Source organism: Bartonella jaculi, from assembly GCF_039543045.1.
Classification (GTDB): Bacteria; Pseudomonadota; Alphaproteobacteria; order Rhizobiales; family Rhizobiaceae; genus Bartonella; species Bartonella jaculi.
The window spans coordinates 1-47,126 of record NZ_BAABIZ010000013.1; the positions used below are offsets into that span (position 1 = coordinate 1).

General features: G+C 39.1%; 32 protein-coding genes, 2 pseudogenes and 1 riboswitch. Of the genes and pseudogenes, 15 read left to right on the forward strand and 19 right to left on the reverse strand.

The window, feature by feature from the left end; translation table 11 throughout:
• The first annotated feature begins 282 nt into the window (after positions 1–282).
• From ABD915_RS05985 to ABD915_RS05995, 3 genes are all read left to right on the forward strand, one after another.
• Positions 283–684 carry a Fur family transcriptional regulator gene (locus ABD915_RS05985; protein WP_345116532.1) on the forward strand — a complete coding sequence of 134 codons (402 nt, stop codon included), beginning with the start codon at positions 283–285 and terminating at the stop codon, positions 682–684.
• Between the two features lie 143 nt (positions 685–827).
• Positions 828–1,913, forward strand: a complete 1,086-nt coding sequence (locus tag ABD915_RS05990; protein ID WP_345116534.1) for an HlyD family secretion protein — start codon at positions 828–830, stop codon at positions 1,911–1,913.
• A 31-nt stretch (positions 1,914–1,944) separates the two neighbouring features.
• Entirely contained in the window at positions 1,945–3,516 is a 1,572-nt protein-coding gene (locus ABD915_RS05995; protein WP_345116537.1) for a DHA2 family efflux MFS transporter permease subunit, read from the forward strand.
• A gap of 1,176 nt (positions 3,517–4,692) precedes the next feature.
• Here the strand turns inward: ABD915_RS05995 and ABD915_RS06000 are convergent.
• The 3 genes from ABD915_RS06000 to trhO form a co-directional block, all read right to left on the reverse strand.
• Entirely contained in the window at positions 4,693–5,277 is a 585-nt protein-coding gene (locus tag ABD915_RS06000) for a GNAT family N-acetyltransferase (protein ID WP_345116540.1), read from the reverse strand.
• 43 nt (positions 5,278–5,320) lie between these two features.
• Positions 5,321–6,454, reverse strand: coding sequence for a type III PLP-dependent enzyme (locus ABD915_RS06005; protein ID WP_345116543.1), 1,134 nt, complete (start codon positions 6,452–6,454; stop codon positions 5,321–5,323).
• Between the two features lie 1,132 nt (positions 6,455–7,586).
• Positions 7,587–8,504, reverse strand: coding sequence for an oxygen-dependent tRNA uridine(34) hydroxylase TrhO (trhO, locus tag ABD915_RS06010; RefSeq protein WP_345116546.1), 918 nt, complete (start codon positions 8,502–8,504; stop codon positions 7,587–7,589).
• A gap of 113 nt (positions 8,505–8,617) precedes the next feature.
• Here trhO and eda point away from each other — a divergent pair, with 113 nt between their 5' ends.
• The gene (eda, locus tag ABD915_RS06015; RefSeq protein WP_345116548.1) at positions 8,618–9,283 is read left to right on the forward strand and encodes a bifunctional 4-hydroxy-2-oxoglutarate aldolase/2-dehydro-3-deoxy-phosphogluconate aldolase; all 666 of its coding nucleotides are present in this window, start codon (positions 8,618–8,620) and stop codon (positions 9,281–9,283) included.
• Here eda and ABD915_RS06020 read toward each other — a convergent pair.
• From ABD915_RS06020 to ABD915_RS06045, 6 genes and pseudogenes are all read right to left on the reverse strand, one after another.
• Positions 9,253–9,446, reverse strand: a pseudogene (locus tag ABD915_RS06020) (ferredoxin--NADP reductase); the annotation flags it as partial. The gene eda and the pseudogene ABD915_RS06020 overlap by 31 nt on opposite strands.
• A gap of 32 nt (positions 9,447–9,478) precedes the next feature.
• Positions 9,479–9,669 (reverse strand): annotated as a pseudogene (locus ABD915_RS06025) (ferredoxin--NADP reductase); the annotation flags it as partial.
• Positions 9,670–9,809: 140 nt separating this feature from the next.
• Complete coding sequence (locus ABD915_RS10290) at positions 9,810–9,935, reverse strand: hypothetical protein (protein ID WP_425548191.1); 126 nt, start codon at positions 9,933–9,935, stop codon at positions 9,810–9,812.
• Positions 9,928–10,758: a ferredoxin--NADP reductase gene (locus ABD915_RS06035; RefSeq protein ID WP_345116551.1), complete on the reverse strand. Its 831-nt coding sequence runs from the start codon at positions 10,756–10,758 to the stop codon at positions 9,928–9,930. The genes ABD915_RS10290 and ABD915_RS06035 overlap by 8 nt, the downstream gene beginning before the upstream one ends.
• A 607-nt stretch (positions 10,759–11,365) precedes the next feature.
• Positions 11,366–11,545 (reverse strand): hypothetical protein, encoded by a 180-nt coding sequence (locus ABD915_RS06040; RefSeq protein WP_345116554.1) that lies wholly within the window; start codon positions 11,543–11,545, stop codon positions 11,366–11,368.
• Positions 11,542–11,832 carry a hypothetical protein gene (locus ABD915_RS06045; protein ID WP_345116557.1) on the reverse strand — a complete coding sequence of 97 codons (291 nt, stop codon included), beginning with the start codon at positions 11,830–11,832 and terminating at the stop codon, positions 11,542–11,544. The genes ABD915_RS06040 and ABD915_RS06045 overlap by 4 nt, the downstream gene beginning before the upstream one ends.
• 856 nt (positions 11,833–12,688) lie before the next feature.
• On the opposite strand from ABD915_RS06045, the gene alr reads away from it, so the two are divergent.
• The gene (alr, locus tag ABD915_RS06050) at positions 12,689–13,816 is read left to right on the forward strand and encodes an alanine racemase (protein WP_345116560.1); all 1,128 of its coding nucleotides are present in this window, start codon (positions 12,689–12,691) and stop codon (positions 13,814–13,816) included.
• A 290-nt stretch (positions 13,817–14,106) separates the two neighbouring features.
• On the opposite strand, the gene gcvP is transcribed toward alr, so the two are convergent.
• The 3 genes from gcvP to gcvT are packed head-to-tail and all read right to left on the reverse strand — an operon-like array spanning position 14,107 to position 18,400.
• Positions 14,107–16,902: an aminomethyl-transferring glycine dehydrogenase gene (gcvP, locus tag ABD915_RS06055; protein WP_345116601.1), complete on the reverse strand. Its 2,796-nt coding sequence runs from the start codon at positions 16,900–16,902 to the stop codon at positions 14,107–14,109.
• A gap of 5 nt (positions 16,903–16,907) precedes the next feature.
• Positions 16,908–17,276, reverse strand: a complete 369-nt coding sequence (gene gcvH, locus ABD915_RS06060) for a glycine cleavage system protein GcvH (protein ID WP_345116563.1) — start codon at positions 17,274–17,276, stop codon at positions 16,908–16,910.
• A gap of 5 nt (positions 17,277–17,281) precedes the next feature.
• A complete protein-coding gene (gcvT, locus tag ABD915_RS06065) occupies positions 17,282–18,400 on the reverse strand; it encodes a glycine cleavage system aminomethyltransferase GcvT (RefSeq protein ID WP_345116566.1) in 1,119 nt (372 codons plus the stop codon).
• A 138-nt stretch (positions 18,401–18,538) separates the two neighbouring features.
• Positions 18,539–18,638, reverse strand: a riboswitch (glycine riboswitch).
• 446 nt (positions 18,639–19,084) lie between these two features.
• Here gcvT and ABD915_RS06070 point away from each other — a divergent pair.
• The 3 genes from ABD915_RS06070 to ABD915_RS06080 all read left to right on the forward strand — a co-directional run bounded on the left by ABD915_RS06070 (position 19,085) and on the right by ABD915_RS06080 (position 22,512).
• Positions 19,085–19,747, forward strand: a complete 663-nt coding sequence (locus ABD915_RS06070) for an LON peptidase substrate-binding domain-containing protein (protein ID WP_345116569.1) — start codon at positions 19,085–19,087, stop codon at positions 19,745–19,747.
• A gap of 13 nt (positions 19,748–19,760) precedes the next feature.
• Positions 19,761–19,961 (forward strand): Trm112 family protein, encoded by a 201-nt coding sequence (locus tag ABD915_RS06075; RefSeq protein ID WP_345116572.1) that lies wholly within the window; start codon positions 19,761–19,763, stop codon positions 19,959–19,961.
• A gap of 1,519 nt (positions 19,962–21,480) precedes the next feature.
• Positions 21,481–22,512 carry an aspartate-semialdehyde dehydrogenase gene (locus tag ABD915_RS06080; protein ID WP_345116575.1) on the forward strand — a complete coding sequence of 344 codons (1,032 nt, stop codon included), beginning with the start codon at positions 21,481–21,483 and terminating at the stop codon, positions 22,510–22,512.
• 134 nt (positions 22,513–22,646) lie between these two features.
• Here the strand turns inward: ABD915_RS06080 and ABD915_RS06085 are convergent, their stop codons facing one another.
• Positions 22,647–23,279: an SH3 domain-containing protein gene (locus ABD915_RS06085; RefSeq protein ID WP_345116577.1), complete on the reverse strand. Its 633-nt coding sequence runs from the start codon at positions 23,277–23,279 to the stop codon at positions 22,647–22,649.
• Between the two features lie 562 nt (positions 23,280–23,841).
• Here ABD915_RS06085 and ABD915_RS06090 point away from each other — a divergent pair.
• From ABD915_RS06090 to ABD915_RS06100, 3 genes are read left to right on the forward strand one after another with little or no spacing between them, the layout of a single operon-like run.
• On the forward strand, positions 23,842–24,663 hold the full coding sequence (locus tag ABD915_RS06090) for a MetQ/NlpA family ABC transporter substrate-binding protein (protein ID WP_345116579.1): 822 nt from the start codon (positions 23,842–23,844) through the stop codon (positions 24,661–24,663).
• A 15-nt stretch (positions 24,664–24,678) separates the two neighbouring features.
• Positions 24,679–25,713 carry a methionine ABC transporter ATP-binding protein gene (locus ABD915_RS06095; RefSeq protein ID WP_345116603.1) on the forward strand — a complete coding sequence of 345 codons (1,035 nt, stop codon included), beginning with the start codon at positions 24,679–24,681 and terminating at the stop codon, positions 25,711–25,713.
• Positions 25,706–26,365, forward strand: coding sequence for a methionine ABC transporter permease (locus tag ABD915_RS06100; RefSeq protein ID WP_345116581.1), 660 nt, complete (start codon positions 25,706–25,708; stop codon positions 26,363–26,365). Before ABD915_RS06095 ends, ABD915_RS06100 begins: the two co-directional genes overlap by 8 nt.
• A gap of 304 nt (positions 26,366–26,669) precedes the next feature.
• Here ABD915_RS06100 and ABD915_RS06105 read toward each other — a convergent pair whose 3' ends face one another.
• Positions 26,670–27,149: a MaoC family dehydratase gene (locus tag ABD915_RS06105; RefSeq protein ID WP_345116583.1), complete on the reverse strand. Its 480-nt coding sequence runs from the start codon at positions 27,147–27,149 to the stop codon at positions 26,670–26,672.
• 166 nt (positions 27,150–27,315) lie between these two features.
• Between ABD915_RS06105 and ABD915_RS06110 the strand changes: the two genes are divergently transcribed.
• Complete coding sequence (locus tag ABD915_RS06110) at positions 27,316–28,650, forward strand: NAD(P)H-dependent oxidoreductase (protein WP_345116585.1); 1,335 nt, start codon at positions 27,316–27,318, stop codon at positions 28,648–28,650.
• Positions 28,651–28,670: 20 nt separating this feature from the next.
• Here the strand turns inward: ABD915_RS06110 and ABD915_RS06115 are convergent, their stop codons facing one another.
• Positions 28,671–29,075 carry a hypothetical protein gene (locus tag ABD915_RS06115; RefSeq protein ID WP_345116587.1) on the reverse strand — a complete coding sequence of 135 codons (405 nt, stop codon included), beginning with the start codon at positions 29,073–29,075 and terminating at the stop codon, positions 28,671–28,673.
• Positions 29,076–30,417: 1,342 nt separating this feature from the next.
• On the opposite strand from ABD915_RS06115, the gene ABD915_RS06120 reads away from it, so the two are divergent.
• The 3 genes from ABD915_RS06120 to ABD915_RS06130 are packed head-to-tail and all read left to right on the forward strand — an operon-like array spanning position 30,418 to position 33,188.
• Positions 30,418–31,161, forward strand: a complete 744-nt coding sequence (locus ABD915_RS06120) for a creatininase family protein (RefSeq protein WP_345116588.1) — start codon at positions 30,418–30,420, stop codon at positions 31,159–31,161.
• 13 nt (positions 31,162–31,174) lie between these two features.
• Positions 31,175–32,206 (forward strand): CobW family GTP-binding protein, encoded by a 1,032-nt coding sequence (locus ABD915_RS06125; protein WP_345116589.1) that lies wholly within the window; start codon positions 31,175–31,177, stop codon positions 32,204–32,206.
• Between the two features lie 10 nt (positions 32,207–32,216).
• Complete coding sequence (locus ABD915_RS06130; protein WP_345116591.1) at positions 32,217–33,188, forward strand: WD40 repeat domain-containing protein; 972 nt, start codon at positions 32,217–32,219, stop codon at positions 33,186–33,188.
• A 1,352-nt stretch (positions 33,189–34,540) separates the two neighbouring features.
• Here ABD915_RS06130 and ABD915_RS06135 read toward each other — a convergent pair.
• From ABD915_RS06135 to ABD915_RS06150, 4 genes are all read right to left on the reverse strand, one after another.
• Positions 34,541–37,756, reverse strand: coding sequence for an autotransporter outer membrane beta-barrel domain-containing protein (locus ABD915_RS06135; RefSeq protein ID WP_345116593.1), 3,216 nt, complete (start codon positions 37,754–37,756; stop codon positions 34,541–34,543).
• Between the two features lie 509 nt (positions 37,757–38,265).
• Positions 38,266–40,887, reverse strand: a complete 2,622-nt coding sequence (locus ABD915_RS06140) for an autotransporter outer membrane beta-barrel domain-containing protein (protein WP_345116595.1) — start codon at positions 40,885–40,887, stop codon at positions 38,266–38,268.
• 467 nt (positions 40,888–41,354) lie between these two features.
• Positions 41,355–44,222 (reverse strand): autotransporter outer membrane beta-barrel domain-containing protein, encoded by a 2,868-nt coding sequence (locus ABD915_RS06145; RefSeq protein ID WP_345116597.1) that lies wholly within the window; start codon positions 44,220–44,222, stop codon positions 41,355–41,357.
• A 1,280-nt stretch (positions 44,223–45,502) separates the two neighbouring features.
• Positions 45,503–47,126: autotransporter family protein (locus tag ABD915_RS06150; RefSeq protein ID WP_345116599.1), on the reverse strand; the 1,624-nt coding region annotated here is incomplete at its 5' end.

Below are 47,126 nucleotides of genomic sequence, written 5' to 3' on the forward strand. Positions count from 1 at the left end.
GCAAAACTAACCGTCGCTAACAGATAACTGCCCTCGTCACACCGCGTATATACAACCCTTCAAACAAAAGAGTCAATATCATTTTCTCACATTTGTTTAAATTAAATCATTTTATTTTAAATTGCAATCACAGCGCGTAAAAAATAAATCTTACAGCATAAAAATGTTTTATTTAAATGTAAAACAACTTCGATCATAAGCATAGCGTGTGCTTCATAATCACCATTGCACAAATACCTTAGACGATTTATGTTTCTTCATGTTGCAAAAAGGAAGGGAACCATGCCATCTAAGCTTACGCGCAATCAAACGTTGGTTCTAAACATTCTAAAAAATGAACAAGGACCCTTGAGTGCCTATGCAATTCTTGATCGCTTACGCGAAGAAGGACTCCGCGCCCCTTTACAAGTTTACCGTGCACTAGAAAGACTTGTGCAATTAAAACACATTCATCGCCTTGAAAGTGTAAATGCTTTCATGGCTTGTTCACATCCTGAAAATTGTCAACATGAGTTAACAACTTTTACAATTTGCGATAGCTGCGGCAAAGTAAACGAAATACAAGATCAAGCAATTATACACGGCATTAAACAAATGACTCAAGTAATTGGTTTTCAAGCCCATAAAAGTACAGTTGAAGTACGAGGTATTTGCAAAAAATGTGCAATAAAGCAATACTCTTAATACTTGCAAGTTTATACGTTTAGCATTATGATTCGCGTTTTATTCATTGCTTGAAAAACTCTTATCGCTTTTTCTGCGCATATTGCCCTCCTGTTCAGTGATGAGTTTATTTTTGTATATGTTGAATTGAAAGTATAAAATCCATGTCCACATCTGAAACAACTGTTTCAACATACATGCGCTTTAAAAGAATAAAACAGAAAAAAATAATCAGTGCTCTTCTTATCGTTTGTGCGCTTTTTATGCTTTGGTTTGGTTACAAATGGCTAACACATTGGCGTTATATGCTCACCACAGATGATGCCTATGTACAAGGAGATATAGCTGCCATTGCGCCTAAATTAAGTGGATATATTGAGAAAATTGCTATCAAAGCTAACCAAATTGTCAAAAAAGACGATGTCTTATTCCACTTAGATAAAGGTGATTATAAAATAGCCTTGGAGCAGACACAAGCCCGTCTCAATACGCAACAAAAAACCCTTCTGCGTATTGACGCACAAATTACAGCTGCTCACAGTGCTTTAGATGAGGCGATAGCACAAAAAGCCGCTGCTTCAGCCGTAGCAACCAATGCACAACTAACCTTAAAACGCACCACAGAACTAAAAGCGAATCGTTATGTTTCTCAATCCGATGTTGACAATGCTCAATCAAACCACGAACAAGCCATTGCCAATGTTAATCGTGCGAAGGCCCAAATAGCCGCAGCGCGAGCCAATATTCAAGTGCTAGAAGCACAACGCAACGAAATTGAAAGCCAAACAAAGAGCTTAGAACTCTCGCGTGAAAAAGCACAACGTGATCTTGATTCGACCAATATACGTGCTCCATTTGATGGAATTATTGGAAATTTAACAGCCAAAACAGGGGACTTTGTTATGAATGGCCAACGTCTTGCGGCGTTAGTTCCCATCCATGCACTTTATATTGAAGCGAACTATAAAGAAACACAGTTGCAAAATATTCATGCTGGACAAACGGCTTATATTGCTGTTGATGCATTCAAAAAAGAGGTGTTTGCAGGAACAGTGCTTTCTATTGCACCTGCAACAGGAGCTGTTTTTTCTCTGTTGCCCCCACAAAATGCCACTGGTAACTTCACTAAAATTGTTCAACGTATTCCAGTCCGTATCTCTATTCCAGAAGAAGCATTAAAAACCGGGCATATCAGAGCAGGAATGAGTGTTTCAGTAGAAATTGATACACGTACAAAACCGCAAAATTAAAACCTCTTATAACAGAAAAAATGATCTTGCTATGACATCTCCCACGACAGAGTCCACCCACTCTCAAGAGCGCATAGAAATCCACAAAATCGTAGTTTTCATTGCTATGGCCTTTGGCATGTTCATGGCTATTTTGGATATCCAAATCGTCTCCTCCTCTTTAGCTGAAATTCAAGCTGGTCTTTCAGCAAGTTCTGAAGAAATTTCATGGGTTCAAACCTCCTATCTCATCGCTGAAGTCATCATGTTACCTCTTTCTGGTTTCTTGGGGAGATTGCTTTCAACACGCGTCTTCTTTACCATATCAGCTATCGGGTTTACGATTACCTCTGTTCTTTGTGCAACAGCAACATCTATTGAAGAAATGATTGTGTACCGCGCACTCCAAGGTTTTATTGGTGGCGGTATTATCCCTAGTGTTTTTGTCGCCTCTTATGTACTTTTTCCTCCTTCCAAACGCCCAATTGTTACTCCTATCGTTGGACTGGTCGCAACATTAGCGCCCACCATTGGTCCAACGGTTGGAGGTTATGTCTGTCATATTTCATCATGGCATTGGCTCTTTCTCATTAATGTGCCCTTCGGGATTATTATCTCAATTTTATCTTGGAAATTGATTGATTTTGACAAAGCTGATCTCTCTTTAATGGCTAAATTTGACTGGTCTGGTCTTATTTCTATGGCAATCTTCCTAGGGACTTTAGAGTATATTTTAGAAGAAGGCGCGCGCCATGACTGGCTCAATGACAATTTGATTCTAAATTTGTTCATTCTCATGATCTTATCTGCCGCTTTATTCTTCTGGCGCGCTTTGACTGCCAAGGAACCAATTGTTGATCTCTCAGCTTTTTCCAATTTCAATTTTTCGACTGCAGCAGTTTTTTCTTTCATGCTTGGTATAGGTCTTTATGGACTCACATACCTTTATCCTGTCTATTTGAGTCAAATTCGCCATTATGATGCCCTTATGATCGGAGAAGCGTTATTTCTTTCAGGCTTTGTCATGTTATTAACCGCGCCCCTTGCTGGATTTCTTTCAGCACGAATTGATGCACGTTTGATGATGGCGCTGGGGCTTTTTGGCTTTGCATTAGGAACTTGGATGGCAAGCTCTATTACAAACGATTGGGGATTTTGGGAGCTCTTTTGGCCTCAAGTTTTCCGCGGCGCTTCTGTGATGTTGTGTATGGTTCCTGTTAATAACATTGCTTTGGGATCACTCCCACCAGAACGGATGCAAAATGCCTCCGGACTTTTTAATCTCACACGTAATCTTGGTGGCGCTGTGGGACTTGCTATTATTAGCACTCTTATGACACAACGCACAGACCTCCACTATGCACGAATAGCCGAGACTGTCCAACAAGGAAACCACCAAGCAACTGAACTACTTTCAAACCTTGCCATGTACTTTAACTCTGCAACTTTTGATCCACATGCTCTTGCTCTCTTCCAACTGTTTAATATGGTACGTATACAAGCAATGGTTATGGCTTTTAGCGACATTTTCTTTATAATAACTATCATCTTTGTTGTATTAACGTTCATGACTGTTTTTCTCAAAAAAATACCACCCCTCACCGATGCTCCTCCAAGCCACTAAATTAAAGTTATAAATTACAAGAGAATGTTTTTTCTATTGAGTGCTCTACACATAACCTGTGACTATATTTAAACACACAAGAATCCACTCTGAATGACAGCTCTCACCCCACGTACTCTATGAGATGCAGAATATTTGCGTACTTGTAACGGTTATTTATCATAAATGGATACTTATGCGGTCTTAATACAAACTAAACGAGAGACTTATTCTATTCGCCTAACAAATTCAGATAAAGCAACCATTCTCGTTAGAGTTAGTTTGATTTCTGTATCTATAGCCGACCTAAAAATGGGAATTGAAAGTTGGTACTTCTTCATAATGAATGTTTTGATAGCATTATTGCTGTTGGAGAAAGACTACTACACTTGCGAAATTAATCTCCTTATTTAGCGCCCCAAAAGCCAGACGCCTTTATAAAATTTTGCTTTGCTCAAAAAATATCTCTTCCCCCTCTTCTTGTCTTTCCAACATACGCCAAAAGTGGTGCAGAGATTTTTCAAAATGCTTCTCTTACAAAATAAACGCTGAAATCGATTAGCTTATCACCGATTTCCACTTCCCCCTGTATTCTTACTTTGTGAAATCAGCAAGATCCTCCACAGAAATTATTCCATACTAAAGTTTGAGTGATGCAGCGCGTGCAGAGCATCCATAAGCTTGTTCAAGCATTAATAATGGGGTAAACCACCTTTCATTCACACACAAACACCTTAGCAATAGAAATCATTAAAGCGTATCTTTACTTTACTTACCCATAGCTGATTTTGTTTTTTAAATATTGGAAAGTTTAAATCTATCTTTTAAGCAGTTTGGTTACAAAAAGAGTCAAAAACTTTTAGAACGCTTACTTATATAATATATCACCATTCCAAAACAGATTTTGATACAGCAACTCTATCCTACAGTAATCTCTTATCAAAAGTTTATTCCACAACCAAACAACAAAACGACTCCAATGGTTTTACAAAAACCATTTAAAACGATGCAAAATTGCTAGTCTCCTAAGAGGATGAACCGAAATTATCAAAGAGAACAAATTCAAGATAATAAAAGAACATGTTGTTATATAAAGTTTCCTAAAAGCCTTATACTTACTGAGAATAAAATGCCATTAGCAAAAAATAACACTTAAAATTCTAAAGACCTTTACCAAAAGAAAAACAAACAAAATCCTTAAGCCACTTTATGACTCTGAACACGGTTCCAATTTTGTAATTTGCCACTCGGTGCCAAAATACCATGACACGAAGTAAGGTATTCTGGAATTAATTCCAGCGCTTGAAAACGATGTTTTTCATAAGGACCAGGCATCGCCAAATCTTTTGTCAAACTATTCGAAAAACCAAACCGCTGATAAAACCCTGAATCACCGACAAGCAAGATAGCTCCGTGACCCAATTTTTTTGCTGTTTCAATTGCATGTAGCACCAAAACTGACCCTATTCCCATACCAGAATATTTAGCAGAAACAGCCAGAGGCCCCAAAAGCAAAGCATGCTGTGTCTCATTTTGCCCTTTATTAAACTGAACATGCCAAAGACGCACACTGCCTATCAACTCTCCAAGCGCATTTTTGACAACAAAGGAAAGCCCGCACGCAGCCAATCGTCCACGACGTAAGAACTCTGATGATTTACGTTTACGTCCTTTTCCCATAGCCAAATCAAGCAAACGCTCCCGATAAAGTATATCGGACTCTTGCTCAGATGCGAGCATAAAATGCGAACCATCTTTTGTCTGAAAATTCATCATATTCATCTTTATCACACACCCTACTACATCTTATATATCATAAAAAAACTCAGATCACATAAGATCGCAAAGGCTCAAAACCATTAAATGCAACAGATGCGTAAGTTGCGGTGTAAGCACCGGTTCCATGAATTAATAACGCATCCCCCACTGTGAGAGATAAAGGCAACGGATAAGGTGTTTTTTCATAGAGAACATCTGCCGAATCGCATGTTGGCCCCGCCAAAATACAAGGCTCCATTGCCTCATTATCATGGGGAGTTTCAATAGGATAGCGAATAGCTTCATCCATAGTCTCAGTAAGACCATTAAACTTCCCGACATCAAGATAAACCCATCGGACATTATCATTGTCTGCTTTTTTGGATATAAGAACAACTTCTGTACGAATAACACCAGCATTACCAACCATCCCACGCCCTGGTTCAATGATTGTTTCAGGAATACGATTACCAAAATATTTTTTCAATGAATCAAAGATAGCTGTACCATAAGCTTGTGCCGTAGGAACATCCTTCAAATAACGTGTTGGAAATCCGCCTCCCATATTCACCAACTTCAACGAAATTCCTTCTTGCTCCAAACGGCGAAAAACTATCGCAGCATCTGACAAAGCACGCTCCCATGCGCTAAGATCTGTTTGCTGCGATCCGACATGAAAGGAAACACCATGCGCTTGCAAACCTAATTGATGCGCATGACGCAACACATCAACCGCCATAGCAGGAATACAACCAAATTTACGCGACAAAGGCCACTCTGCGCCTTTTCCATCAGTAAGAACCCGACAAAACACACGAGATCCTGGGGCAGCACGAGCAATCTTTTCCACTTCTTCAACACAATCAACCGCATAAAGTGAAATACCCAATGCATATGCATGTGCAATATCACGCTCTTTTTTAATAGTATTTCCAAACGAAATACGCTCCGGCGTTGCCCCTGCTTTTAAAGCCATTTCAATTTCTGCTACAGACGCCGCATCAAAAGAGGATCCTAAAGAAGCAAGTAAGCTTAAAATTTCAGGTGCTGGATTCGCTTTTATTGCATAGAAAATACGAGATTGCGGAAGAGCTTTTTCAAAATTTAAATAATTTTCACGGACAACATCAAGATCAACAATTAAGCATGGACCTTCACAGTGATGTGTTGCAAGAAAATCGCGAATACGTTGTGTCGTCATCTACCAATTCTCCCAGGGAAACAACATCCCTACTCTATACTTGGACAACATAGAGCCGCCAATAACCAAAGGACAAAACACATACAACCACTCTTAGCACTCTGATTATTTTAATAAACAAGAAGTAACTAACATTGCATGCAATGAAAAACAGCGCAGAAACCGCGTTGTTCTACTTTATCTATCTGCCTTTTTGATTGGAGTTGAGAAAACCACTTCCGCACTGAAGGCAATGAGGTGTGCCTCTATAGTTATCCCAGCATTTACACTGGAAGACACCAGAAAGGCCCGCACCGTCGTTGCTTCAAGATGTCCTCATTCTTTCGATTGGCCGTAAGAATGACTGGAGCGGTTAGTTCCAGGTACCGTACCGGTTAATCTCACCATTTGAGAACCAGCGGACACCCACAGGCACGTGCGACTTTGGGCAAGGATCCATATAGAACTAACTCTTATTCATTTCAATCATTTTTTTTATTTTAAATATTTTTTAAGTTTTAAAGACAAATTAATTGCAAAAAAACAACACTTCCCCCAACTGATAAGCCACATTATCCCTTTTAAGAAAATAGCAACCTTCACAAAAAACACCATTTTACAGCAAAAATCCTAAGCCCTAAAATCCTAAGTTATGGTGCTGATTATTCTATAATCTTCTTTAAAAGGAATCTCTTTGCGGAAACTTTCTCATTTCATCTCCCAACATCACTTCATGGAAAGTGTAACGTAAAATCTACTGAGAATACCCGCCATCTTTATATTCATGAATGTCATAAGCCAACACCATCATTATCTTACCCCCAGTGTAGCTCATTCATTTTAAACAGCTTCATGAATTGCATATTTCATCTCTTCATGACACAGCCTTTCAAATTATACGCCCTGCTATCAAGCTATCAATAAACGAACTCTACTGATTTGAGAATTAGGAATGTTTGAAATAACCCAATACGACAATATCAAGAATATCTGATCACAAAACCCAATTCTTATTTATACTTACAAATCAATTGGTTGTTTTATAAAAAACGAGCTAAACCCAGCCGTATAAAATAGTTTCCTGCTAACTCTGAAGTTTCCTCTCGTAACAACAGAAAAAACAAAGGCTTTAAGTCCTAAAGTTAAGATGTCATTAGGCTTCTGGATGAGACTGAAGCGCACGCGATTTTAATAATTGGAACTGCTTATGACGTTCGCGAAAACGCTGCCTATCCGCTTCACTTCGCGTACTATAACAAGCATCACATGAGACACCTTCTTCATAATGAGGCGATAATTTGCTTTCAGCATTAAGAGGGGAACGACATGCACGACATAATTCACGTCCGCATTCTTCAAGACCATGCCCAACAGAAACACGCTCATCAAAAACAAAGCATTCGCCCCACCACAAACTCTTTTCTTTTGGAATTGTTTCCAAATATTTGAGGATGCCACCTTTCAAATGATAAACTTGATCATAACCAAGCTCACGTACATAAGCTGTTGACTTCTCACACCGAATGCCACCTGTGCAAAACATAGCAACCTTCTTTTTCTTTTTTAAATCAGCTTCGTGCTTTTGCACCCATTCAGGAAATTCCCGAAATGTTTTAATACGCGGATCAATCGCTCCTTGAAAGCTCCCAAGCGCATATTCATAATCGTTACGCGTATCAATGAGAATTGTCTCTTCATCTTGAATAAGAGCATTCCAATCTTCAGGTTCGACATAAGTGCCAACAACCTTTAACGGATCAACACTCTCAACCCCCATTGTTACAATCTCTTTTTTCAAGCGCACTTTCATGCGATGAAAAGGCATTTTTGACGCCCAAGAATATTTAATCTCCGGTGTTTGAAATGCTGGTTCATCTGTAATAAAATTGACCAGCACCTCAATCGCTGCGCAAGAACCCGCAACTGTTCCATTAATTCCCTCTTTTGCTAAAAGAAGAGTACCTTTGATACCCTGTGCCTGACATAAATCACGCAAAGGTTTCTGTAATTGATGATAATGCTTCAAATCTGCAAAGCAATAAAGAGCAACAACTTTAAAATTCTTTTCCATAATATTGCCATAACGCGCGTTTCGTTCAATTTCAAGACCTATTCATCTACTCTTTAGGATATTGTGCTTAATCAAACTCTACGAACAATATCATCTCCTCAAGAAAGAACACCATGTGCCAAAAAATAGAGAGCCTTTTATCCCTTCTCCAGAAACAAACCGTCATACCTGTTTTGCTCATTGATAATCCGCATAGCGCAGTGCCTTTAGCACGCGCCCTTGCCAAAGGGGGGGTAAAAATAATTGAGGTTACATTGCGAACAGAAAATGCACTCGATGCAATTAAAAGAATTACACAAGAACTACCTGAATTAATTGTCGGAGCAGGAACAATTCTCAACAGTGCGCACTACGAACAAGCTGAACAAGCAGGAGCAAAATTCATTATTAGCCCTGGATTATCAAATGAATTAATTGATTGTGCAACAAACAGCGAAATTCCCCTCCTCCCCGCTGTTGTTACACCAAGTGAATGTATAAAAGCACTGGAAAAAGGCTATTCATATCTTAAATTTTTTCCCGCTGAAGCAGCTGGTGGAATCGCTTTTGTGCAAGCTTTATCATCCCCTTTTCCTGAAATTCAGTTCTGTCCTACAGGAGGCATTTCAGAAAAAAATGCCGTACAATGGCTTCAACTTCCCAACGTATTTTGCGTAGGTGGTTCTTGGATAGCCCCTAAACAGCTTATCGCGGCAAACAACTGGGATGCGATAAGTGCATTAGCACATGCCGCATCACAACTGCTCCCTCATCCAACAAAGGCGCGCTCTACAACATAAGGTGCGGGGGCATTATTTGCCCCCTCAACAAGCCCAAAAGCTTCGCACAGCCTTGCGCAGTCCTTATATATTGCCCCTAGAGTGCCATTGAGCCACAAATCATCACCCGATCTTCATCAGGATGAATTTTCGGAAAACCAGCAGTTTCAAAAAACAGACCATGCCCCCCCCAAAAAAACAGCAGAAAAAACTCTCTCATCCAACAAAGGCGCGCTCTACAACATAAGGTGCCGGTGCATTATTTGCCCCCTCAACAAACCCAAAAGCTTCGCATAGCCTTGCGCAGTCCTTATATATTGCCCCTAGAGTGCCATTGAGCCACAAATCATCACCCGATCTTCATCAGGATGAATTTTCGGAAAACCAGCAGTTTCAAAAAACAGACCATGCCCCCCAAAAAAACAGCAGCAAAAATTCTCTCATCCAACAAAGGCGCGCTCTACAACATAAGGTGCCGGTGCATTATTTGCCCCCTCAACAAACCCAAAAGCTTCGCATAGCCTTGTGCAGTCCTTATATATTGCCCCTAGAGTGCCATTGAGCCACAAATCATCACCCGATCTTCATCAGGATGAATTTTCGGAAAACCAGCAGTTTCAAAAAACAGACCATGCCCCCCCAAAAAAACAGCAGCAAAAATTCTCTCATCCAACAAAGGCGCGCTCTACAACATAAGTAGCGGGTGCATTATTTGCCCCCTCAACAAGCCCAAAAGCTTCGCACATCCTTGCGCAGTCCTTTAGCATTGCCATTGAGCCACAAATCATCACCCGATCTTCATCAGGATGAATTTTCGGCAAACCAGTAGTTTCAAAAAAAGCACCACTCTCCATGACGGTCGTAATGCGCCCCATATGTTCTGAATGTTCACGCGTAGTCATGGGATAAAATTGCAACCGCTGTGCATACTCACCAATAAGCGGATCATCTTTTAAAGATACAACAAGCTCTTTTGCATAAGCAAGCTCATCTCTCTCGCGCGTTGTTTGAATAAGTACCACTTGAGAAAATTTTTCATAAGTTTCAGGATCTCGAATAAGGCTTGCAAAAGGAGCAACACCTGTTCCCGTTGAAAGAAGATAAAGGCGCTTTCCAGGAACCAAAGCATCAAGAACCAATGTTCCAGTAGACTTTTTCCGCATCAAAACCGTATCACCAATTTTGATTTTTTGGAGATGTTCGGTTAATGGTCCCCCTGGAACTTTGATCGAAAAAAACTCAAGCTGTTCATCCCAAAATGGACTTGCAATCGAATAAGCACGATAAATTGCTTTTTCTGCATTTGGCAAACCAATCATAACAAATTCACCAGAACGAAAACGAAAACTTTCTGGACGATTCAAGCGAAATTTAAACAAACGGTCTGTATAATGATAAACTTCCTGCACGGTAAGCGCGAACGCATTTTCAGGGATAGGAAAGCTTGACGCAACGCCGCTGATGTTTGACTGAACATGAGTAGCAGACGTATTCATAAAACTTTTCCCTTCTCTTCATTCAACCTGTAACTCTTCAAAGTGGTATAATACGTGCATCACTATCTGCCAATATTTTTCTTAAGATACAAATCATGAGATTAACACTTTTGTATCAAAATTAGTTGCAAAGAAAAAACACACAAAGCATCACATTGCATTATCATTGTCGATGAAAAAAAGAAAATGCAACACAGGCATTTTTAAAAGATCTGTTAATGAGTATAATATTCATAAAAATCGACTCAAACACAATCAAATCCATGGCAAAAAATAGCAATTGGACAACATTCAACACAACACAGAATACCCGCTATCATTCGTATATTTATTAAAGCAAGAGAAAGTGTTTCAGAATAAATTCTCAATCACAAAATCACTTACACTAATACCGCTCAATTTATGCTTGCCCTCTTATGGAAAATACAAATGTTAGTGGTATGAAAGCGGATCAATAACTGGTTTTACTGCGTTTCTATAATTTTCCAGTAATGACCATCAGACATATACATTATTTATGTCCCCTTAATTAACTTTCGTCACACTATCATTGACATGAAGGGATGAACTGTAACCAGCACGGTGATCAACAAAGATTGATTTGCCTTTAAACGGATGAAGCTGTGAGAAGGAAATATTGGATACCCCAATAACCATCTTTGGAACAAATAACGATCAAATCAACAGCTTTTAACGCATCAGAAATGGTTTGTGCACTTAAATCTTTCCCATTAACAAGAATAACTTCAGCTGCATGAGGCGGCGGTATCCCTCCGAGATTGCTCACAGTGTTGATGCAAACATCATATTATAAACAGCTTGAACTATATAAGGATCCTTGCAACTTCCGTAAAGTATTTGATGCCTTGCTTTGACTGTATTATCACCTATAGGAGTTCTAAAGATTGAACTTTGCACACCCATCACAAAACCAGAGGAAAATTGCTTATTCCATTGAGAATATTCTTCAACAAAGCCAAGAGAAGCATAAAATTTACCGAGCGTCTTTGGAATTTCAACAACCCCTACAATCTTTTTTGTACCATCCATCAAATCTGTTATGATACCGGTCACCAGATTGCCGTCCTTTAAAACATCTAATTTATGTTGATTCCCCGTCTTCCACGGTATTTTGCTGCGACATTACACTCCTGAACCTTCATGATCGGCAATAAACGACATTGACCACTTTTCCAGCCTACGGCCTTTCAAATCGAGTCGTTAAAGAAATAAATTCCTCTCCTATTTTATAAACCAATATATCCAGCATCTCCATTTTTAAAGTAAAACTGATTTGCCCAATAGTAACTTGGAAGCATCTCCGCCATCACTACAGATCTGTTGGCAGAAAGAGAATTTATTAAACTCTAAAATAAGCAGGCCATGTATGTCGGATAGCAACAACCCCACCCGCAACAACAGCATAACTTGGCGAACTCACCTAAAAACAATACAAGAATAATAATATTTTTCTGATTCTATAATCCCCCCCTTAATTTATTACAGATAAAATTAATTTTATTAAAATCACATTCTATCATCAATCACCCCAAAGAACTTTAATTCACTATTGATACAAAAGATTTTTTTGATTTCACTATGAAAAACGATACAACACTACAGATTCGCTTTTATTTTTTAATAGGCTTTAACAAAGAGAGTTCAGTAAAATGCAAAAGTCTATACCTTACCCACTGTCAGTAAATTACGCGTTCATAAAAATACAAAGAGGTGGTAAGGTATTCTAGTGATTATGCTAAAATAAGTTATTTACCTTAAAAGATTGCTTTGATGACACATAATTCAGTATGAACTGCTCACGATTTTAACAATAACAAACAGTATACGCATCCTTTTCATATATCATAGAAAATTATATAAAATAACCAAAGGGAACTTCGTATCTCGCTGACTTAAGAGAATTTTTTAAATGAACAAATACGTTAATGATGAAAAAAATGCATTATTTCCTGCTACAGCTATAGCGACCATCGACGTGCGTGCTATTGTTGCAAATTATATAACTTTAGCTAAACGTGTTGCCCCAACGCAATGTTCAGCGGTTGTAAAAGCCAATGCTTATGGGTTAGGTGCTGATAAAATTGCCCCTGCGCTTTATCAGGCTGGTTGTCGCACTTTTTTTGTTGCCAAAATCGAAGAAGCACTTCATCTCAAAACCATTTTACCAGAAAATGTCATGATTGCTCTTCTGAATGGAATTCCACACAATACAGAAGAACTTATAGCTCAAGAAGGAATTATTCCTGTTCTAAACTCTTGGTCTGTTATCGAAGACTGGCAAACACTTTGCCAAAAAAAGGATAAAAAATTTCCCGCAATTATTCAAATCGATACCAGTATGAACCGCTTAGGACTTGATAAACAAGAATTACAAAAACTCATCAAACAACCTACGATTTTTGAAAAAGCAGAAATAAGATATATTCTCAGTCACCTTGCAAATGGAGAAGAGTCCTCTCATCCATCTAATGATATACAATTAACTACTTTCAAGCAAATACTTAAGCAATTGCCTAGCTGTAAAGTCTCATTTGCCAATTCTGGGGGCATTTTTCTTGGACAAGATTTTTATTTTGATCTTGTTCGCCCTGGCATTGCACTTTATGGTGTTAATCCGCATGGCAAACATTCAACACCTCTTAAACCTGTTGTAAAACTTGAAGTCCAAGTCCTTCAAAGCCGCTCTGTTGATGCAGGAGCACCTGTTGGTTATGGGGGAACCTTCATTACTCGCAAACCAAGTACTCTTGCAACCATTTCTATCGGCTATGCTGATGGTTTGCCACGCATTCTTTCAAATAAAGGTGCGGTTTATTTCAATGGGCAAAAACTTCCTATCGCTGGACGCATTTCTATGGATTCTATCATAGTTGATGCTACCGATCTTGATGAAAAACCTCAAAGAGGTGACTGGGTAGAACTCATTGGCCCCCATCAAACCCTTGAAAAAGTGTCCACAGACGCCAATACCATTCCTAATGAAATTCTTACGTCTCTAGGAGACCGCTATAAACGTATTTACATTGAAAACCACTAAACAAAGTGATGAAAATTATCATCTTCAAAAGGGAACTTATCAGCTTTCTTATAAAATATCTTATAACAACCACCTCTGTACTATGTGCATCAGCACTTCATAGCCAACACTCTATTCATCAATATTTTCATAAAAATGCTTAAACGAACAATGACAATAGAAATCATCAATTTATTTTAAGACTGTCACAAAGAAAACGAAAACCAAAAAAACAATATAATTCATAAGAGATGACAAAAAAGCCCGCACAAAATATGCGGGCTTTTTTTCATCAATGCAAACCAATAAATTTAGTATGTATTCCCCAATGGTGGACAAGAACAAATAAGTGTTCTGTCTCCTGCAACATTATCAATGCGCGAAACAGGAGGCCAATATTTATTCGCTGGATCAAGAGAACAATTGGGAAAAGCAGCCTCTTGTCGTGAATAAGGTCGTTCCCAAGCATCATCTACTGTATCAACCAATGTATGCGGTGCATTGACCAATGGATTATCATCTTTTGGCCAAACCCCTTCAGCAACCTTTTTAGCTTCTTCAGCAATAGAGAGCAACGCATCACAAAAACGATCAATCTCTTCTTTTGGCTCTGATTCCGTTGGCTCAATCATCAAAGTCCCAGGAACAGGAAAAGACATCGTCGGCGCATGAAAACCGTAATCAATCAAACGTTTTGCAATATCATCAACACTCACCCCATATTGCTCTTTTAGCACGCGAGTATCCACAATACACTCATGCGCCACACGCCCATGTTTACCCCGATAAAGAATGGAATAAGCCTTTGAAAGACGTGCAGCAATATAATTGGCATTCAGGATTGCTGTTTGTGTCGCATATTTCAAACCATCAGCCCCCATCATTCGAATATACATCCATGTAATAACAAGAATAGAGGCACTTCCATAAGGCGCAGCTGAAACCGCATAGGATGATCCCTCTTGTTCATGGCCTGGTAAAAATGGCCTAAGATGCTCTGCCACTCCAATCGGACCAACACCAGGACCGCCACCACCATGGGGAATGGCAAATGTTTTATGAAGGTTCATATGACAAACATCCGCTCCAATATCCGCCGGACGTGCAAGCCCAACAAGCGCATTCAAATTAGCCCCATCAAAATAAACTTGTCCCCCATTTTCATGGATAGCAGAGCAAATTTCCTTAATACTTTCCTCATAAACCCCATGGGTTGAAGGATAAGTGATCATGAGAGCCGCTAACTTGTCTTTATGCAATTGCGCTTTCATTTTGAGATCATCAATATCAACATCGCCATCGCTCAAGCACTTTACCACCACAACTTCCATCCCCGCCATATGAGCTGAAGCTGGATTGGTACCATGTGCCGATGCGGGAATAAGGCAAAGTGTACGTTGATGTTGCCCACGTGATTGATGATATCGACGGATTGCCAAAAGCCCCGCATATTCTCCTTGAGCACCAGAGTTTGGCTGGAAAGAAACTTGCGCAAATCCTGTAATTTCACACAACCATGCATTTAACTGATTGATCATTTCTTGATAACCCACAGCATCCTCTTTCGGAACAAAGGGGTGTATATTGGCTACCGTAGACCAACTCACAGGCATCAACTCAGCTGCTGCATTCAGTTTCATCGTACAAGAACCAAGAGGGATCATTGCCCGATCTAATGCCAAATCCTTATCTGACAAACGACGCAAAAAGCGCATCATGTCTGTCTCTGAATGAACGGCATGAAAAAAGGGCTGTGAAAGGAAAGCATCATCCCGTCCTTTACCAAAAAGGCGTGAAGAAACCTGATCAACCAATTGCGCACCAAAAAGCTTTGCCAAAGCACCAGCATCTTCTTGCGTTGACAATTCATCAAAATTGATCGCAATCGTGTCATCATCAAGAATACGGACAAGACGCCCCCCCATTTTCGCTTGGTTAGCAATCTCTTGAGCTCTCCCCTTAACAAAAATACTCACACAATCAAAAAAGTTTTCCCCTTCAACATGAACCCCTGCGGCTTCTAAACCAGCAACAAAACGACATGTTAAATGATGAATCCGCTGCGCAATTGCCTGCAAGCCTTGCGGTCCATGCCAAACAGCATAAGCCGTTGCCATATTTGCTAACAGAGCCTGCGCTGTACAAATGTTCGACGTTGCTTTATCGCGCCGAATATGTTGTTCACGTGTTTGCAATGCTAAGCGAAAACCAGTGCGTCCTTTCGTATCAACCGATTGACCAACAATACGCCCTGGAATAAGACGCGTTAAAGCCTCGCTTACCGCGAGATAACCAGCATGAGGACCACCAAACCCCATTGGGACCCCATAACGCTGCATAGAGCCAACGACAATATCAGCCCCCCACTGAGCTGGTGGTTCCATAAGGGTAAGCGCTAAAGGATCGGCAACAACGATCACCAGCGCTCCCTTTGCCTTTGCTTCCTGAATAACTTCGCTGTAATCATTAAAAGAGCCTTTAGTATCAGGCCAAGACAAAACAATTGCTGCTGTATCAGAACAAATTTCACTCTTTTCGCTAATATGAATAGCTTGCGTTTCAGCACGCGTTTGTGCAACACGCAACGTCTGAGGATGCAAAAGGCTTTGAACAGAAATCTTTGTTTTTTTCTCACGTGCAAAGCGCACAGCCACCGCATTTGCTTCAGCTAAAGCTGTTGCTTCATCAAGAAGTGAAGCAGCCGCAACCGGCAAACCAGTGAGTTCACTTACCAATGTCTGAAAATAGAACAAAAGCTCTAAACGACCTTGGCTAATCTCTGCTTGATAGGGTGTATAAGCAGTATACCAAGCAGGATTTTCAAAAAGGTTGCGCAAAATAACGGGAGGCACATCTGTTCCATGATACCCCTGCCCAATAAAACTTTTATGCACATGGTTACGCCCCATCATCTTAGAGAGTTCTTCCAAGGCTTGCCCTTCGCTAGCTGCCTTTGGGAGATTAAGCGAACGCCCCAAATGGATAGAGTGCGGAACAGCCTGAGAAACGAGTGTATCAACACAATCCAGCTCTAAAACATCAAGCATTTTTTGTGTTTCATCGGGACGAAGCCCAATATGGCGAGAAAAAAATTGACGCTCTAACATAGCACTCATCCAATCAGTGCTTTGTAAGCAGCCTCATCCAGCAACCCTTCAAGTTGCGTTTCATCCTGTAACTTCATTTTCCATAGCCAACCTTCTTTTTCGGCTTTCTGGTTTACCAGTTCAGGACTATTTGCTAAAGCTTCGTTAATTTCAACCACTTCACCATCAAGAGGTGCATAAACATCGGAAGCCGCTTTTACCGATTCCACGACAGCAGCAGCATCTCCTTTAGAAAGCTGTGTTCCACTTTGCGGCAAATCAACAAAAACCAAATCTCCTAACTGCTCTTGAGCATAATTTGTGATTCCAACAGTAACCACTTCTCCATCAACACTGAGCCACTCATGATCTTGTGTAAAATAAGTTTTAGACATAAAAATTATCCTTTAAAATAACGTTGTTCAACAAAAGGAAGCGAATGGACAGACAGTGCAATCTTTTTGCCACGTAGCTCCGTAAAAACTTCTGTTCCTTCCATTTTCCAACCCACAGGAACATATCCCATCGCGACAGGACTATCAAAAGAAGGACCAAAACCGCCCGACGTTACCACCCCGATCTGATGACCTTTATCATCGAGAAGCACTGCCCCTGCACGAATAGGTTGGCGCGTTTGTGGTTTTAAACCAACGCGACAACGAGAAGGACCTTTCTCAAGAGCTTCAAGAAAAGCTTTTGCCCCGTAGAATTGCGCTTTTTCTCGAACAGTTTTGGGAACAGCCCATGTCAATGCTGCTTCAATGGGCGTAGTATCAGGCGTAATATCATTGCCATGCAAACACAACCCTGCTTCCAATCGAAGACTATCGCGCGCAGCAAGACCAACCCACGCAACACGAGGATCGCTCAACAATTTTTCAGCCAATGTATGTGCATGCCCTATAGGGAGAGCAATTTCAAAACCATCTTCTCCCGTATAACCAGACCGCGTTATGAACCAATCTTTTTGTGGTTCGAATCCTTGCATAAACAACAGCTCATTACCAGGTAAACCTGCATCAGCCAAAACTGCTGCTGCTTGTGGACCTTGAAGAGCAAGCAACACCCTCTCAAGAGCAATCACTTGACAATCAAAACCAACAGCACGCTTTTGAAGTTCAGCAAGATCAGCTTGCGCATTGCCAGCATTCGCGACCAGCATAAAACGGCATTCTGCCAAACGGGTAATGATAAGATCATCAAGAATACCAGCCTGTTCATTAAGCAAATAATTATAGCGTGAGTGACCAATCTTTAACAATGCAGCATCCACAGGGAGAGCATATGATAAAAATTCTACTGCTTGTGGTCCTTCAACGGCAATCAATTTCATATGAGAAATATCAAAAAGACCTGCATGCGCACGCGTATGAAGATGCTCTTTCAAAACCCCAAGAGGGTAGGTCAAAGGCATGTTCCAACCTGCGAAAGCACCAAATTTTGCTCCAGCTTTTTCATGCAGCTCATGTAAGGGAAGTATTTTTAAAGAAGATGTTCCGAATTCTTGTAGTGTGCCCATAATATCTCCAAAGTCGCACTCACCGCCCACAGGATATGGCCGTTTCTGCACCCTTCTGTCACAAACCTGAGAGACTCGCGAAAAGAGCTTTCGCTTACACCTTCGGCGCGGATCATCCCGACTTTCCAGACCTGCCTTTATCCTTTTACGGTCCTTAGAGCCTGAGAGATTATGGGCTATTTTCCCCTTCGGCGGCAGGTGCGAAAGTTTGCAGTCTGCTCTCTCCCGCAAAAGAATGAAAGAAACGATAACGCTCTTTCCGACATACGTCGTCTATAGACTATCTTTTTCATACTGTCATCAGCAAAATGATTATAGTGCCTTAATTTTAAACTTGCATAGGCTGTTTTCAAAGGTTTATAATAGGAAGCTTTGAGCATTATAAGACAGAGGGAGAAGCTCAATAAAGAGGGAGAAGGGAAATTGCGAAAATCCACAAACAAAAATATCACTTGAGAACACAGACTAAAAGGATCAAAAACAATATTCTCTCTTGCACGGTCCAATCAGAATGACCAACTTTGATATCTTCTAACAATGAATATTCAAAAGGAGCGAGAGGTATGATCTTAACACACAATGATATGGTCTGTTTTATCACTCACGCAACGTATAAGAAAGAGTCTCATAAACTGGTCGTTATTTACGCATCAAACCTCATCGGACAAAGGTTTCAAAATACTCATGAAAGCTGGCAATATCCATTATAATTGCGAAAATGATCTACCAAAACAAATTGCTCTTTTCCCCTTAGAAGGTGCGCTTTTACTGCCAGGTGGATTTTTATCGCTCAACATTTTTGAACCAGAAGCTCTTGAAATGGTTGAAGACGTTATGGTATCCAATCGTTTGTTAGGTATCATTCAACCACTTGCATCAGATACAAACGACTTCTCTACACAACTTTACAAAACAGGCTGTATAGGTCGCATCACCAACTACAACGAAACAGGCAATGGGCAGCTTCTCATTATATTGCAGGGAGTTTGCCGCTTCACAGTAGAACAAGAACTGGTGAATACAAAACCCTATAGGATTGCTGTCATCCAAGCAAACACAAAAGACTTACAAGAACCAGATATTTCAGAGAGTATTAATCGAACAAACCTCTTAAACATTGTTGAGCAATATCTCACCATACATGAAATAGAATATAATTGGAGCAGTATCATACAAACGCCCACATCTATATTGGTGAATGCTTTTTCAGCCCTTATCCCCTTTACACCAACAGAAAAACAAGCTCTGCTTGAAGCTCCAGATATTGGGAGCCGCGCCCAAACTCTTCTTGCTTTAACGGAACGTACACTTATGAAGCAAACAGGAATGCATCATCAGTTAAACTAGTGAACCTTAAAACATGAAAAAAACGATTACCGATCCTAAAATGCTTGAATTACTCGTATGCCCAATTACAGGGGGAACACTTTCTCTGAACCGAAAAACACAAGAATTAATTTCTCTCAAAGCAAAACTTGCCTATCCTATTCGCGACGGCATTCCCATTATGCTTGCCTCTGAAGCGCGTCCTTTAAAGGACAATGAAAAAGCAGGACAATAAAAAATAAGCAATATTCATGCCATTTTTTTCAATATGAAGCTTTTTTAGAAAAGATAGTTCCGTAACAAACAAAAGGCATCATTCTCTTTACCAACGTCTAACATTGCGCTGCTCTTGCATTAAGACGGTTCATAAGAAGCACATATTAATTGAGCCCTTATCTCAAACGTCCTTTATTCATACATCACCCCGTTTTGCAAGAAACAAATAAAAGTTTTTCTACTTCTGAATGCAAAGATACGAGCCCATTACCTTATACAGAAGAGAAGATAAAACTCTCATAAAATCCCATCAAAACAGGGAAGCGCATTGCAATATCTGCTCTTCAATTTGAGAAAAACCAACAAGCAAACTTGTCTTAATTCTGATTGTTTTGATTGACGATTTAAGAAAATTATCCTCTGAATAAACTTGTGGTTTTGGGTTGTATACGCAGCAATCAATAGAGTGTTAGAACTCGAAAAACTTAAACGCAAAAAATAAGCCCGCTTTGCGGGTATCCCAGAATTCAGAAAGTTCTTTTTATATCCAAGTGCTAAAGGCACTAAAAACAAGCAAACTATTTAAGTTCAGTGCTTCCAACCTCTCGGAATACCAATGCGAGGGCGCTCGCCCCCAGTGAGGAGACTAAGGTACAAACAAAATCCACATTTCAATGATCTTTCTGTAGGCAAAAAATGCGCTTTAAAAGAAACATCATGGGGCTTTGTCAAAAACAATGAAGCAGCCACTTAGGTATAACTTTCCAATAAATCCCAAAGTACAAAAAGACTTGAATCGCGTGGGAGCAGGACACTTACTTACAGGAAATTTCTGATATTTTAGATGTTCTTATTTTCTTCTTTTACGCTGATAATCCCAACAAAAGAACATGCCACATACCCTCATAATGAAAAAATAGCGAACAAAACCGAATACTTGCTTTTTAAAAGTTTCAGAGTGCTTAAACCCGAAAAACAAAAGGCAATCTTGCAGTTAATCTCTGATTAGTGTGAAAGCACCACATTATTTTATATTTTATGATTTTGGTGAACATTTCTTAAATGAACGCCTTTATAGTAACCTTTAATGAAAACATTTATTTAAGTAAGAATGAGAACCACAAAGCAAAAGACGCAAACAACACTAGAAAAATCACATCAGCGTCCTGCATAGGGACCGCAGAGCACAAACGTTTAATGAAATATAAAAACTTCACCAGCATAATGCATAATATAATCGTTATAAAATTTAAACGTCTCAAGATTGACAGAAGATGAGCAATTTACTAGATTGCGGCGCTGTCAAGGAAGTATCCAAGACGGCTTGGGATAAAAGATTCAAGCTTTCTCAACTCTCGCAGAACTTAGAGGACGGTGCGTTTTACATAAACCGACCTGTAGTGCTTTAGATCGTGATTGGTATACACAAGAATTAAACCTATAAAAGCAACAATATAATTTAATATTCCTTGGCCAACTCGCCCTCTCATAGGTTTAGCTCAGGAAAGAGAAGTGGAGAGGGAGAGGAGTATGGCAGAATGAGTTTTAAAATTGCAGTTGTCGGCGCAACCGGAAATGTTGGTCGTGAGATGCTAACAATTCTGGAAGAACGTGGTTTTCCAGCTCATGAAATAGTTCCTTTGGCATCACGGCGCTCCTTAGGGCAGACTGTTTCTTATGGTGACAAAACTTTAAAAGTAAAGGCACTTGATACATACGATTTTTCGGACATAGACCTATGCCTCATGTCTGCAGGAGGAAGTATTTCCAAAGAATATGCTCCTAAAATTGCTGCGGCTGGTTGTGTAGTAATCGACAATTCATCCACTTGGCGTTATGATGCAAATGTCCCGTTGATTGTACCAGAAGTGAATGCACAAGCTATTGATGGATTTTCCAAACGCAATATTATAGCAAACCCCAATTGTTCAACAATTCAACTTGTTTTAGCTTTAAAACCTCTTCATGATGCTGCAATTATTAAACGCGTCGTTGTTTCTACTTATCAATCGGTTTCCGGAGCTGGTAAAGAAGGAATGGATGAACTTTTTGAACAATCACGAGCAGTCTTTGTTGCAGATCCAATCACCTCAAAAAAATTCACCAAACGCATTGCCTTTAATGTCATTCCCCATATCGATGTTTTCATGGAAGATGGCTACACAAAAGAAGAATGGAAAATGACGGTTGAAACGAAGAAAATTCTTGATCCTAAGATCAAATTAACAGCCACTGCTGTTCGTGTTCCTGTCTTTATCGGACATGCTGAAGCTGTTCATGTTGAATTTGAAAAACCACTAAGCGCCAAGGAAGCACAGACTATTCTGCGCGATGCGCCGGGATGCCAAGTTATCGATAAACATGAAGATGGTGGTTATATAACGCCCTATGAAGGAACCGGGGAAGATGATACCTTTATTAGCCGTATTCGCGAAGATATCACCATTGAAAATGGTCTAGCATTCTGGGTTGTTGCTGATAATTTAAGAAAAGGTGCAGCATTGAATGCAATTCAAATTGCTGAATTGCTCGTTGTACGTAATTTAATAAGACCGAAGTCAGCGCTCTGAACAAAAAGAGCAGCATGGAGCAAAAATGCCTCATGCTGCTGTGGTTTTCCTGCCATCTCAATAACCCTGCCATCTCAATAACAGTGTGTTTTTATAATAAAACTCCTTTAAAACGGGGGCGTGTGCTCGTTTCTTTATGGAGCAGGATATGTCACAATGCGGTAGCGGGTTTCATTGCGTTCAAAGTTTTTAAAATTAACATTATCTGGAAAAAAAGGATTATAAGCGGTCACATGTTTTACAGATACATCGTGTGCTTTCGTTGATGGATTAAAAATTGTTCTTTCATCTCTTTTTTTTACGCCTGTCGAATCGATAATCACATCTGTTCTGTACAATTTCTGCATATTTTTTCGTATTTTTTGTGGTACGGTACTAGCTTTATAATCGGAGATAATGCGTTTAGCTTTTTCTTTCTGCGCTTTTATCATAGAGTTTGGCTTCATATGCATATGCGCAAAGGCAATAGTAGGAATATTGTTGACATTTAAATAATGTGCAGACGCCCAACCAGCCTTTCCATTATAGGAAAGTGCGCACCAAGCCTTATTGGAGAGGCAGCCATTAATTTGCACTTTTGCTCCAGTTGGAACTGTTGCGATAGCTTTATAAGTGGTAGCTGGACCTGTGCGCAAAATCACATGACCTGTTGCTACACGAGCAACTGTTCCAGCAGTCGCACTAGGGACAAACATTCCCATCCCTAATCCACCAAAAGACAATAAAATCATTGTAGTTGTAGTTGATAAAAAATTCTTCTTTAACATGCTCTCTTATTCCTCTTATATAGTGTAAAAAGCCTATATTTGCCTTTGCAAAAATATTTGCCTTTGCAAAAATTTGCTGCATTCTAATAAAGTGGTGAACAATTCCTTGTCGTCTTCAAAGCCCCCCAAAGACACACACCATATTTAGAGAACAGCTCTCTTACTTTGTTCTCTACCGGCCCTATACACACGACCTATTTTCCTGATTGCAATATTCATTCTGTAGGTTCACTGCTTTCAAGGTCATAATTTGATCGCCTGCTTGCAAAGCCAATCATCACTTAAAGAAGTTTTAAAAGAGCAATTGGTTCCCAACAAAAATATTACAACATAAGAATTTGTTACTTAAACTTGGAAGAAGTGCTTCCCGCTCATGCCTATTGATGCATGTTGGTTGCCCAAAAGCGCTTACAGTATAGAAAAAATAATATTATTTTTTGAATAAAAACGATTGAATATTCTATAAAGCTTTTATACTGTCAAGATTCCTAGAAGTAATATAGAGTATATTGAATCTTTCCTCAAGAAATCTCTTGCCAAAGAAAAAGAAAGGCAAACGCACATGACATTAAAAAAATTATCTTGGAGTGCCTCTATCGGATTCCTCCTGTCTCTTTTTGTTGCACTTTTTTTATCTTCTCCCTTTTCCATGGCAGCAGATAAATCAAAAATAAAACTCGGTGTTATGGAAGGACATGAAGCGACCGTTTGGAAAGTTGCCGCTGAGCAAGCTAAAAAAACGGGTTTGGATATTGAACTTGTTTATTTTTCTGATTACGCTCTCCCCAATGATGCCCTTAATTCAGGAGACATCGATGCGAATTCTTTCCAGCACGCACCTTATCTGAACAGTCAAATGGAGCAACGAGGCTACAAACTTTCAATTGCTGGATACACATTTATTGCTCCTATTGGTGTCTATTCGCACAAAATAAAAGAATTAAAAGAACTCAAGGATGGAGCGAACGTTGGCATTCCTAACGATCCATCAAATGGTGGAAGAGCTTTACTTCTTCTCAATTCCCTAGGCCTGATAAAACTAAAAGATCCTCATAATATTCTTGCATCTCCTTTTGATATCATTGAAAATCCTAAAAATTTGAAAATCCGTGAATTGGATGCTGGCATTTTAGGACGTGCAATCGATGATTTTGATATTGCAATTATAAATACAAACTGGGCTTTAGTCTCGGGATTAAACTTGGATAAAGATGCCATCGCTTGGGAAAAAGCAGAAAATAACCCTTATAATAATATCATTGTTGTGCGCACCAGCGAGAAAGATGAACCGTGGGTTAAAAAATTGGTTGCGGCCTACAATAGTGAACCTGTCCGTGCAAAAATCAAAGAAATTTTTGGCACAACCGCCCAAACCTCTTGGTAATTGCAAATGGAAAATATGGAAAATCCCGCTCTTATTTCTTTAAAAAACGTCAGCTGTCATTTTGGAAAAACAGCGGGGTTTCCAGCAATAGACCGTTTATCCCTCGATATCCATGCAGGTGAAATTCTTGGTGTCATCGGACGCAGTGGCGCAGGAAAATCTACACTTATGCGCTGTTTAAATGGATTAAAACGTATTGATAAAGGAGCACTTTTTTTTGAAGATGTAAATATTTCAAATCTTTCAGAAACAGAATGGGCGCCTTATCGTCAACGTATTGGGATGATTTTTCAACATTTCAATCTTTTATCATCACAAAGAGTCATTGATAACATTGCATTACCGCTTAAACTAGCTGGTATAAACAAAAAACAACGCCGTCAACGTGCTTTTGAACTCATTGAATTGGTGGGGTTACGTGGCAAAGAATATTGTTATCCTCTCGAGCTTTCAGGGGGACAAAAACAGCGTGTTGGTATTGCACGTTCTCTAGCAGCCAATCCCAAAATATTATTGTCAGATGAGGCAACCTCTGCTCTTGATCCTGAAACAACACAGTCTATTCTGGAGCTTCTTGCCGATATTAATCAGCGTCTCAATCTTACTATTGTACTCATTACCCATGAAATGGAAGTTGTGCGTGCCATTGCACATCGCGTTGTTGTTCTCAATCAAGGACGTATTGTGGAAGAAGGACGTGTGAAGGATATCTTTACTTCACCGCAAGAAGATACCACCATTGCCATGCTTAAACTTGTGACACCACAGCTTCCTGAAAAATTTGCAAAAAACCTTAAGCCCACAGGTCAAGAAGCCGTCATTGAAATTAATATTGCCGGTGAAATTGCTCAGCGCCCTTTTCTTCACCTTCTTGAAGATGAAACAGGTTTAAGAGGGCGTATTTTACATGGTGGCATTGATACAGTTCAAAGTGAAACCATTGGGCGCTTATTTCTCGCTCTTCCCGCGAAAAACGAAGTGGCTTTGCAAAAATCTGTCAAATGGTTGACCGAAAAAAGTCGATATTGCGAGGTTTTAGGCTATGTTTAATGTCCTTTTTCATGAACTTCCCAGTGCCATTTTTGATACATTATTGATGGCAGTGAGCGCTTCTTTGATGGCACTTGTTATAGGACTCCCGCTAGGACTGCTGCTCCATACCACCGCGCATGGAGAGCTTTTTGCATCACGCCTTATAAATCGCCCCCTAAGCATTATTATTGATAGTCTCCGCGCTATCCCTTTTATTATTCTTGCATTTTACCTTCTCCCTATCACCCGTATAGTTGTAGGAAGCGGTGTAGGAATACCTTCAGTGATTTTTGTTCTCACCATTTCAGCCATTCCTTTTTATGCACGAATGGCAGAACTCTCTTTTAAAACGGTTGAGAACGGCCTCATTGAAGCGGTCCGTTCCATGGGAGCAAGCCGTCTTCAAATTGTCCGATATGTTCTTATTCCTGAAGCACTCCCCAGTCTGATCACAGGTTTTACGGTCATGATCATTTCTCTTATCGGAGCCACTTCACTTGCAGGATATCTGGGTGGCGGTGGTTTGGGTGATATGGCGATCCGCTATGGTTATCAGCGCTATAATACCGCGATTATGACAATAGTTATTATTCTTTTGATCATTCTCAATGTTATTATCCAATGGTCTTCTGATAAAATTGTACAAAAACTTGATAAAACAAAGCATTAAAATAATTTCGGCGTTGGCGAACTTCCCGCCAACCATAACAACAGCCCGTGAAAGTTGCGTATGAAAACGGATAAATCATATTCTAGGTAACAAGACGCACTTGAAGTAATCTTACGTTTTTCTCAATAAAATTGGCTGTGTCTTGTGCGGTCAAGTGACATAAGAATCCACGATAATTACCAGCATCATACCCCCTCCACTCATAATAAGCGTCATTATCTTTTGGGCATTCCTCATGTTATTTCCCACTGGTCTTCTGATAAAATTGCACAAAAACTTGATAAAACAAAAAAATCAAAACAATTTAGGAATTGGCATGCTTCTCACCAACCATAGCAACAATAAGCCACTGAGCAGTGAGAGCTGGTTTTTTTAACTGCTCGATTTCCACCGTGACTTCATAATGAAAAACAACACGGCCAGAAGGGCGCACTTCAGCATCATTTAAAACAAAACGAGCACGCACCCGTGCACCTGACTTCACAGGACTCATAAAGCGTACTTTATCAAAGCCATAATTAATCCCCATTGTTGCACCTTCCAACTCTGGAAGTGCCTCATAAGCTAGCGTAGACAAAAGTGATAATGTTAAAAAACCATGCGCGATAGTACCACCAAAAGGCGTTTTTTTAGCCTTTTCCTCATCTACGTGGATCCATTGATGATCATCTGTTGCGCGTGCAAATTGATTAATCATATCCTGCGTAACAAGACGCCATTGCGATAATCCTACTTCTTTCCCAATAAAATTCGCTACATCTTGTACTGCTATTTTTTGCTGCATAACGCTATTCCTATTTTATTTGCTAAAAACACCCCACTCCTCTTGCTTTTATAAAACTCATTGATTAGAGCATCAAGAATAAAAGATTAATAATCTCAAAAGCAAATACGCCTTATGAATAAGAAAATACCTTTTAAGCAAAGTAATTTTCAAATGGGAAAAAATAATGGCAAGCAATGTGAGCCTAACAGGTTTAGCGCGTGATTTAAAGCAACGCGCGGAAAATCATCCTCCTATCCGTATTGGTTTGGTTGGCTGTGGTGAAATGGGAACAGATTTGCTATCAAGCATTGCGCATATGGACGGCATAACAATCGCGGCCGTTGCTACCAGAACACCGTCACGTATTTTTGATGCTGCTACATTAGCCTATGGCGAAGATGGGCATGTGCGTGAAGTTGAAAATACCAACGCTCTATCCCAAACCATTGAAAAAGGTTTTATTGCTGCTACAAATGATATTGACCTTATTTTGCGCAATGAACAAATTGATATTATCGTTGACGCAACAGGCTATCCTGAAGCTGGTGCAGAAATTGGTTTCAAAACGTTTGAAAACAACAAACATCTTGTCACAATGAATGTTGAAACAGATGTCACAATTGGTGCTTATTTAAAGCATGAAGCAGAGAAACGGGGGCTCATTTATACACTTGGTGCTGGCGACGAGCCTGCTTCCTGTATGGAACTCATCGAATTTGTTTCCGCCCTTGGACACAAGATTGTTGCAGCGGGTAAAGGCAAAAATAATCCACTTATTTTTGATGCAACACCTGATGCTTACGAAGAAGAAGCACTGCAACGTAATATGAATGTTCGTATGCTCGTTGAATTTATTGATGGTTCCAAAACAATGGTTGAAATGGCAGCAATTGCCAATGCAACTGGTCTTCTCCCTGATTGCCCAGGAATGCATGGACCACAAGCAACACTCCAAGATTTAAGCAAAATACTCATTCCAAAACAAGATGGTGGTATTTTAAACAATTATGGTGTTGTGGATTATTCGATAGGTCAAGGCGTTTCTCCAGGTGTTTTTGTGATTGCAGAAATAGCACACCCACGTCTACGCGAACGTATGGAAGACTTAAAAGTTGGTCAAGGCCCCTATTTTACCTTTCATCGTCCCTATCATTTAACAGCAATGGAAGTTCCGCTAACCTGTGCACGTATCATGCTTTATGGTAAGAAAGATATGGTGCCACTGAGCACTCCAGTAGCAGAAGTTTGTGCGGTTGCTAAAAAAGATTTACACCCTGGTGATCAACTAGATTTTATCGGCCTTTACACTTATCGTGCTTGGATAATGAACAGCGCAGAAGCGCGTGCGCATCAAGCCATTCCTTGCGGTCTTTTGGAAAAAGCAACAGTTACAGCTGAAATTAAAAAGAATGAACTCATTACGGTGCATAATACCGCCATTCGAAAAGATCAGTGGATTGCACGTCTTCGCACCAAACAAGACCTCTTGTTGAAGAGTTCCCCCTCCAAAAGCGCATAAACAGACTTTTATTAGCCTTTTTACCTGTAAAATAGCCATAAGCTGTAGAAAGGCAGTTCATGTTCTCTCTTTTGAATTGAAAACAATAACGCTATAATAGAGACTACAACACCAGATATATTTCCCGTAGCTAAAGAAGAAAACAGGTATATAATACCTACACCGCCCCAAAATGCTGCAAATAAAGACACCCTCTCAATTTTTCCCAAAGCTAACCAGCCTCCCTGCTCCTCAGCACCATGGATAACAGCCATATCGACTTCCTCAACAACTCTATTTTTTCCTGATGTTATAGCAGCAACAGATTCTCCCTCTTGGAATCGATCTTTTATGATATTTGCATGGCTCTCTACAGTTGGCAAAAAACAAAGAATAAGCCCTGTAAAAATATACAACCACATACGATTTTTAAATATTTTAAACATAGCTTTCTTTTTCCCTCTTTTTCTTTAGCGAAAAAGCGAAATAATGAAATAATGTTATTATACAAATAAAATTTATATTTATTTATTTCAACAATAAAAATACAACATGTATATAATGCAGAACATAAAAGATACATTTTATAATACGTTATGTATTATAAATAAATAAGCAGAAAAATTAGAAATATTTGCCTCTTTTCATTAAGATCTAAAGAGTATATTCTTTATACAATAAATTTACTTATAAGTATAATTTTCCCTATTGAATTAGCCCTACAAAAAATACAGTAGGCTTCTCTCATTTCAAACTCCCTTAGATTGGATCAATCACAACACTTCCCTTGCATGTCATAAGTGGGATTAGTGTTTGGATAAAAACCGCTTAAAAAGCACTGAATATGCCAGTTATAAACTGTTCAGCAGATTGAGTATTAAGTCGATTGATTAATCGTATATTAGATCCATTCCACATTCAAAACCGCTTTTCGATATGCAAGCAAGATCCTCCTATAAATCTGTTATTAAAGTGTTATTGCTGTTTCAGAATAAAATTGTTTGAAATAACAAAATATTACACTTTCAAAAAATCTGATTTAAGCTTCAGAAGCATAGTTTATCTTTAAAAAAATCAGCATGGTGCCAACAGCATACACCATAATAACTTAAAAGACTTCTATCCTTAGACATCCATCTCAACCGTTATATTTTGGAAAAGAATATCGTATTCTCTCTATCGCATTAACATAAACCGAGTTTTCTTCAAATTATCCCACCCCTTGCATTAATTTACATTATGAATACAAAAAATTGCGAGCACACTTTTAAAAGCCTTTTTGGTTAAGTGAACATTTCCACTGTATTGACATGTTCATACATACGCCTTCAACATTCAAAAGACTTGATGAGAAGCCGCAGTCAGTAATAACTACAACTTCGCCTCAATAACTATCTCTTGATTTTTACCTTTATAGCAGCAGGAGAAGTGCTGAGAGCTCCACCTAAATTTGCATTCTAAATGGATAAAAGAGGATTTATTTTGAATTACGGAATGTGAAATATTTGATAATCTCTAGACTAGCTTTTCAAAAACAAGAGCACTTAGCAGAAAAACTTACAAAATATGCTTAATCCTTAAATATTTAAAAACGCAGCATTGCATCAAAAATTCAAACAATTTTTCAATGATAGAGAACCGTTTTAACAAAGTCTTCTTTTCTGTTGTATACATATCTGATATGCAAACGCTCTTATTTGCGTTTTTCTGATGTATAGATTAAAATTGGTAGGAAGTAACCCACCATTTTGATCTCTCTCTGTTTCTCGTGACTTTTGGCAATAAATTATGACATCGGATACGTCTTTCCTTGCTCTTTTACCCTTAGGGGCACATGAATATCATGGAAATCATCTTCCCTTTGAAACCGACTGGATTATTGCTGAAGCTTTTGCAAAAGCGCTTACCTTACAAATGAACAAGCAATGCCCTATCACACTCTTACCGGTTGAAAAAATTGGCTATTCGGTTGAACATATGGATGTTACTGGCACACGAACGCTCACCTTTTCTGACGCTATAGAGCGATGGATAAGCATTGGTGAGAACTGCTATCGTAAAGGCATTAAGCGTTTTCTTCTTCTCAATGCCCACGGAGGCAATTCACCTTTAATGAGCATTGTTATCACTGAATTACGGAGGCGTTTTTCAATGCTTGCGGTAGCGACAAGCTGGAGTCGTTTTGGCCTACCGCAAGGTCTCATGAAGCCGTCTCAACATCATCTTGATATCCATGGAGGATTTATCGAAACCTCTTTAATGCTCTATTTAGCACCCGAAAAAGTGCATATGGAGAAAGCAGAAAATTTTCATAATAAGCAAGCTGATATGATTGCCAACTATCAGTATTTACGCGCCTATGGTCCTCATGCCTTTGGCTGGACAATGCGTGATCTTAACTTGCAGGGAGCGGCAGGCAATGCCCGTGAAGCAACACCGCAAGCCGGTGAAGCAATTTTCTCTCATGTTCTTTGTGGGCTTCGTGGTTTACTTAATGATATCAATCGATTTAAAATAAACACCTTACAATAAAAAGGCATGAACCATGGAAAAGACGCAAAACACTCCCACAAAACTTCCTGTTACGGTTCTCACAGGCTATCTTGGATCAGGAAAAACCACTCTTCTCAATCGCATTCTCAGTGAAAATCACGGCAAACGTTACGCAGTTATTGTCAATGAATTTGGTGAAATTGGCATCGATAATGACCTTATCGTTGAATCGGATGAAGAAATCTATGAAATGAATAATGGTTGTGTCTGTTGCACTGTACGCGGCGATCTTATTCGCATTTTGGAAAGTCTGATGCAACGCTCTCATCGATTTGATGCGATCATTATAGAAACAACAGGGCTTGCTGATCCCATCCCCGTTGCGCAAACTTTTTTCATGGATGATTGCGTACATGAAAAAACTGCACTCGACAGCGTTATAGCAGTCGTTGATGCAAAACATTTACCATCGCAACTTAAAAAGAGCCGTGAAGCTGAAGATCAAATTGCCTTCTCTGATATCATTCTTTTAAATAAGATTGATCTTGTCAATGCGCAGGAGCGTGCACATGCGCAATCTCTCATTCTTGCGATTAATCCCAGAGCCGTACTTTATGCAACAGAGCGTGCTAACATCCCCCTTGAGAAACTCCTCGACCGTGGTTCATTTGACCTACAACGTACTTTAGAGAATGATCCCCATTTTCTCGATCACCACCAACATTCAGACCATGTATGTGGTCCCGCTTGCGATCATGATCATGAACATCACCACATATCCACCATTCATGACATTACAGTCACTTCTGTAAGTTTAAAAACAGGTGCTCTTCAACCAGAAAAATTTTTTCCATGGATCCAACAAATTACGCAGCAACAAGGCCCTGATATTTTACGTTTAAAGGGGATTATTGCGTTTCAAGGAGACGATGATCGTTATGTCATTCAAGGCATACACATGATCCTTGAGGGACAGCACCAACGCCCGTGGCGTGAAGATGAAAAACGTGAAAGCCGACTTGTTTTTATTGGCCGCACCCTTGATGCCGAAAAATTGAGAACTGGTTTCGAAAATTGTGCATAAGTGAGTGACAATGCCAAGCATTACCAATTACGATCTCCAAAGCTACTGCCTTTCCTGCGGTTTTATTGACAATAAACCGGCTTTCGTTTCGGTGGAGGGTTTAATTGTTTTTTTAACATCAACCCCACAAATCATTGAAGTGCACCAAGGAACAATTTCAAGCCATTTTGCTCATGATAACACAGCAATCATCACTGGTGGAGAAGATGGAAAAGCCTGTCAAACAACAGCAGATGGTCATACAGAAGTGCTGGGTCAACAAGAGCGCAAATGGATAAGCAAGGTTGCTTTTGGACCACAGAAAGTTTTTGCTTTTGCTTCTTCACGTATCACATTGGCCAATGTCGGCAAAGGATTGCAAGAGCTTATACACGAACGCAGTGTAGAAGCTCTTGCTTTCGCTCCAAAGGGTTTACGCCTTGCTGTTGCCCATTACAATGGTGTGACTCTTCATTGGTTATCAACGCAGACATCTCCCACCACATTGTTATGGAAAGGCGCCCATTTTGGTGTTACCTTCTCACCAGATAACCGCTATGTCATTTCCACTATGCAAGAAAACGCCTTACATGGCTGGCGTCTTACAGATAATCAACATCTCCGTATGAGTGGCTATCCAAGCAAAGTCAAAAGTTGGTCTTGGAGTCCAAAAGGAAAATGGTTAGCAACATCAGGTGCATCGGCGGCAATTGTTTGGCCGTTTCATACAAAAGATGGCCCCATGGGTAAAACACCATTGGAACTCGGTACACGCGCAAATGCACTTGTGAGCAGCGTTGCATGTCATCCAAACGAAGAAATTGTAGCAATAGGTTTCAATGATGGAATGATTTTATGCGCACATTTTCACAATGGAAAAGAAATCCTTCTAAAAGGTTGTGGGAAAAGCGCCATTTCAGCACTAAACTGGGATAAAACAGGCCACAACCTAGCCTTTGGTAGCGAAAATGGTGAATGTGGAGTTATAAACATCATTCTTTAAGAAAAGCACCAATAACAAAAACCACCGCATTTTGAAGACAGCAGGATAACTTTCCTGAAATGATTTTGCACCAAAACCTGATCCCTCTCTAAAGAAAAACCAAATGTACCAAGCCGCAAATATTTCAAAAATGATAAACCATTTGTTCTCAAAATTTCCGGAAAAAACGGCTTACCACTTATGGTCATATCCACACGCCTATTCTGAATACTAAGAGAATAAAATTTAGACCTGTGGCTTAAATTTCTTTAGTGGTATTTAAGAAAAATCTCATAATACTTGAAAACAGCTTAATTAAAAAAATGCGTAAAACTATTTTTCGAAAAAATCTTCGAAAAATATCATTTATTGCCCTAGCTTTAGCATGCACAATCACTTTTTCAAGCTTTCTCGCCATTATTTTTCCTTTTTCCCAGCACGATCACCTAGAGATCAATACCTGCTATAGACATCACCTTAATATCTTCTGGCACCACCGTAGCAACACATTGATTTATAATAATAACTTATTATAATTTAAATGAAAGCTCCGCATACAGTAAGATTTTCTTATTTCAAACCCTTTTATGTTGAATCATAAAAACGGTCCTCGTGCGCACCACCATTGGACTTAGCGTGTGGATAAAATCGTTTTAGGAAGGACTCAAGATACTTCTCATGAACCGCCTTTATGCAAGAAAAGACACAACGTTAAAAGCTAGAAAATAGTATGATAGTGCCAACTTGTGCCGTAGAGATAATGCGTTGAAATCTACCTTTTTCAAAATCTACATTGATGACTCTAACTTGCAAAAAAAACAAAACACAAATGTAAACGCACATTGTTTTAGAATAGTTTCATGGTAATTTTATCTCATACTTTCCTTTCCCTTTCCTAAAAGATGAGAAGTGCTCAAAAATAGCCAAAGAGACATCTTAAAAAAAGAAGAAAATAAAACGAAGATGCATCTATTGCTCATCTTACTGTATATAAACAGTATCATATAGTTTGTATGCTTATAAAGCGAAATTCACCAAGAAAAGCGCCTGCTAAAAACCATCTTAAAATGACGGACAACATCTTGAAACATTCTGCCATTCATATGAGGCATTCATCATTCAAAATCTTCAAAGATAAAGATGAAATTTCCAATCCATATCACATTATTATCGCCAAAAATCGTGGAAAAGTTTACTTTGTAATAAAAGAAGACTGTTACAGTCTTAAGCATTTTTAATCACCAACTAGAGAAAGCACAGTAATAAATTATATTGTGACCTCTTTATCAATCAATGATCAAGAAAACAGATTTCAATAAATGAAAAGGCAGCAGAATGTGCCGCCTTTATACCGAAATGCATACCGCACCTTATTAAAACCGGTAGCGCAAACTTCCGGAGAAGCTCACTCCCGAAAAGCCAGCCTTGGTAAGCTTATGCTGATAGCTTAAATCTCCATAAAGTGCAAATTTTGCAGATAACCGAGCATTAAAACCCAGCCCTGCCTCTACAGAAGAACCGAAAGACCCTAACTGGAACGCATCTTTAAAGTGCACGAATTGTCTATCTCCAAAACTGTGTGAAAAATAAAGAGTACTATAAAAGGAAACAATACGCCCTATCTTAGACGTGCTAAGAGTTTTGCTTAAACGTGCACCAATACGCCCCGTCCATTGAGCAAATTTTCCCATATCAACATCAATATTGTCAACATCATACACTCTATCAAACTGAAGATGCTGATAAATAAGCTGAACTTGCGGATCAAAAATAACCCCCTTATGTCCTATTGTAAAGGCTTTCCCACTAGTCATAGAAGCATTGAGCTGTTTGCCCTTTAACGTCGTTGTCTTGCCCCGTGCAAGAGTGAAAACATCACCTCTAAACAGACCATAAGAGAACACCTCATCCATATAAAAACCCATGTCGTGCTGCTGACTTCCATAAGCAGCAACGGACCATTTATCAAATCTACTTTTTTTGCTTTGTTCAACATTTTGAGGATGGAGAGAGAAATTTCCATAAGTTCCCATAAGCCCAAAGAATGTGCGACTATATAAACTCTCAATTTTCTTCAGCAAAACACCTGCTTCGAATGCATTATAATCGAATTCGGCTCCATACCCATATTCAAAAGCAGACAAATTTGAAGCATAATGGTAAGTACCACCATAACCACAAACAAAAAGCGCTGTAATTTCATCACCTTTCAAAAAACGACTGGAAGCGCTTCGCCTTGTTTTCAATTTTTTATTTTGAGTGGTGAGATCCATAAAACCAGCCTGGAATAAGGCATTTGGAAGAAGGAGATAAGTTGGCAATTGCGGAACAACAGCTCTAATTCTTGGTTCAGGCTGAATAGCAGGCTCAACAGGAACGGGCGAAGGATCTTCTGGAACAGATGGAATGGGAGTCGGATCTATAGGTCTAGGTTCTACTGGATCAGAAGGTACAGACGGAGGAGGTGCTGGTGAAACAGGTGTAGATGGAGTGGGAGTAGGATCTATAGGTCTAGGTTCTACTGGATCAGATGGTACAGACAGAGGAGGTGCTGGTGAGATAGGTGTAGATGAAGTGGGAGTAGGATCTATAGGTCTAGGTTCTACTGGATCAGATGGTACAGACGGAGGAGGTGCTGGTGAGATAGGTGTAGATGGAGTGGGAATAGGGTCTATAGGTGTAGGAGCTATTGGATCAGGCTTAATATAGATACCTTCGAGGCGAAAATCCCAAAAATCACCTTCACCTGCAACTAATCTTTGCGTAACATCCGCTTCTCCAAAAGAAGAACTTGGACCGTAGCCACGAAGACGATATTGATAAGGAAAACCATTAACTGTAGTATAACTATTGATTAATTTAAAAGAATCTTCCTGCGCTGACCCAGAAACTTGAATAAGTGAAATGCTTTGATCTCTTCCCTCAAATACTTTTTTGTCTGATGTTTTTTTCAAATTTTGCATATTTTGCATATCAACGAGAGTGGTTCCAGAAACATCACCATAAATCAAAATACGATCAGTTTTTTGAGGGACGAATGAACCATCATTATCCAAAAACGTACTAAGCTTAATCTGAACATTACCCTGCGCATTATATGCTTCCTTGTATTTTCCCTCGTATATTACTGTTCCCTTTATTTTATCTATATCCACAGACTCTATTTCGCCTCTATCCATTTCTTTTCCAATACGCAGTGTTTGATAACCGTGAGATACATCTTGATCAAAAACAAGAGTACTATCAGAAAGACTCAGAGATGAGAGTAATGAATCAGTGGAATCCAATTCCTGCGAACCTTTATGTTTTCTTTTTGTTAAAAACCATGTCGAACCATGCAATAACTGCAAATCAACAATAGAAACATCTTCAGCGCGCATACCCCCTTTAAGGGTAGAAGCATCAGCTTTAAGAGATATAGAAGCGTTATTTTCAGCTTTTAACAACAAATCCCCAGAAACCTTTGTTTCTTCCGATAATTCAATAGTATTTTCAGCTCCATAACCATCAGCCCCTGTCACATAAATAGCTATACCATCTGGAACTGCAAAATTTGTCTTTTTCAAATAAACAGATGCAGCTCCTGTGATGATTGTTTGCGCTTCTGAAGATTGTTCATTATTTTGACCTAAAATTTCAGCAAACTCCTTTGGACTTAATAAATGAAAATACAGACCATAGGTCCCCTCCCCCTGAACAGAAATATTAGATCTTTCAATCTTGATATCTGTTTTCTTAAAGTTGTCTAATGAACCATTTTTTTGAATCAAATTACCATTAGCATCTAGATAACCTGAAAAATTTTTAATCAAAAAGCCATGCATATCGGCAAGCTGAAGAGAACTACTTCTCAAATGGACATCACCAGCTTGATATATCTCAAACGCCTCTGGTATAACATCCCTTTCTATACCATTAACTTTAGAACTCTCTTTTTTTCCTTTTCCATTCACTGTCATGTTATCGAGAAGATACCTTCCCCCAAATCGCGTTAAAAATGCGCCAATCTCATTAAAAGTGACTGTAGTATCTGACATCCGAACCATTGCATCAAAACCACTAACAATACCTATACCTTTTGCATGCAAATTATCTGGCGCAATCTCAACATTTACAGTAACTAGAGCAATATCCGTTTTTTTTCCCGATGCATAAATAGCGTGCGAACTCCCCTTCATTGATCCTCTTGTCATGCTAATAACTGCATTTTGAGCGTGAAGACTGGGGATATCTTTAAAATTTGAATCCACTAGAATAAGCTGTCCGCCATCTCTCACATATGCACCATATGCAGATATTTTATCTGAATTATCACCCGTAACAGTTATCTGAGACGCATCAACAGCCGTGCCCGCTCCTTCTACATATATTGCAGCAATAGGAGTTGTGTCAGGAGACATCTCTTGAGAACTTTTCAAATGATAGGTTTTATCCTTAAATACGTGTTTTTTACCATCACCACATGTATAGAATTCCGCTTCTGAATCACACAAATCTTTAGAAGCATGAACATGATTAATATGCAAAAAATAAAGAACAATTGTTGTAAAAATACATAAAAATACATAATTAGCAAATACACTTATCATAAATACTCTATGCTCCCATCTATTGACGAAGAATGATTAGAAACGATCTAAAAAAATTCTTAAACTTTCTTGAAAGAAAATAATTAAAACAAAATATTATCTTTAATAATTAGTATTACTATGTATATTTATGTATAAATTTTCATACTTTTTCTATAAAATTAAATATAATTAAATAAGAATCTACCGTTTCTTGCCAAAATCAAGCCACAATCAGCTCATTCAGACACAAAAAATATCACAAAATTGCAATATTTTGATACAAAAATACAATGATAGAAAGCTTTTATTGTTCAATGTCCTATATAAAAAAGAGGAAATTACTAATTTATGGCATATTTATTATTCATTATCGCCAAAAGTTTTGAAAAATTGCCTTTGCATAAAAGAAAACAATAGAATTATTAAGCGTTTTCTTTTTCCTTTCTTTCCTCAATAAAAAACCATTTTGATGAATAAAAGGCAGCACAGAAGTACTGCCTTCATACCGAAATGCATACCGCACCTTATTAAAAACGATAGCGCAATCCTCCAGAGAAGCTCACTCCCGAAAAGCCAGCCTTGGTAAGACGGTGCTGATAGGTTATATCACCATGAAAGGCAAATTTGGGAGACAAGCGAGCATTAACGCCCAATCCAGCTTCTAGAGAAGATCCAAAAGCACCCAACCGGAAAGCATCCTTGAAATACACAGTTTGTTTTTCACCAACCCCATGGGTAAAATGAAGTTTGCCATAGAAAGAAGCGTTACGACCCTTTTCAGATGCAGCAAGCACCTTAGTTAAACGTCCACCAACACGCATCACCCACTGGTCGGGTCTCTTCATCTCAATATCAAAGCCATCAATATCAGAGGCCTTATCAAATCGTAAATTTTGATAAACAACCTGAATTTGCGGATCAAAAACAACACCTTTATGCCCTGTCATAAATGTTTTACCAGCAGTCAATGAAGCACTCAAAGGATTGCTCTTTATTGTTGCCGTCTTACCACGTGCAAGAGTGAGAACATCGCCCTTCAGCAAACCATAGGAGAAAAGACCATCGACATAAAAGCCTGCATCATGCTGCATGCTACCATATGCGGTAGCAGTCCATTTATCAAATGCACTTTTTTGACTGTGTTCAACATCTTGAGGCTGGAGAGAAAGTTTGCCATAAGTTCCCATAATCCCAAAGGATATGGCACTGTCAGCATTTTCAATTGTTTTCAGCAAAATGCCCGCCTCTATAGCATTATAGTTGAAATCACCTCCGTAACCATATTCAAGTGCGGACAAATCTGAAGCATAACGGTAACTTCCGCCATAACCACGGAAAAATGAAGCAGGATTTTCATGTATCTCTACCATTCCACTGGAAGTGCTCCGCAATATTTCCAACTGCTTGTTTTGATTACTAATATCCATCAAACAAGCATGGAACAAACCATTTGGTAAGAGCAAATAAGTCGGAACTTGCGGAACAACTGCCCTAACGCCCATCTCAGGATGAAAAACAGAACCTTCAGCATCAGCTACAACATAATTATGGCCAGCACTAGATCCAATGGAACGAGGTGTACGAGAACGAGATACCAGCTTTTTCGCCTGAGATGTTTTTAACCAAGAATGACGCGGAGAACGTTGGATATACTTAGCTTCAAGGCGGAAATCCCAAAAATCCCCATTATTATTACCGGATTTTTTCTTAACCAACCTGTTTTCATCTTTTGCTGTCTCTAAAGAAGAACCTGGGCCATAAGCGCTAAGACGATATCCATAAGGCGCCCCTCTCAGAGCTACGTAATCACCCGCCAATCTAAAAGAATCTTTCTCTGCCTTTCCATAAACCTGAACAATTGAAACACTGTGCGCCTCTTTTTGCTCGTCTATGCTAAGGTTCTTTCCTTTTACTGAATCTGCTGAAGCCTCTACGACATATACTTTGGTTTTTCCATAAACATTACCATAGATTAAAAGCTTATCAGCCTTTATCCCCTTGTTTTGTCCATCTATAGTAAGAGATGCATTTACAAAAAGTCTTGCATCATGCGCAACATAAGCATAATCTAAGCCATTATCATCATCCAGTCTCCCAACACGAAGAGTCTGATAATAACCGTCTTCGGGCTTCCTGAAAAAAATGGAACTGTCAATGACTCTCACAAACGAAACAGATGAATCTCGCCATTTATTATTTTTTCCTGGTGCCACAGTCCATGTCGATTTATTAGACAACCCAAGTTCAGCATAAGAACTTTTATCAACGTGTGCTCTCCCTGCAAGCAAAGAAGCATCAGCTTCAACTAACACATATGAGTTATTCTTAACCTCTAATAACTGACTAGCGAAGATACGTGAATCTTCTGACGCAGTGATATAAGGAAACCTTTTGCTATCGTCGACATAAATAGCTGTCCCCTCAGGAACTCTCAATGTGGTTTTCTTAAACTGAATCTCTCCTTGTTTAACAAGAGCCTCCCCTTCCATATATTCCTCTTGTGAGGGACTTCCCTGAAAAAACAGTCCACGAGCTCCGCGCCCTTCAACAGCAATATCTGAGTTTTCAAAAATAACATCAGAATAACGCCAATCCCACGAGCCGGAATTACCGTTAGAAATAAAAACTTCTGGTGAACTCTCCATTACTAAACCATAAACATCACGAACTTTAACTTTACCATCCTTAACAAAGAGAGAACCGCCTTGCTGCACACCAAAAACTGCCTGCTTCATGCCATTATCACGGACACCGACCTTTTTACCATTGACAGTATTTTTGCCTCTTCCAGTAACGGAAATACCATTTAAAACAGTTTTCTCCTTTTCTCGTGCAAGCACATCTGATGTAATCGTTCCAGATTTTTTTAATTGTAAAGTCCCACCATGTACTACATCCCCCTTCTCTCCTACCTTAATGTCTGCCTTATCAAACTTCTTTACGGCCGTAACACCAGAAAAGCCAATATTAGCAGCCTGTGTATGAGATTCATTACCGCTAAGCTTCCCAAGAGCATCACAGGGATACATCTTTAAAAGAGAACTACACGAAGGGCTATCCTGTACCTTAGCTTCTATCTCTTGCGTAAAGAAAAAAACAGATGTTGTAAGAGCACATAAATATACATGGCGTTTTAATACTTTAATCATAATTCACTATAAACTTTCTTCTCTTACCCTCATTAAAAACCACAGAAACACATCTATCGATTGCTCCGTTATGCATCAATCGTATAATTCGTTTTGGACAAAATGTAAAGGTAAGATCAAAAAAATAACACAATAAAGTCACGTTTTGTGCTTGTGGTTATCAAAGAGAGTGGACCAAAGAAAAACCAAAGGTAAATCCCTCAAAAAGGCAATGATCTAAAAACAGCTTTAGTAAGTTTGTACGAATAGAACAAATCTTCATGAAACAAGAATTTGGGAAATTATCAATCATAAAAACTGATCAAATTTCTCAAGATGAATTAAAGAAATCGCATAAAAAAACACTTTTAAGACGTGCAAAGTACCTCTATCTTCAAAAATATTAGCAAGATAAAATTGATGAAGAAAGAGAAAAAGCCATAAGTCGTACTTATGGCTTTTAAAGAATAAGTTAAAAACATGAAAAATTAGAACTGATAGCGCAATCCTCCAGAGAAGCTCACTCCCGAAAAGCCAGCCTTGGTAAGACGGTGCTGATAGGTTATATCACCATGAAAGGCAAATTTGGGAGACAAGCGAGCATTAACGCCCAATCCAGCTTCTAGAGAAGATCCAAAAGCACCCAACCGGAAAGCATCCTTGAAATACACAGTTTGTTTTTCACCAACCCCATGGGTAAAATGAAGTTTGCCATAGAAAGAAGCGTTACGACCCTTTTCAGATGCAGCAAGCACCTTAGTTAAACGTCCACCAACACGCATCACCCACTGGTCGGGTCTCTTCATCTCAATATCAAAGCCATCGATATCAGAGGCCTTATCAAATCGTAAATTTTGATAAACAACCTGAATTTGCGGATCAAAAACAACACCTTTATGCCCTGTCATAAATGTTTTACCAGCAGTCAATGAAGCACTCAAAGGATTGCTCTTTATTGTTGCCGTCTTACCACGTGCAAGAGTGAGAACATCACCCTTCAGCAAACCATAGGAGAAAAGACCATCGACATAAAATCCTGCATCATGCTGCATGCTACCATATGCTGTAGCAATCCATTTATCAAAAGCACTTTTTTGACTGTGTTCAACATCTTGAGGCTGGAGAGAAAGTTTGCCATAAGTTCCCATAATCCCAAAGGATATGGCACTGTCAGCATTTTCAATTGTTTTCAGCAAAATGCCCGCCTCTATAGCATTATAGTTGAAATCACCTCCGTAACCATATTCAAGTGCGGACAAATCTGAAGCATAACGGTAACTTCCGCCATAGCCACGGAAAAATGAAGCAGGATTTTCATATATCTCTACCATTCCACTGGAAGTGCTCCGCAATATTTCCAACTGCTTGTTTTGATTACTAATATCCATCAAACCAGCATGGAACAAACCATTTGGTAAGAGCAAATAAGTCGGAACTTGCGGAACAACAGATCTTACAGCTTTTTCAGGAAGAACAGACCCAACCTCAGGAACAACACCTCCATCCGTAACAGATTTTTCAGGAAGAACAGACCCAACCTCAGGAGCAACACCTCCATCTGTAACAGATTTTTCAGGAAGAACAGATTCAGCCTCAAAAGTCCCCCCTCCAGAAGATACTGGAACAATATCCGTAACAGGAATATCTGCAGGAGGTGTACGCTCAGAAACGGTAGGAGTACTTCTATAATCACCAGATGTTTTAACATATTCATTTTCTAAGCGAAAATTCCAAAAATCTCCACCACCCTGAACAAATTTCTGTCTAATATGCTCTTGCTCTCCAGTAGCTCCTGGGCCGTAAGAACGAAGAACGTATTTATAAGGCGCTCCATCCAGTGCAACATACTGACCATTCAATTGAAAAGAATCAGGCGATGCATCCCCATAAACCTGAATAATCGAAACACTGTGAGCCTTCTGAGTATTACCTTCTCCTACTTTGCCCGAAACGCCCTGTACATGTACTATAGTTTTTCCCTTAACATCACCATGAATTACAAGCCGATCACTTACTTGACTATCACTTGTATCATTAGGATTTAAACGTGCATTCAAGAGAATCCAAGAAGCACCATTTCCACTATAAACAACACCTTTCCCTTCTCCAATGTGAAGTATTTGATAATCATTAGTCGTATCGGATTTTGATTTTTCAAAAATAATAGAACTATTATTGAGACTGACCGATGAAATAAATGAATAATTACCTAATTGAGAACCGGAAGAAGCAGAATCTTGCAGTTTTTCATATTTTGGTCGCGATAAAATCCACTTTGAATTATTGTCTAATCGTAGCGTGGCAGTAGAATTTTCATCAACATAAGTTCTCCCTATAAGAGTAGAAGCATTAGCTATAATCTTTACAGTGGAATTTTTCTCAGCCCTCAGCAATAAATCTCCAGAAATCTTTGAATTTTGTGAGAGCTTAATTACACTATTAAACTTAGTACTATAAATAGCTGTGCTGTTTGGCACTTCAAAAGTCGTGCTTGTTAAATCAATATAGCTAAAGGAGTTTTTTTCTGACTTGCTGCTAAGCAACGCCCCCTGCCCTAAACGCATACCATAAAATGCACGACCTTTCACTGTAAGAGTAGAGTTTTTAATATCAGCCAGACTCTGATTATCTTCCTGGAATAAAAGTCCATGGGCGTTGGCAACATCAACACTCCCTCCAGAAAACTCAACAAAACCACCTCGAAGTATATGAAAAGCTGAATTACCATTATAGTTTTCTGCATTCATCATCTGACGGACTTCATCTGTAATAGAAGCACCCTTTGAAATAAAAACTGCTTTTCCTTCTACTTTAACTCCGACACCACCAGTCTTAATGTTTGTATTCGTTAAATGAACTTGACCGAGAGGACTGCCATCACTGCGAACTATAGAAATACCAGTTTTCATTGCATCAATTGACCCACCGGACAGTACAACGTGCCCCCCCTCATGAGCTTCCACTCCCACTAAAACATTATTCAAAGTCGAATTAACCAGAGAGAGGTGCGTCTTGTTCGATACCTTTGCTCCATACTGCCAAAAGTTCTTTTCTGAATCACCGTTTGCACGCGAAAGACCATTAACCGTTATATTATTGCCTGTAACATCTGTAGCTTCCCCAGATACCTCTATGGCTGCACCAACACTATTATGATTTTTATCCGTTAGTGAATAAACCTTATCAGAAATCTTATGTTCTTGACCATCACTGCACCGATAAAATGAAGCACTCTCATTACATGAGGTCCCACTATTGCTAGAAGCTTCCACACGGGCTTCAACATTGTGCACAAAGAAAAAAATAGCTGTTGTGAAAGCACATAACGCAAGATGATTTTTAAATACCTTTACCATAATTCTACCATAATTTCTTCCCCCCTTCATTAAGATTTCATTAAGAGAAGACAAATCTTGCCTAATTGTCTTTATAACAAGTTGCCTTTATAAAAATCAGTAATTTAATACTATTTGTTAAAAATCGTGCATATTATTAATTTATTTTGTGCTTTATGTAAATGTGAAATAACAATATAAATCTTTAATTTTCGTAAAAAACTGTTAAAAATACCGCTGCAAAGTAATACGAAATTCACTAAAAAGCGGTTATTCAAAAACAACATTAGTAAGTTTGCACTAATGAAATATGTGCTTTAGTTATTGCGTTTAGATTAACACCCAGCACTAACGCAATTACATGCTTAAGACAGAAATTAGAATGGATAAGTGCGCTGCAAACTAGATAAGCTTTTTTACGCCAACTTGAAGCAAGTATATTACGTATATTTATTCGGGTAATTTTTGAAACGAAAATACAACCTAATTGGGAGAGTATATAAAGGTGTAAAGGTATAAACCTTTGCTCATTTTTACCACTTTCTGTTAATGCGACTTTACCACTTTCAAAAGCATCTAGAACTCTCTTTTTTAAATAACAGAGATTACTAAGTAGCCAAAACTTTTACTTTTCGCACTCTCATGAGTTAATATGCTACTCATGAAGAACAGCACGCCATGGAACTGCTAATTCACGGTTTATTTTAGAAAAACATCCTTATCTCATCCTAAACTCATTTTACGACATGACCCGTGAAGGTATAATGCAAAATCCATTGAACATCACCAACTTATAAAAATACATAGCTAGCACCGTTATCCTATTTTCCAACTCCCAATGTTGCCACTATTCTTGTATTGATATGGTTCATAAAAGAAGATATTTACGCCTTTCTCAAACTGTTATTTATCCACACGTCACTCTCTCTTGTGATGTACAAGCGAACAATTTTTTTGGTTTAACCTAAGAAGATTTGAAATGAGAGAATTTTACTGTACTGAGGATTCTCCATTCAAGTTTTTAAATAATGAATTATCTTTATAACTCAATGTATTATGCTCAATAGAAAATCACCATAAAATACGAAATTTGGAAACTATTGAACACAAAACTGACAGACCTTCTCAAGAAGAAAAACTTCAAAAGAACTAAAAAAATCCAGCCAGAAACGGCATTTAAAATAAAATACGCAAAATATCTTTCTTCAAAAATGCTAAGCAATATAAAGCTTTTAAAAGAAGAGAAAAAGCCACAAGCATAGCTTATGGCTTTTTAAAGAATGGGTCAAAAACATGAAAAATTAGAACTGATAACGCAGTCCTCCAGAAAAACTGGTACCAGAAAAACCAGCCTTGGTAAGTTTGTGCTGATAAACCAGATCACCGTGAAGGGCGAATTTTGGAGACAATCGGGCATTAAAACCTAATCCCGTTTCTAAGGAAGAACCAAAAGCTCCTAGCTGAAAAGCGTCTTTGAAATGAACAGCTTGTTTCTCTCCAAAACCATGAGTAAGATGAAGCTTGCCATAGAAGGAAACAACGCGCCCCTCATCGGTTACAGAAAGCGTCTTTGTTAAACGCCCACCAGCACGTACCAGCCATTGATCAAGGTTTCCCAGCTCAATATCAAAGTCATCAATATCATGCGCCTTATTAAACTGGAGACGCTGATAAACAACCTGAACCTGCGGATCAAAAATAAGACCTTCATCCTCTATCATAAACGCTTTACCAGAAGTCAATGAAGCGCTTAGAGGTGTTCCCTTTAATGTTGCCGTCTTACCACGTGCAAGAGTGTGAACATCCCCCTTAAACAATCCATAGGATAAAAGACCATCAACATAAAAGCCTGTGTCATATTGCATACCGCCATACGCTGTAACGGACCATTTATTAAACGCGCTTTTTTGACTTTGTTCAACATCTAAGGGTTGCAAAGAAAGTCTCTCATAAGACCCTATAATTCCAAAAGAAGCAGTACCATATGCATTTTCTATTGTTTGTAGTAAAACACCCGCTTCGATGGCATTATAGTCAAGCTCGCCTCCATAACCATATTCAAGCGTGGAAAGATTCGAAGTATAGCGGTGATTACCACCATAACCACGCACAAAAAAGGCAGGATCTCCATCATTTTTCAACAATCCTCCAGAAGCAATTCGTAAAGCTTCTAATTGCTTATTTTGACTGCCAATACTCATCAAACCTGTATGAAATAAAGCATTTGGCAAAAACAGATAAGTTGGAACTTGCGGAACAACAGCCTTAACCTCCGGCTTAGGATCAGGCTCCGGAGCTGGTCTAGGAGGAATAGGAGCTGGAGCGGGACCAGGTTCTGGACTAGGAGAAGGTTCAGGCCTAGGTCCAGGTGCTGGAGTTGGTCCAGGTTTAATATCAGAATCAATAGATTTACTCTCGAGGCGGAAATCCCAAAACTCTCCGCTACCTTTCACCAATCTTTGAGAAGAACTTGCCTCCCCTAACTCAGATTGTGGACCATAAGCATTGAGTTTATATTGATAAGGTGTTCCGTGCAGCGCGACATAACCACCATCTAACTGAAAAGAATTTTGATTTGCCTCTCCAGAAACCTGAATAATTGAGATTCCTTGGTTATTCCCACCACTCCCCGTAGATCCCCCTGGACTTCCTGAAACACCACGCACATGCACTATCGTTGTTCCAGAAACATCACCATGTATCAAAACACGATCAGTTTTTTGCTTATCAAGAGAACCACCACTATTCAAGTATGTGTTAAGGTAAATATGCGCACCATCCCGCGCCATATAAACTTTACCCGTTCCTTTTCCAATGTGGAGTGTTCGATAATCGTAAGTCGAAGCAGACTTTAATTTTTTAAAATTAATAGAACTATCACCCATAAGGCTTACGAGTGAAAGTGATGAATCATCTACCCAACCA

What these genes read in the sequence shown, in the direction of transcription:
- ABD915_RS05985 (WP_345116532.1), top strand. Translation starts at nt 283, where the DNA reads ATGCCATCTAAGCTTACGCGCAATCAAACGTTGGTTCTAAACATTCTA.
- ABD915_RS05990 (WP_345116534.1), top strand. Translation starts at nt 828, where the DNA reads ATGTCCACATCTGAAACAACTGTTTCAACATACATGCGCTTTAAAAGA.
- ABD915_RS05995 (WP_345116537.1), top strand. Translation starts at nt 1,945, where the DNA reads ATGACATCTCCCACGACAGAGTCCACCCACTCTCAAGAGCGCATAGAA.
- ABD915_RS06000 (WP_345116540.1), bottom strand. Translation starts at nt 5,277, where the DNA reads ATGAATATGATGAATTTTCAGACAAAAGATGGTTCGCATTTTATGCTC.
- ABD915_RS06005 (WP_345116543.1), bottom strand. Translation starts at nt 6,454, where the DNA reads ATGACGACACAACGTATTCGCGATTTTCTTGCAACACATCACTGTGAA.
- trhO (WP_345116546.1), bottom strand. Translation starts at nt 8,504, where the DNA reads ATGGAAAAGAATTTTAAAGTTGTTGCTCTTTATTGCTTTGCAGATTTG.
- eda (WP_345116548.1), top strand. Translation starts at nt 8,618, where the DNA reads ATGTGCCAAAAAATAGAGAGCCTTTTATCCCTTCTCCAGAAACAAACC.
- ABD915_RS06035 (WP_345116551.1), bottom strand. Translation starts at nt 10,758, where the DNA reads ATGAATACGTCTGCTACTCATGTTCAGTCAAACATCAGCGGCGTTGCG.
- alr (WP_345116560.1), top strand. Translation starts at nt 12,689, where the DNA reads ATGAACAAATACGTTAATGATGAAAAAAATGCATTATTTCCTGCTACA.
- gcvP (WP_345116601.1), bottom strand. Translation starts at nt 16,902, where the DNA reads ATGTTAGAGCGTCAATTTTTTTCTCGCCATATTGGGCTTCGTCCCGAT.
- gcvH (WP_345116563.1), bottom strand. Translation starts at nt 17,276, where the DNA reads ATGTCTAAAACTTATTTTACACAAGATCATGAGTGGCTCAGTGTTGAT.
- gcvT (WP_345116566.1), bottom strand. Translation starts at nt 18,400, where the DNA reads ATGGGCACACTACAAGAATTCGGAACATCTTCTTTAAAAATACTTCCC.
- ABD915_RS06070 (WP_345116569.1), top strand. Translation starts at nt 19,085, where the DNA reads ATGAAAGCTGGCAATATCCATTATAATTGCGAAAATGATCTACCAAAA.
- ABD915_RS06075 (WP_345116572.1), top strand. Translation starts at nt 19,761, where the DNA reads ATGAAAAAAACGATTACCGATCCTAAAATGCTTGAATTACTCGTATGC.
- ABD915_RS06080 (WP_345116575.1), top strand. Translation starts at nt 21,481, where the DNA reads ATGAGTTTTAAAATTGCAGTTGTCGGCGCAACCGGAAATGTTGGTCGT.
- ABD915_RS06085 (WP_345116577.1), bottom strand. Translation starts at nt 23,279, where the DNA reads ATGTTAAAGAAGAATTTTTTATCAACTACAACTACAATGATTTTATTG.
- ABD915_RS06090 (WP_345116579.1), top strand. Translation starts at nt 23,842, where the DNA reads ATGACATTAAAAAAATTATCTTGGAGTGCCTCTATCGGATTCCTCCTG.
- ABD915_RS06095 (WP_345116603.1), top strand. Translation starts at nt 24,679, where the DNA reads ATGGAAAATCCCGCTCTTATTTCTTTAAAAAACGTCAGCTGTCATTTT.
- ABD915_RS06100 (WP_345116581.1), top strand. Translation starts at nt 25,706, where the DNA reads ATGTTTAATGTCCTTTTTCATGAACTTCCCAGTGCCATTTTTGATACA.
- ABD915_RS06105 (WP_345116583.1), bottom strand. Translation starts at nt 27,149, where the DNA reads ATGCAGCAAAAAATAGCAGTACAAGATGTAGCGAATTTTATTGGGAAA.
- ABD915_RS06110 (WP_345116585.1), top strand. Translation starts at nt 27,316, where the DNA reads ATGGCAAGCAATGTGAGCCTAACAGGTTTAGCGCGTGATTTAAAGCAA.
- ABD915_RS06115 (WP_345116587.1), bottom strand. Translation starts at nt 29,075, where the DNA reads ATGTTTAAAATATTTAAAAATCGTATGTGGTTGTATATTTTTACAGGG.
- ABD915_RS06120 (WP_345116588.1), top strand. Translation starts at nt 30,418, where the DNA reads ATGACATCGGATACGTCTTTCCTTGCTCTTTTACCCTTAGGGGCACAT.
- ABD915_RS06125 (WP_345116589.1), top strand. Translation starts at nt 31,175, where the DNA reads ATGGAAAAGACGCAAAACACTCCCACAAAACTTCCTGTTACGGTTCTC.
- ABD915_RS06130 (WP_345116591.1), top strand. Translation starts at nt 32,217, where the DNA reads ATGCCAAGCATTACCAATTACGATCTCCAAAGCTACTGCCTTTCCTGC.
- ABD915_RS06135 (WP_345116593.1), bottom strand. Translation starts at nt 37,756, where the DNA reads ATGATAAGTGTATTTGCTAATTATGTATTTTTATGTATTTTTACAACA.
- ABD915_RS06140 (WP_345116595.1), bottom strand. Translation starts at nt 40,887, where the DNA reads ATGATTAAAGTATTAAAACGCCATGTATATTTATGTGCTCTTACAACA.
- ABD915_RS06145 (WP_345116597.1), bottom strand. Translation starts at nt 44,222, where the DNA reads ATGGTAAAGGTATTTAAAAATCATCTTGCGTTATGTGCTTTCACAACA.